The 57671-nt window shown below is 47.2% G+C and carries 49 protein-coding genes, 3 pseudogenes and 1 riboswitch (2 of these 53 running past the window's edge); of the genes and pseudogenes, 40 read left to right on the forward strand and 12 right to left on the reverse strand.

Going from position 1 to position 57671, the window contains the following annotated elements; genetic code table 11:
- Together dacB and DB847_RS05535 are read right to left on the reverse strand one after the other, a co-directional pair.
- Positions 1 to 28, reverse strand: the start of a protein-coding gene (dacB, locus tag DB847_RS05530) for a D-alanyl-D-alanine carboxypeptidase/D-alanyl-D-alanine endopeptidase (protein ID WP_108649793.1). The gene continues 1400 nt to the left of window position 1, outside the view; 28 of the gene's 1428 nt are visible here — the first part of the coding sequence; its start codon is at positions 26 to 28; its stop codon lies beyond the left edge, outside the window.
- A gap of 16 nt (positions 29 to 44) precedes the next feature.
- The gene (locus DB847_RS05535; protein WP_108649794.1) at positions 45 to 1784 is read right to left on the reverse strand and encodes a DEAD/DEAH box helicase; all 1740 of its coding nucleotides are present in this window, start codon (positions 1782 to 1784) and stop codon (positions 45 to 47) included.
- 134 nt (positions 1785 to 1918) lie between these two features.
- On the opposite strand from DB847_RS05535, the gene fabV reads away from it, so the two are divergent.
- The 3 genes from fabV (at position 1919) to DB847_RS05550 (ending at position 6767) form a co-directional block, all read left to right on the forward strand.
- Entirely contained in the window at positions 1919 to 3112 is a 1194-nt protein-coding gene (fabV, locus tag DB847_RS05540; RefSeq protein ID WP_108649795.1) for an enoyl-ACP reductase FabV, read from the forward strand.
- A gap of 170 nt (positions 3113 to 3282) precedes the next feature.
- Entirely contained in the window at positions 3283 to 6327 is a 3045-nt protein-coding gene (ydiJ, locus tag DB847_RS05545) for a D-2-hydroxyglutarate dehydrogenase YdiJ (RefSeq protein WP_456073088.1), read from the forward strand.
- On the forward strand, positions 6324 to 6767 hold the full coding sequence (locus DB847_RS05550) for a hotdog fold thioesterase (protein WP_108649797.1): 444 nt from the start codon (positions 6324 to 6326) through the stop codon (positions 6765 to 6767). Before ydiJ ends, DB847_RS05550 begins: the two co-directional genes overlap by 4 nt.
- Before the next feature lie 312 nt (positions 6768 to 7079).
- On the opposite strand, the gene pnuC is transcribed toward DB847_RS05550, so the two are convergent.
- Complete coding sequence (gene pnuC / locus DB847_RS05555; protein ID WP_159084413.1) at positions 7080 to 7664, reverse strand: nicotinamide riboside transporter PnuC; 585 nt, start codon at positions 7662 to 7664, stop codon at positions 7080 to 7082.
- Between pnuC and DB847_RS24245 the strand changes: the two genes are divergently transcribed.
- From DB847_RS24245 to emrD, 4 genes are all read left to right on the forward strand, one after another.
- On the forward strand, positions 7663 to 7824 hold the full coding sequence (locus DB847_RS24245; RefSeq protein ID WP_159084414.1) for a hypothetical protein: 162 nt from the start codon (positions 7663 to 7665) through the stop codon (positions 7822 to 7824). The two genes, pnuC and DB847_RS24245, sit on opposite strands and share 2 nt — an antisense overlap.
- Positions 7825 to 8185: 361 nt before the next feature.
- Complete coding sequence (locus DB847_RS05560) at positions 8186 to 9805, forward strand: peptide ABC transporter substrate-binding protein (protein ID WP_108649799.1); 1620 nt, start codon at positions 8186 to 8188, stop codon at positions 9803 to 9805.
- A 61-nt stretch (positions 9806 to 9866) separates the two neighbouring features.
- Positions 9867 to 10382: an acyloxyacyl hydrolase gene (locus DB847_RS05565; RefSeq protein WP_108649800.1), complete on the forward strand. Its 516-nt coding sequence runs from the start codon at positions 9867 to 9869 to the stop codon at positions 10380 to 10382.
- 463 nt (positions 10383 to 10845) lie between these two features.
- The gene (gene emrD / locus DB847_RS05570; protein ID WP_108649801.1) at positions 10846 to 12045 is read left to right on the forward strand and encodes a multidrug efflux MFS transporter EmrD; all 1200 of its coding nucleotides are present in this window, start codon (positions 10846 to 10848) and stop codon (positions 12043 to 12045) included.
- A 676-nt stretch (positions 12046 to 12721) separates the two neighbouring features.
- On the opposite strand, the gene pdxH is transcribed toward emrD, so the two are convergent.
- The 3 genes and pseudogenes from pdxH to DB847_RS05585 form a co-directional block, all read right to left on the reverse strand.
- Positions 12722 to 13363, reverse strand: coding sequence for a pyridoxamine 5'-phosphate oxidase (gene pdxH, locus DB847_RS05575; protein ID WP_199911835.1), 642 nt, complete (start codon positions 13361 to 13363; stop codon positions 12722 to 12724).
- Between the two features lie 24 nt (positions 13364 to 13387).
- A pseudogene (gene ribB, locus DB847_RS05580) lies at positions 13388 to 14058 on the reverse strand (3,4-dihydroxy-2-butanone-4-phosphate synthase).
- A 95-nt stretch (positions 14059 to 14153) separates the two neighbouring features.
- A riboswitch (FMN riboswitch) is annotated at positions 14154 to 14340 on the reverse strand.
- 130 nt (positions 14341 to 14470) lie between these two features.
- Positions 14471 to 15280: a DsbA family protein gene (locus tag DB847_RS05585; protein ID WP_108649803.1), complete on the reverse strand. Its 810-nt coding sequence runs from the start codon at positions 15278 to 15280 to the stop codon at positions 14471 to 14473.
- Between the two features lie 255 nt (positions 15281 to 15535).
- Between DB847_RS05585 and trhP the strand changes: the two are divergent.
- The 3 genes and pseudogenes from trhP to glyA all read left to right on the forward strand — a co-directional run bounded on the left by trhP (position 15536) and on the right by glyA (position 18585).
- Positions 15536 to 16887, forward strand: a pseudogene (trhP, locus tag DB847_RS05590) (prephenate-dependent tRNA uridine(34) hydroxylase TrhP).
- 1 nt (position 16888) lies between these two features.
- The gene (locus DB847_RS05595) at positions 16889 to 17146 is read left to right on the forward strand and encodes a YfhL family 4Fe-4S dicluster ferredoxin (protein ID WP_108649804.1); all 258 of its coding nucleotides are present in this window, start codon (positions 16889 to 16891) and stop codon (positions 17144 to 17146) included.
- 179 nt (positions 17147 to 17325) lie between these two features.
- Entirely contained in the window at positions 17326 to 18585 is a 1260-nt protein-coding gene (gene glyA / locus DB847_RS05600) for a serine hydroxymethyltransferase (protein WP_108649805.1), read from the forward strand.
- Positions 18586 to 18619: 34 nt separating this feature from the next.
- Here glyA and DB847_RS05605 read toward each other — a convergent pair whose 3' ends face one another.
- The 5 genes from DB847_RS05605 to arsC all read right to left on the reverse strand — a co-directional run bounded on the left by DB847_RS05605 (position 18620) and on the right by arsC (position 22017).
- Entirely contained in the window at positions 18620 to 18916 is a 297-nt protein-coding gene (locus DB847_RS05605) for a type 2 periplasmic-binding domain-containing protein (RefSeq protein ID WP_108649806.1), read from the reverse strand.
- A gap of 86 nt (positions 18917 to 19002) precedes the next feature.
- Positions 19003 to 19311, reverse strand: coding sequence for a transporter substrate-binding domain-containing protein (locus DB847_RS05610; RefSeq protein ID WP_108649807.1), 309 nt, complete (start codon positions 19309 to 19311; stop codon positions 19003 to 19005).
- 244 nt (positions 19312 to 19555) lie between these two features.
- Entirely contained in the window at positions 19556 to 20329 is a 774-nt protein-coding gene (locus tag DB847_RS05615) for a substrate-binding periplasmic protein (protein WP_108649808.1), read from the reverse strand.
- Positions 20330 to 20546: 217 nt separating this feature from the next.
- On the reverse strand, positions 20547 to 21317 hold the full coding sequence (locus DB847_RS05620) for a substrate-binding periplasmic protein (protein WP_108649809.1): 771 nt from the start codon (positions 21315 to 21317) through the stop codon (positions 20547 to 20549).
- Between the two features lie 280 nt (positions 21318 to 21597).
- On the reverse strand, positions 21598 to 22017 hold the full coding sequence (arsC, locus tag DB847_RS05625) for an arsenate reductase (glutaredoxin) (RefSeq protein ID WP_108649810.1): 420 nt from the start codon (positions 22015 to 22017) through the stop codon (positions 21598 to 21600).
- A gap of 272 nt (positions 22018 to 22289) precedes the next feature.
- Here arsC and nrdR point away from each other — a divergent pair, with 272 nt between their 5' ends.
- From nrdR to DB847_RS05715, 16 genes are all read left to right on the forward strand, one after another.
- A complete protein-coding gene (gene nrdR / locus DB847_RS05630; RefSeq protein ID WP_108649811.1) occupies positions 22290 to 22739 on the forward strand; it encodes a transcriptional regulator NrdR in 450 nt (149 codons plus the stop codon).
- 2 nt (positions 22740 to 22741) lie between these two features.
- Positions 22742 to 23872, forward strand: coding sequence for a bifunctional diaminohydroxyphosphoribosylaminopyrimidine deaminase/5-amino-6-(5-phosphoribosylamino)uracil reductase RibD (gene ribD / locus DB847_RS05635; RefSeq protein WP_199911736.1), 1131 nt, complete (start codon positions 22742 to 22744; stop codon positions 23870 to 23872).
- Complete coding sequence (locus DB847_RS05640; RefSeq protein WP_108649812.1) at positions 23854 to 24516, forward strand: riboflavin synthase; 663 nt, start codon at positions 23854 to 23856, stop codon at positions 24514 to 24516. Before ribD ends, DB847_RS05640 begins: the two co-directional genes overlap by 19 nt.
- Positions 24517 to 24567: 51 nt before the next feature.
- Positions 24568 to 25692, forward strand: a complete 1125-nt coding sequence (ribBA, locus tag DB847_RS05645; protein ID WP_108649813.1) for a bifunctional 3,4-dihydroxy-2-butanone-4-phosphate synthase/GTP cyclohydrolase II — start codon at positions 24568 to 24570, stop codon at positions 25690 to 25692.
- A gap of 98 nt (positions 25693 to 25790) precedes the next feature.
- A complete protein-coding gene (gene ribH, locus DB847_RS05650) occupies positions 25791 to 26255 on the forward strand; it encodes a 6,7-dimethyl-8-ribityllumazine synthase (RefSeq protein ID WP_108649814.1) in 465 nt (154 codons plus the stop codon).
- A gap of 18 nt (positions 26256 to 26273) precedes the next feature.
- Positions 26274 to 26687 (forward strand): transcription antitermination factor NusB, encoded by a 414-nt coding sequence (gene nusB, locus DB847_RS05655; RefSeq protein WP_108649815.1) that lies wholly within the window; start codon positions 26274 to 26276, stop codon positions 26685 to 26687.
- 55 nt (positions 26688 to 26742) lie between these two features.
- The gene (gene thiL, locus DB847_RS05660; protein WP_199911836.1) at positions 26743 to 27702 is read left to right on the forward strand and encodes a thiamine-phosphate kinase; all 960 of its coding nucleotides are present in this window, start codon (positions 26743 to 26745) and stop codon (positions 27700 to 27702) included.
- A gap of 151 nt (positions 27703 to 27853) precedes the next feature.
- Positions 27854 to 28510, forward strand: coding sequence for a tRNA (guanine(46)-N(7))-methyltransferase TrmB (gene trmB, locus DB847_RS05665; RefSeq protein ID WP_108649817.1), 657 nt, complete (start codon positions 27854 to 27856; stop codon positions 28508 to 28510).
- Positions 28511 to 28603: 93 nt separating this feature from the next.
- Positions 28604 to 28945 carry a DUF3802 family protein gene (locus DB847_RS05670; RefSeq protein ID WP_108649818.1) on the forward strand — a complete coding sequence of 114 codons (342 nt, stop codon included), beginning with the start codon at positions 28604 to 28606 and terminating at the stop codon, positions 28943 to 28945.
- Between the two features lie 335 nt (positions 28946 to 29280).
- Positions 29281 to 33615 carry an RHS repeat-associated core domain-containing protein gene (locus DB847_RS05675; protein ID WP_159084415.1) on the forward strand — a complete coding sequence of 1445 codons (4335 nt, stop codon included), beginning with the start codon at positions 29281 to 29283 and terminating at the stop codon, positions 33613 to 33615.
- 1596 nt (positions 33616 to 35211) lie between these two features.
- On the forward strand, positions 35212 to 35595 hold the full coding sequence (tnpA, locus tag DB847_RS05690) for an IS200/IS605 family transposase (protein ID WP_234418594.1): 384 nt from the start codon (positions 35212 to 35214) through the stop codon (positions 35593 to 35595).
- Between the two features lie 471 nt (positions 35596 to 36066).
- Positions 36067 to 36483, forward strand: a complete 417-nt coding sequence (locus tag DB847_RS05700; protein ID WP_108649823.1) for a hypothetical protein — start codon at positions 36067 to 36069, stop codon at positions 36481 to 36483.
- 145 nt (positions 36484 to 36628) lie between these two features.
- Positions 36629 to 36970, forward strand: coding sequence for a hypothetical protein (locus tag DB847_RS24250; protein ID WP_159084416.1), 342 nt, complete (start codon positions 36629 to 36631; stop codon positions 36968 to 36970).
- Positions 36971 to 36987: 17 nt separating this feature from the next.
- Positions 36988 to 37269, forward strand: a complete 282-nt coding sequence (locus DB847_RS05705; RefSeq protein ID WP_108649824.1) for a hypothetical protein — start codon at positions 36988 to 36990, stop codon at positions 37267 to 37269.
- Between the two features lie 116 nt (positions 37270 to 37385).
- On the forward strand, positions 37386 to 37859 hold the full coding sequence (locus DB847_RS05710) for a hypothetical protein (RefSeq protein ID WP_108649825.1): 474 nt from the start codon (positions 37386 to 37388) through the stop codon (positions 37857 to 37859).
- A 458-nt stretch (positions 37860 to 38317) separates the two neighbouring features.
- Positions 38318 to 39025: an oxidative stress defense protein gene (locus DB847_RS05715; protein WP_159084417.1), complete on the forward strand. Its 708-nt coding sequence runs from the start codon at positions 38318 to 38320 to the stop codon at positions 39023 to 39025.
- Positions 39026 to 39388: 363 nt separating this feature from the next.
- Here the strand turns inward: DB847_RS05715 and serA are convergent, their stop codons facing one another.
- Complete coding sequence (serA, locus tag DB847_RS05720; RefSeq protein ID WP_234418595.1) at positions 39389 to 40621, reverse strand: phosphoglycerate dehydrogenase; 1233 nt, start codon at positions 40619 to 40621, stop codon at positions 39389 to 39391.
- A 201-nt stretch (positions 40622 to 40822) separates the two neighbouring features.
- Here serA and wecA point away from each other — a divergent pair, with 201 nt between their 5' ends.
- From wecA to DB847_RS05790, 14 genes and pseudogenes are all read left to right on the forward strand, one after another.
- Positions 40823 to 41860: a UDP-N-acetylglucosamine--undecaprenyl-phosphate N-acetylglucosaminephosphotransferase gene (gene wecA / locus DB847_RS05725; RefSeq protein WP_234418523.1), complete on the forward strand. Its 1038-nt coding sequence runs from the start codon at positions 40823 to 40825 to the stop codon at positions 41858 to 41860.
- A gap of 198 nt (positions 41861 to 42058) precedes the next feature.
- The gene (locus DB847_RS05730) at positions 42059 to 43393 is read left to right on the forward strand and encodes a capsule assembly Wzi family protein (protein WP_108649829.1); all 1335 of its coding nucleotides are present in this window, start codon (positions 42059 to 42061) and stop codon (positions 43391 to 43393) included.
- Positions 43390 to 46197, forward strand: coding sequence for an SLBB domain-containing protein (locus DB847_RS05735; RefSeq protein WP_159084418.1), 2808 nt, complete (start codon positions 43390 to 43392; stop codon positions 46195 to 46197). Before DB847_RS05730 ends, DB847_RS05735 begins: the two co-directional genes overlap by 4 nt.
- Positions 46198 to 46373: 176 nt before the next feature.
- Entirely contained in the window at positions 46374 to 47354 is a 981-nt protein-coding gene (locus DB847_RS05740; protein WP_159084419.1) for a Wzz/FepE/Etk N-terminal domain-containing protein, read from the forward strand.
- Between the two features lie 120 nt (positions 47355 to 47474).
- Positions 47475 to 47780 (forward strand): hypothetical protein, encoded by a 306-nt coding sequence (locus DB847_RS05745; protein WP_199911737.1) that lies wholly within the window; start codon positions 47475 to 47477, stop codon positions 47778 to 47780.
- Entirely contained in the window at positions 47773 to 48474 is a 702-nt protein-coding gene (locus DB847_RS05750; protein ID WP_108649832.1) for an SDR family NAD(P)-dependent oxidoreductase, read from the forward strand. Before DB847_RS05745 ends, DB847_RS05750 begins: the two co-directional genes overlap by 8 nt.
- Positions 48475 to 48713: 239 nt before the next feature.
- Positions 48714 to 50054, forward strand: coding sequence for an ANL family adenylate-forming protein (locus tag DB847_RS05755; protein WP_108649833.1), 1341 nt, complete (start codon positions 48714 to 48716; stop codon positions 50052 to 50054).
- Positions 50051 to 50926: an acyltransferase gene (locus tag DB847_RS05760; RefSeq protein ID WP_108649834.1), complete on the forward strand. Its 876-nt coding sequence runs from the start codon at positions 50051 to 50053 to the stop codon at positions 50924 to 50926. The genes DB847_RS05755 and DB847_RS05760 overlap by 4 nt, the downstream gene beginning before the upstream one ends.
- 19 nt (positions 50927 to 50945) lie before the next feature.
- Positions 50946 to 52031: a DegT/DnrJ/EryC1/StrS family aminotransferase gene (locus tag DB847_RS05765; protein ID WP_108649835.1), complete on the forward strand. Its 1086-nt coding sequence runs from the start codon at positions 50946 to 50948 to the stop codon at positions 52029 to 52031.
- A gap of 3 nt (positions 52032 to 52034) precedes the next feature.
- Positions 52035 to 53183 carry a DegT/DnrJ/EryC1/StrS family aminotransferase gene (locus DB847_RS05770; protein WP_108649836.1) on the forward strand — a complete coding sequence of 383 codons (1149 nt, stop codon included), beginning with the start codon at positions 52035 to 52037 and terminating at the stop codon, positions 53181 to 53183.
- On the forward strand, positions 53180 to 54550 hold the full coding sequence (locus DB847_RS05775) for a lipopolysaccharide biosynthesis protein (RefSeq protein WP_108649837.1): 1371 nt from the start codon (positions 53180 to 53182) through the stop codon (positions 54548 to 54550). The genes DB847_RS05770 and DB847_RS05775 overlap by 4 nt, the downstream gene beginning before the upstream one ends.
- A 4-nt stretch (positions 54551 to 54554) precedes the next feature.
- Positions 54555 to 55562 carry a polysaccharide biosynthesis protein gene (locus DB847_RS05780; RefSeq protein WP_108649838.1) on the forward strand — a complete coding sequence of 336 codons (1008 nt, stop codon included), beginning with the start codon at positions 54555 to 54557 and terminating at the stop codon, positions 55560 to 55562.
- A 271-nt stretch (positions 55563 to 55833) separates the two neighbouring features.
- A pseudogene (locus DB847_RS24780) lies at positions 55834 to 56545 on the forward strand (IS5 family transposase).
- 409 nt (positions 56546 to 56954) lie between these two features.
- Positions 56955 to 57671, forward strand: the 5' portion of a protein-coding gene (locus DB847_RS05790) for a glycosyltransferase family 2 protein (RefSeq protein ID WP_108649839.1). Its footprint extends 360 nt past the window's final position; 717 of the gene's 1077 nt are visible here — the first part of the coding sequence; its start codon is at positions 56955 to 56957; its stop codon lies off the right edge, out of view.

The raw sequence follows: 57671 nt of genomic DNA on the forward strand, positions 1-57671 counted from the left end.
ATAACAACAGTAGCAAAAAACGGTTCATAGGACGCACCTCTTCATTAGCTTAGCTCGTAGGCGCGTCGATAACGGCCCTGATAATCAAATAATTTATCACAGATAATTCGTCGTTTTTTCTGCATCCTGGCGATTACAAAATCCGGAGCTCTGAACATAGATTGCAGCGCCATGATCTGACTACAGCTATGGAATTCAGGTTCATTTCCAGGAGAGCGCCAGTGAAAGCGTAAAAAGCCTTGTTGAAACTCTCTGCGGTCCTGGGGGCTATCAAGGCGGAAGGATTCGCTCAGCTCAGCACCATCCTCATCATGATAGTGGATGGTGAGCTTCTCCTGCTCCGCGCTAAAACTCATGCCACAGCAGCGGATCACCAGAGTATCCTGGCTCTTGAGCGCCTCTTTAAGCTGCTTGTCCGCATCGACCAGGGTGGCCTGGCACTGGTGGCACTGTCTTGCTGCAATATCGTTTTCGGCGCCGCACTCCCGGCACTCCTTAAAACGAAACCGATAATCACATAGCTCTATTTCGCCCTCATCATCATCGAGAAATCCCTGACACTTGCGGCCAAAATGCTCAATAATGGTGCCATCTTCGGTTAATCGTCCCCAGAAGGTGTTGGCAAATCCACAGGCAGGACATAGCACCTGAACAGGTTCGGTATTGCCCGGCGGTCGCAGCTCGCCTACCTCGGGTTGGTGAAGATCGTAGCGATTACCCGCATAATCTACGATCAAACAATCTTTTTTCCCCTCACTGAGCCTTAGTCCCCGGCCGATGATCTGATGGTAGAGGCTGATCGACTCGGTGGGGCGCAGGATGGCGATCAGATCCACGTGAGGTGCATCAAAGCCTGTGGTCAGTACCGCAACATTGACCAGAAATTTCAGTTGCTGCTGCTTAAAGCGCTGGATCAGCTGATCGCGTTCATGTTCTGCTGTCTCTCCCAGGATCAGCGCCGACTGGTTGGCAGGCAAAAAACCGAGGATCTCCCGGGCATGTTTGACCGTGGCGGCAAAGATCATCACAGCCCGGCGATCGCTGGCTTTCTCCAGGAGCTGCTCCATGATCAGCGGTGTGATTCGTTTCTGGGTTTGCAGGCATTGGTTGAGCTCTTTTTCTTTAAAAAAGCCCTCGGCGCAACTTAACTCCGAAAACTGGTAGTGAATAAGCGGTGTATCATCCAGCATGGGAGGGGTCAGGTAACCATGCTGAAGCATATAACGCAGCGGCAGCTCGTAGATACATCGGTAGAAGGGGCGTGGGGCGAGAGTGCGCACCATGCCGTGATAGTGGTAGTTATAGATCCAGCCCATCCCCAGGCGAAAAGGAGTTGCGGTCAGTCCGAGAACACATAGCTGTGGATTGAGTTTTTTGAAGTGATTGATCACCAAGGGGTAGCTGCTTTCTTCATTCAGAGAGATGCGGTGGCACTCATCGATGATCAGCAGGGAGATGGGCTCATTGAAGGCATCAAGATTACAGGCTACCGACTGGATGCTGCCGAAGGTTATCTTGTGCTCACTCTCCTTGCGGGCCAGGCCCGCCGAGAAGATCCCGGCCTTAAGCCGGTAGCTTTCAAATTTTTGATGATTTTGCTCGACCAGCTCTTTGACATGAGCCAGCACCAGCACCCGTCCCCGGGCTTTTCTGCCAAGCTCGGCGATTACCAGGCTCTTACCGGCCCCGGTAGGCAGCACGACAACCGCGGGTTTACGGCTTTTTTTGAAGTGAGCGACGGCGGCATCGACCGCTTGTTGCTGGTAGGGCCTGAGCTGATACATAGAGAGTGTTTGCCGGATCAAATCCCCGATTATAGGGCACAGAGCTCATCGGGAATAGATTTCATCTTACAAATCCTCAGGAATCAGGTATCTTATATAGCTGTTTGTATTTGGCTAGATGGGCTGACATTAGCATGATTATTAAACCTAGAGTTCGCGGCTTTATTTGTACCTCTACCCATCCAAGCGGATGTGAGGCCAATGTTTGCGAGCAGATCGATTTTGTGAAGAAACAGGGACCGATTGCCGATGCCCCCAAGCGGGTACTGGTGGTGGGATCATCCACCGGCTATGGACTGGCATCACGGATCTCGGCTGCATTTGGTGGCGGCGCGTCCACCATAGGTGTCTTTTTTGAAAAGCCTGCGACCGCTAAAAAGCCGGGTTCTGCCGGCTGGTACAATGCGGCGGCTTTCGATAAGGCGGCCCATGAAGAGGGTCTGTATGCCAAGAGCATCAATGCGGATGCTTTCTCTCATGAGTGCCGTGACAAGGTGATTGAGCTCATCAAGGAAGATCTGGGACAGATCGACCTGGTTGTTTACTCACTGGCTTCTCCGGTTCGTAAGATGCCAGACACAGGTGAGGTGATCCGCTCCGCGCTCAAGCCGATCGGTGAGGTGTATCGTTCGACGGCGATCGATACCAATAAAGATGTGATCATTGATGCCGAGGTTGAGCCTGCGACCGAGCAGGAGGTTGCTGATACTGTGACCGTGATGGGTGGTCAGGACTGGGAGCTGTGGATCAATGCCCTGGCGGATGCTGGTGTACTGGCCGAAGGTGCCAAGACGGTAGCCTACAGCTATATCGGTACCGATATCACCTGGCCTATCTATTGGCATGGCGCCCTGGGTAAGGCGAAAGAGGATCTGGATCGGGCCAGCCGTGAGCTGGGCGAGCGCCTTAAGCCGCTGGGTGGTGAAGCCTATGTTGCCGTGCTTAAGTCTGTGGTGACTCAGGCCTCCGCGGCGATTCCTGTGATGCCACTATACCTGTCGATGGCATTTAAGATCATGCGTGAGCAGGGGGTTCATGAGGGCTGTATCGAGCAGATCAGCCGGATGCTGCACACCCGCCTGTACCAGAATGAGGTTCCGACCGATGAGGCCGGACGCATCCGGATGGATGACTGGGAGCTGCGTGACGAGGTTCAAAATGCCTGCCGCGAGATGTGGCCACAGATCACCACAGAAAACCTGATGGAGATGACCGACTACCAGCTGTATAAGGATCTATTCCTCAAGTTGTTTGGTTTTGGTTGTGAAGGCGTCGATTATGATGCCGATGTTGATCCTGAAGTGAAGTTTGATGTGATCACCCTGTAGGGACGATTAGGCCGGCACCTGTGTCGGCCTTTTTTATATCCGCCCTTGTGAACCTGTCTTAGTCACTCCCTGGTGACCCACACTGCGTTGCTCATCCACTTCAGCGGATGATCTCATTAGCCACCACTCATCACCATTGACATGGAGAGCTCAATGAAACCCCTTCCCAGATTGGATACCCCCCGGCCATCGACCCTCTGTATCAGGATTTTTTCAACCTCCTGGAGCGAGAGCAGTTTCGCGGGGATATAGAGACCAGCTATGGGTCAAGGTTGGTGATGTCAACCGACAACAGTGTCTATCAATGCCTGTGTCAGGGCGTGCTCTACCCGGTCGATCGTAAGGATCTGGCTTTGCTGATGACTCTTGCGAGCCGGGCGACCTACCGGTCGATCACCTTCAGTGCCCGGGGGGGAGGTACCGGCACCAATGGGCAATCTCTGAGCCCGGGGGTGATTGTTGATCTCTCCCGGCATATGAATCGGATCCTTGAGATTAATACCGAAGAGGGATGGGTGCGGGTCGAGGCGGGGATCGTCAAAGACAGGCTCAATGTCGAGCTTAAACCCCATGGACTGTTTTTCTCTCCCGAGCTTTCAACTAGCAACCGGGCCACCATTGGGGGGATGATCAGCACCGACGCTTCCGGCCAGGGCTCCCTGGTCTATGGCAAGACCAGTGATCACGTGTTGGAGCTTGGCTGCGTCCTGGCCGATGGCAGCCTCCTTGAAACCAGCCTAATGGACAGGGAAGCTTTGTCTGTCCTTGAGGGGCAGCCGGGCAGGCTTGCAGAGCTTTGCTCCGAACTCACACGGATAGTAAGCAGTCACCAGGAGCTGATCGCCGAGCACTTTCCTAAGCTCAATCGTTTTTTGACCGGCTATGATCTCAGGCACCTCTACCGGGCCGAGAGTGGTACCCTGGATATCTCGCGTCTTATTTGTGGCGCCGAGGGAACCCTGGCCATGGTCGCCGAGGCTAAGCTCAATCTGACTGCGGTTCCAAAATACAGGACCCTGCTGTGTATTCGTTACCGGGACTTTGAGTCGGCGCTGCGCCATGCGCCAGCCCTGTTGGAATGTCAGGCCCTGTCGGTCGAGACCATGGACTCACTGGTTCTGGAGCTGGCCCGCAAGGATTCCGGATGGGCTAAGGTTGCGGATTACCTTGGCGTTGAGAATGATCTGGCGTTTGCCGGCCTCAACATGGTGGAGTTCGCAGGCTCAGATCTTAAGGAGCAACAGCGGCGTCTGGACGGGCTCATCACCCTTCTCGATCAGGCTGAGACATCCCAACAAGCCGGTGTGCTGGGTTACCAGCGCTGTGACTTAGCCGAGGCGATTAGCGCCATCTACGGGATGCGCAAAAAGGCGGTAGGTTTACTGGGCAAACACGCAGGTGCCGCTAAGCCGGTGCCCTTTGTGGAGGATACCGCGGTCCCTCCCGAGAAGCTCTGTGACTTTATTCTGGAGTTTCGAAAACTGCTGGATAGTCACGGGCTGGATTACGGGATGTTTGGTCATGTGGATGCAGGGGTACTCCATGTACGCCCGGCCCTTGATTTGTGTGATCCCTCCCAGCAGCAGGTACTCCGCACCATCTCGGATCAGGTGATGGCTCTGACCCGAAAATATCGGGGGGTGTTGTGGGGAGAGCATGGCCGGGGCTATCGCAGTGAATATGGTATTCACTATTTTGGTGAGACCCTCTATCGGGAGCTGCGCCGGATAAAATCCCTGTTTGATCCGCTAAATCGTCTCAATCCAGGGAAGATCTGTACCCCGCTGGATAGTGAGGCTGAGCTGGTGGCGGTGGATGGTGTGATGCGCGCCGAGTTTGACCGGCAGATCCCGCTGGCTGTGCGGGAGAGTTTTTCTGAGGCGCTGGACTGTAACGGCAATGGCCTATGTTTTAATTTTGAACCGGGAGCCCTGATGTGCCCCTCGATGCGGGCCCGGGGTGACAGGCGTCACTCCCCCAAGGGGCGCGCTGCCCTGATGCGTGAGTGGCTACGAACCCTCTCGGAGCAGGGCTACCAGCCCCTAATCAATGAGCAGTGGCTGGAGACTCGTTCCGGCCTCCACTTGGGAGCCCTGTTTGGTCGGCTCAAAGCCGCCTGGGGAAAGCGGCGTGGTGATTATGATTTCTCTCACGAGATTTTAGAGGCGATGCAGGGCTGTCTTGCCTGTAAGGCCTGCGCCGGTCAGTGTCCGGTGGGGGTGGATATTGCCGAGCTTCGCTCACGCTTTTTGAATCTCTACTACAGTCGCTACCCAAGGCCTCTTGGCGATCTGGGAGTGCGCTTCTTAGAGAGCATCAATCTGTGGCTGTGTCGGGCGCCGGATATGAGCAACTGGTTACAGGGGCAGCCCTGGATGCAATCGATGGTGCGCCGGTTGTCGGGGATGGTGGACCTACCGGAGCTCAGCTCACCGCCACTCCCAGTGCTGGCCCATCAACAGGGCTTTGGGATTGCGGATATTAATCAGTTAGAGCAGCTCGATGAGGCGGAGCGAAAGTCACTGGTGGTGGTGGTGCAGGATCCTTTTACCTCAAGCTATGAGGCACCCGTGGTGCGCGATCTGTTGGCTCTGATCGAAAGGCTTGGCAAGACCCCCCTGCTGCTGCCTTTTATCGGCAATGGTAAGGCTTTGCATATCCGGGGGATGCTGGGGCCCTTTAAACAGACGGCGCTGCGCTGCGCCGAGATGCTAAATCGGCTGCATCGTCTCGGGATCCCGATGCTGGGAGTTGATCCGGCGCTGGTGCTCTGTTTTCGTGATGAGTATCAAAAGGCGCTGGGAGATGCGCGGGGTGCTTTTGAGGTGTTGATGGCCCAGGAGTGGCTCATCAAAAACAGTGAGAAGCTGCCAAAGCAGGTCACTAGCCAAATCTACTATCTCTTCTCCCACTGCACCGAGCGTAGCCTGTGCCCCGAAAGTGAAACCCAGTGGCAAAAGCTCTTTAAGTTGACGGGCGCAAACCTTTTGCCACAATCAGTCTCCTGCTGTGGGATGGCCGGTCTCTACGGGCATCAGCAGGCCCAGAAAGGCTACTCCGAGACGATTTATCAGCAAAGCTGGCAGCCTAAGCTTTCTGAATTGGATCCGAAATTGTGCCTGGCAACCGGATATTCCTGTCGCTCTCAGGTTAAACGTTTTGATACCTTAAGGCTCAAACATCCACTACAAGCCTTATTGGAGTTGTACCCATGAGTATCTGGAAGAAAGACTTTACCCTCGAGAGCCTCAATCAGATGTCGGATCACACCATGATCGAACACTTAGGAATCAAGTATCAGCTGAAGGGGGAGGAGTCACTGGAGGCGAGCATGCCGGTGGACTCAAGAACTCACCAGCCCCTGGGAATGCTGCATGGTGGAGCCTCGGTGGTGCTGGCAGAGACCCTGGGGTCGGTGGCTGGCAACATGTGTGTCGAGGCGGATAGCTACTGTGTCGGAACCGAGATCAACGCCAGTCATATCCGAGCCAAGCGACGGGGAGTGGTGACCGGAAGAGCCAGGCCACTACACCTGGGGCAGAGCTCACAAGTCTGGCAGATCGATATTTTGGATGAGCAGCAGCGCCTGATCTGCAGTTGCCGTCTGGCCAACCGGGTGTTGAAAAAGAAAAAATCCTCCATCAGGGAAGCTTAAAGCAGTGTAGAGTGAGAGCCTTCCCCGCCACAGTGTACGATGGGGGGATTATTAGACCGTTGTCTCCATAAATGAAGGCAACGCTGTGATCAATCTCAGGCTTTACACGTTGACTCGCAATGCCGATTATCATCCATGATAATCCTTCCCAGTTCGGCGTCCCTGCCTCTCGTTCAGTTGCTTCACAACTTCACCCTGCTTCTCGTTTCGCTGCTATGCAGCTACACCCTTGCTGCAGAAGGTTTGCTTTGCAAAGCCTGAAATTCTTTTAGTAGAGCTGAAGATGATGACTCTGATTAATCCGAAAGAGTTCTAGCTTTGCTGAGCGCTTCGATACCAGTGAATCAAGCCGATTACCGAGTTCACCAGAAAGATCACCTTCATCGCAAACACCGCCCATAGTCCTTGTTGGATCCCGGATGCCTTAAACCACATCACCAGCTCCAAGGCATTAAACAGCAGCCAGATCCACCACTGCTCCTTGAGACGAAAAGCCATCATCACCAGGGCGATGATCGGTAGCATGGTACTGATGCCATCATAGATGGGCATGAAGGAGCCGCTGTGAACCGAAAACCAGATAGAGCATAGCAGTAGGATCACCGATAGAGCTCCCCAGCCGATCGCCTGAGGAAGGGTGAGGGTATAGCGGCCTGGACTGGGGCGGCTGCTGCGATACCAGGCGTAAAGAGACACTGGCACCGAAAACAGGATGTTCATCAGGGCATTGCCAAAAAAGTTCGCCTCAAACGAGAGGATGGCCAGGGTCACCGAGAAGATGGCGCCAAACAGGTTGGCGTGCTTATAGTCCTGGGCCAGGCTGGTGACAAAGATGATCCCCGTGATACTACTGACCCATACCAGGGGGCTTGCCTGGGTGAGGGAGGTGGCAATCATGATCATCACAGTGGCTGCCAGGGGCCATCGCCAGGACCTGCGGGGGCTGGGGCTATCCGATGTGACTGATGGGGAAATTGTCGCGGTACTTTCCATGATGGGCTCCTATGGGAGGTTCATCAGAGAGTCCCTGAGCCACCTTAAGCTCTTTCTGATGTGATTGGGGGGATGCGAAACCGGGCCATGACGCAGTCCGATATTGCAGCAAACAAGCGGCGAGATGATACGAGTCTGTCAGGATTTTGCAAGCGATCTTTCTGTCCCTGGTCACCTTTGTGGTTGGACTCCTCTACTGGCCATTTATGGACTCTATTCTTCAGGGTTTCATGATTGACCATCCAACATTCTCACCTTATGTGGTTTGTAGAACGCTCCCGGGATGTGCCTCTCTTCAGTAGCAAAAATAACACTAAGCATAGAGTAACCCCGGAACATCAACAGAGCCTGGCAGGAGCAGCTACACTTTTTAGGTAACCAGTATTCCACCTGAGTCGGGCATTGTGAGGAGGGTGAGGGGAAGGATGTTAAAGCTAGCTACTGCTTTCTTATGGGGCGCTATTCTGTCGCTCTTTGCGGCCCTGCCGCTTTTCGCCGATGCTCCTCCCGGGGTCAAGCTTGCGCAGCAACAGCAGCTGGTTCGTGATGTGGGGGATAAGCTTGATAATTTAGATCCACAAAAGATCGGCTCCAAGGCTGAGGTTTATACCAGCTGGGATCTGTTTGAGGGGCTGGTGACTTATAGCCCCGAAGGCAAGGTGATCCCCGGGGTGGCCAAGAGTTGGAGTGTTGAGCAAAACAGGGTTTACCGGTTTGTATTGCGCCAGGATGCTCGTTGGTCGGATGGAACGCCTGTGGTTGCTGAGGATTTTGTGTATGCCTGGCGCAGGGTCGTGGATCCCAAAAATGAGTCAAGCTACGCTTTTTATTTTGAGTTTGCTCACATTAAAAATGCTTTTGCCATCACCCATGGTCAGAAAAAGCCAGAAGCCCTGGGGGTGAAGGCTCTGTCTCCTTATGAGCTGGAGGTGAGTCTGGATCGCTCTGTGCCCTATTTCGTAGGGATGACCTCGCACCCGGCGATGTTTCCCGTCCCCAAAGCTTTGGTCGAGAAGTTCGGGGATAAGTGGACCCAGCCCGATCGCATGCTATCGAACGGCGCCTATCGGCTTAGCTGGTGGCAGCGCGGTAAACGGCTCGAGCTCAAGCGTAATCCCCACTACTGGAATAATCGACAGACGGTAATCGACAAGGTGGTATATCTGACTCAGACCTCCCCCGACAAGCAGTTGAAGGGCTACCTGGAGGGAAAGAGTGACTATACGGCTAGTGTTCCTTTGGATCGCTACCAGGAGCTCAAGCGACTTTACCCGGATGAACTCAAGGTCGACGACATGCTGGGGATCACCTATATCGGCTTTAACCTAAAGCGCAAACCCTTTGATGATCTTCGGGTTCGCCGGGCACTCTCTTATAGCATTGATCGGGATTACATCACTCAGACGGTACTTGCAGAGGGACAAAAGCCTGCCTATAGCTTTACTCCTCCCAGGATGCCGGGATTTATCTATCCAACTCTGAAATGGGAAAAGATGACCCAGGCCGAGCGGGACAAGCTGGCTAAGGAACTCTATCAGCAGGCCGGGTTTAATGCTGAAAAGCCCCTGAAGTTTGAGCTTCTTTATAACTTTGCCGAGAGTCATCGCAAGATGTCGCAGGCGATCGCCAAGCGCTGGCGTGAAGTACTGGGCGTCGAGGTGACTCTCAAGGAGGAACCCTGGCGTGATTATCGAAAGCTGGTCAAGCAGGGAGATTATGATGTGGCCCGGCTGGGCTGGGTTGCCGACTATTATGCGCCTTCATCCATGCTGTCTCTGTTTATCTGCGGAGGAAGCGAAAATATCCCTCGCTGGTGTTCCAAGACTTATGACAGTTTATTGCAAAAAAGCGCAGGACAGTTTGGGGGGCGGGTAAGGGCTCGCTTTTACGCGATGGCAGAGAGTTTACTAGCTAAGGAAGCCCCGATTGCTCCGGTATATCACTATGTGGTGGTTCGGTTGGTGAAACCCTATGTCGGGGGATATCGGAATAATTTAATGGATGTTCATTTGAGCAAGGATCTTTACCTGGTGGAGCATGAGTAGCCTGGGCTACTGGTGCTAAATCATCGAGGGTAGAGTGAGGAAAAGTTGTAAGGATGATGTTATGGGCAAAAGACAATGGATAGTCGCATTATTCGGATGTATCGTCGCTTCATGGTCAGCCTGGGGAAGTTCGGCCCTGGTCCTGTCTGCCGGGCATGGCAGTGGTTCGACCGATGTACTCAAGCTTGCGGTGCAAAAGCACTTTTCTAAGAGCTGGCTGCGTAGTGATGTGGGGGCACTTTATGCCAAGCAGCAGCTGTGGGTGGGGTACTGGAATAGTGATGCAAATAACCTCTGGTCTGTGGGGTATGCCCCCGTTGCTGAGTATCGTTTTTTCACCCAGGGTTATTGGCACCCCTATGTTGAGGCAGGGTTTGGCCCTGTCTATCTTTCCGGGGATTCGATTGGAAGTAAAAATCTGGGCTCCCATTACCAATTTGAATCTCGTTTTGGCATCGGATTGCGGGTGCGACACCACGATATCTCTGCCCGTTTGACCCACACCTCGAATGGGGGATTGAAGGATCCCAACGACGGGTTTGATAGCTGGGAGCTTGGGTATAGCTACCACTTCTAACTAGTTGATCCTAATATCGCTACACCTGCCGAAATGTGCACGTAGAGCCGCCATGAGCCCAGCCATGGAGGCTCTGTTGCGTCATCCCTGACACAATGGGTCTGCCTGAACATACCGCAGCGGCTGTCTAAGTGATCTACTATTTGGATCAGTCATTTAGTTAGATTACTAAAACTAATGCGATAAATTATAAGTTTTCGTCTATTTTTTGATTGCCAGATGTGATCTGCTTCACTATTATGCACGCAGCTCCCCGGCTCGGGGAGCCAACGGCCGTCCGGCCCGGCTCTTTTGGTGTTATCCAACATCTTCTGATGAGTTAAAGAGCCTGAACTGTTTTATTTAATTTTGCAGTGATCTTATTGATCTCTGCACCCTAAACTCGCGCTCTTTGCATCTTTTTTCGATCGCAAGGAGGGGCATTTTTGTCTGTGTTTTACAAGATTTGAGGAGGATCAGTGTTATGCGCAGCAAAGGTTTTTATTCACTGTTTACTCTGATTGTAATGCTGGTTGCCGTTGGGCAGATGACGCAGACCATGTATGTTCCTTCCATCAGTGAGATGGCCCGGGACCTCATGGTTCAGCCGGGGCGTTTACAGTCGGTAATGGCGGTCTATCTCATTACTTACGGTTTTTCGCAGTTTATCTATGGGCCACTATCCGATCGCATCGGTCGTCGCCCGGTGATCCTGGCTGGTGTCAGCATCTACCTGTTGGGTAGTGGAATAACCGTGGCGGCTGGCTCTCTGAGCGTTCTGTTGATTGGTAGCTTCATCCAGGGGATGGGGATCGGCTGCGGGGGCGTGATGTGCCGTACCGCGATGCGCGATCGCTTTACCGGTGCTGAGCTGCAAAAAGCCAACAGCCTGGTCAGCATGGGTCTGATTGTCTCACCACTACTGGCGCCGATCTTGGGGGGCTGGTTGACTGTGCATATGAACTGGACCGCCAGCTATTGGTTCCTGTTTATCTTCAGTGCGATCACCCTGTTGGTGATGGGATTTAAGTATGAAGAGACCCTGCCCAAGGAGGCTCGGGGCAACCAGTGCATGATCGCCAGCTATCGTTATGTATTGGGTAATGTTCGTTTTCAGGGCTACCTGCTGTGCCTGGTGGCCGTGACTGCAGGGGTGGTTTTGTTTGAATCTGCTGCAGGGGTGCTGCTTGGACATGTGCTTAAGCTCAGCAGTGAGACCGTGAGCCTGCTGTTTATCGTGCCTCTGCCAGGCTCCCTGTTTGGTTCCTGGCTGGTGGGTAAGTTGGCAAACCGGGTGTCGCACCAGAACCTTCTGAATCTTGGCATCGGTTTTCTGGCCGCCGGGGCCCTGGTCACCCTGATCCCAGGCTTGATGGGATTGGTGAACGTGGAAACCATCATTGGCGGTGCCACCCTCTATTTTGTGGGAGCGGGCGCTCTGTTTCCAACCGCAACCACGGGGGCGGTGGAGCCTTTCCCTCAGCAGGCGGGAACCGCTGGGGCAATCCTGGGTGGCATGTCTAACCTGGGGGCGGGTGCAGTGACTCTCATCGTGTCACTGCTGCCGATGAAGGGACAAATGACTCTCGGGGCATCCATGTTGATGATGGTGCTGCTGGTGGGCTTTAGCCTGCAGATGATCAAGCGTTATCGCGCCCTGGATGCGGTGGCAGCCCAAGGCTAAAACTCGGCTGGTTTTAGCTTGCGGTGGATGAGCTATGCTGCCTTGCAGAGAGCTCATCTCCAGCCTCGCTATTGTTTCAATAGTGAGGCTTTTTTATGTCCTGAGGATGACTGTTTGCCACTGCGTGGCAACTGTCGGTCTCGCCCGACTGGCGAGTCACTTTTCTGTCAAGAAACGTAACCAAAAGTTCGCTTCGCGCTGCGAGTCCCTCCGCAGAGCTACGCAGCTCGGCATCCTGCCTCGAAAAGCACAAGCCACAAATCTATAGCTCGCCTCGGCGCTCGCTCACGGGGGGAACTTCCTCTCTTCGATTCAGTAACAAAGGTACTTTTCCAGAGAGTCTTTTGAAGTTTCTTTTCAGAGCTGAAACCAGAATAGGGTTAAGCCGTAGGTTTCATCACGGTAGTAACTCACAGGTTTTCTCCCCCTTTGATTTGCACCGAAGAATAGCGCAGGGGATTGAGGTTGAAGGATATGGATATCCTGAAAGCAGAACTGAGCAGGGATGCTCGTATCTGCGTACCTCTAAGAACCTGTTATTCTGAGGAATGATGCAAATCGGGGGCACCCTCGGGGTTGTCAGGGGGACTGGGTGAGCAGTCCCCCTGACCCGCCGCCGCTCGGCAGCGGCAAATGTGCCACAGGCACAAATTAGCGGACCGCAGGTCAAAACACCTTATGGGGCGAGGCGCTCGATCTCCCAGCTCACCTCATCGGCCTGGTTGTAGACAAAGCGATCGTGTAGACGTTGGGCACCTCCTTGCCAGAACTCGATGCTCTCAACCACGACCCGATAGCCACCCCAGAAGGAGGGCAGGGGAACCTCACCCTTGGAGAACTTTTGTTTGAACTCCAGAAACTTAGCCTCCAGCAGACCACGGGCCGAGATCCGGCTTGATTGCTGGGAGACCCAGGCCGCGATCTGGCTGTCTTTGGGGCGGGAATTAAAGTATTTGAGCACCTCAAGTTTCCCGAGCTTCTCGGCACGTCCCATGATGTGAACCTGCCTGTCCAGCGGATGCCAGGGAAACAGCAGGCTGATCTTGTCATTTTCAGCCAGCTGCTGGGCCTTGCGGCTCCCCAGATTGGTATAGAACACAAAGCCTTTTTCATCATAGTGTTTGAGCAGCACGATTCGCTGGCTCGGCTGGCCACTGGCATCGGCGGTGGCGACACACATGGCGGTCGGATCGGTGAGTTTTGCCTCACAAGCCTGGCGTAGCCACAGCTCAAAGAGCTCTAGGGGCTGTTCGGGCAGATCCTTGCGACGTAGTCCGCCCTGGGTATATTCACGTCTTAGCTCAGATACATCGAGCATCATCTGCTTCCTCTTTCAAATAGATTAGGCGACCGCCTCTGGCTCTTGCACCTTGTCGGCCTGGGTCTGGCGATACAGAACCAGATCTTCGACGGTCAAAAATGGCATTTTATGCTTTTTGGCAAAGGCCAGCAGCTCCGGGAGTCGCGCCATGCTGCCATCTTCATTGGTAAGCTCACACAAGACACCGCTTGGCTGGTAGCCAGCAAGGCGCATCAGATCACAGGTCGCTTCCGTGTGACCCCGGCGCTCCAGGACACCACCATTGCGAGCCTTGAGAGGGAACACATGGCCGGGACGACACAGATCGCCAGGCTTCGCATCTTTGGCAATGGCGGCTTTTATTGTGGTTACACGATCGGAGGCTGAAACCCCGGTGGTGACCCCCGGGCCGCTTCTATGGTCACGGTAAATCCGGTTTGGTTGGCGCTGGTATTGTGCTCCACCATCATCGGAAGCTTAAGTTGATTGAGTCTTTCTTCGGTCATGCACAGGCAGACGATTCCGGAGCACTCGCGGATCATCAGCGCCATCTGCGCCGGGGTCAGGGTCTCGGCAGGGTAGATGAGATCCCCCTCATTCTCCCTGTCTTCATCATCGGCGACGACCACGCCGCGCCCCTCTCGAAGGGCTGCAAGAGCACGCTCTACCCGCTCGAGCGGGGTGCCGAAGGCATCGATTTCAAACTGATTCATGGTAATAACTCCTTTAGACAGATCATGATTTACCAGAATCAGGGCATAGGAAGGCAGCATGGACGCAACGGAGCTGCGAGCTGGCTGAACGACTGTCTTACCCTCTTTCATCCGGACTATTACCGTCGGCTCTGGTTTCTCACCAGATCTGCAGCCTGGGCCCGTGCAGATAGAAAGATTTTCTTCAAGGGATGAAGAATCGGCACAGGCAGGTTGCTCGTGGGCTCCCCGGTTCATCGGGTTACCACCGGTGGGGAGTTACACCCCGCCCTGAGAATAACGGCTGTTAGGGTAAAAAAAAATATCGTTGAAAACTAGCGATTTGCGCAAAGAGTCAGAAGATTCTGATGAAGTGGTGGTTTTTTAGGCGGGAACCAGGATGGTGAACGAAGTCACCATCCTGATAGCTGGATCAGGCTTTGGTTGCCTTGTCGATCGCTTGCTGCAGCTGAGGCAGTGGTGCGTAGCCCGGATAAACCGTGGTGCTCTCAAGATTTGCACCCTTGGTTGGCATCACGATAAAGGCTGGGGTTCCACGCAGTTGCAGTGTCTGCAGACCAAACTTGAGGTTACTCATTACCCGGCCATTGAGGGAGCCATCTTTGATCTCCTTCTCTGCCTTGGTGATATCGATCTTAAGCTTGGTGGCGATGCTATTGATATCCTTCACCGTCAGGGCACCTTCATCCTTACCGCTTGCAAACACGGCATCATGGTATTGGATGTATAGCTTGGATCCACCCTGCTGGTAGGCATACATACCCATCTCAGCGGCATAGCCCGATGCCTGCCAGCGCTGGGCAAAAATTGGGAACTCCTTGAAGACAAAGCGCACGCCAGGGTTGTTCTTCATCAACTGCTCAACCACTGAGTAAGCCTGGTGGCACACGGCACACTGATAATCAAAAAACTCAACCACGGTTACCTTGGCATCTTTAGGGCCGACCACAGGGGTGAGTGGGTCATTGATGATCTTCTGGCTGTTATCCAGGACGGTCTGCTTGAGCTGAGCGGTTTGCTTTTCCATCTCCTGCTGCTGCAGTTTCTGGCTCGCTTTGATCAGCACTTCCGGATGATCGATGATGTATTGTGCCGCGATCTGGCCGATCTGCTCGTCGCTACGGGTTGCAGTCGCGGTGTTGCTGTCTTTTGCCGGAGAGCAGGCACTCAGAGCCGAGGCGCCCAGAGCGATCATCGCCAGTGTGAGAACTTTTTTCTTCATGGATGCAGTTTCCTTAGGGGCTTGCGTCAAACCATTCAATGAGAGCAGCCATAGTATCAGTGTCAGGGGGATGCGCAAAACTCTTGTATCGGCACTTTTGGCGACATGGCTTTGTCCCGGGTGTGCACGGGAACCCTGTCGCTGCTTGTATTATATACAGCCAGCGATTGCATGGTGGTGCATAAGCCAGTAGAATCGCGCCTTCGATACCATCAGGTGGTATCGCCTGACCTGTCATCAGAAAAGAAACACACTATGCTCAAACCAGAATTACTCTCTCCGGCGGGAACGCTGAAGAATATGCGCTATGCCTTTGCCTATGGTGCCGATGCCGTTTATGCGGGCCAGCCACGTTATAGCCTGCGGGTGCGCAACAACGAATTTAACCACGAGAACCTGAAGCTTGGGATTGATGAAGCTCATGCTCTGGGTAAAAAGTTCTATGTGGTGGTGAATATCCAGCCCACAACGCCAAGCTTAAGACCTTCATTCGCGATCTTAAGCCTGTGGTCGAGATGGGGCCGGATGCACTGATCATGTCCGATCCTGGTCTCATCATGCTGGTGCGGGAAAACTTCCCGAATATGCCAATCCACCTGTCGGTGCAGGCCAATGCGGTCAACTGGGCGACGGTTAAGTTCTGGGAGACCCAGGGTGTTGAGCGGGTGATCCTGTCCCGTGAGCTCTCAATCGAAGAGATTGCCGAGATCCGTGAGAAGTGTCCGAAGATGGAGCTGGAAGTCTTTGTTCATGGTGCCTTGTGTATGGCCTACTCCGGGCGTTGCCTGCTGTCTGGTTATATCAACAAGCGCGATCCCAATCAGGGAACCTGCACCAACGCCTGCCGCTGGTCCTACAATGTGCATGAAGCCAAAGAGGATGAGGCGGGGCAGATTGTCGCGGTGCAGAAGGTGGATCCGACCCTTGGTATCGGAGCTCCGAGCGATGATGTGGTGCTGCTGGAAGAGAAAAATCGCCCCGGCGAGATGATGAGTGCCTTCGAAGATGAACATGGCACCTATATCATGAACTCCAAGGATCTGCGGGCGATTGAGCACGTGGCACGCCTGACCGAGCTTGGGGTGCACTCCCTGAAGATCGAGGGGCGGACCAAGTCTTTCTATTACTGCGCCCGCACCGCCCAGGTCTATCGCAAGGCGATCGATGATGCCTGTGCCGGTAAGCCGTTTGATCCGGCTCTGCTGGGGACCCTGGACAACCTTGCCAGCCGGGGCTATACCGAGGGCTTCTTCCGCCGCCATGTGCATAGTGATATGCAGAACTATGAGTATGGTTACTCAGTATCCGATAAGCAGCAGTTTGTGGGCGAGGTGACCGGTGAAAAGGATGGGATGCTGGAGATCGCGGTGAAGAACCGCTTTGAGCTTGGCAACAGCATCGAGCTGATGACCCCGCAGGGCAACTATCAGTTGGTCCTGTCACAGATCATCAATCGCAAGGGTGAGTCTGTCGAGGTTGCTCCCGGCAACGGACATACAGTGTATATTGAGAAGCCTGCGGGGCTTAGCAACAGTGAGTTTGGCCTGTTGATGCGTAACCTCGACGAGGGGCAAGATACTCGCAATCCGCATAAGCAGGGGAGCTGAGATGGCTTATCAAATCACCAAAGAGTGTATCAATTGTGATATGTGCGAGCCGGAGTGTCCAAATCAGGCGATCACCTTTGGTGAAGAGATCTATGAAATCGACCCGGATCGCTGCACTGAGTGTGTGGGCTTTTATGATAAGCCGACCTGTGTCAGTGTGTGCGCCATCAACTGTGTAGTGCTGGATCCCGAGCACCAGGAGACACCTGAGCAGCTCAAGAAAAAAGCGCAACAACTTCACCCCGAGCTTAAATTCTGATCCGCTTCTGTCTGGATTGAATCAAGCCAGCCCAGCGGGCTGGCTTTTTTGATCCTAAAAAAGCAGTCGCGTTATAAATTGATAACTCAGGTTTTCTGGAATAAAACAATGTTGTAACATCGGGGCTCAACAATCCTGTCCCCCTCTCCCTGGGGCCAACCATTAACTAGGAGATATGGATGTTAGATCACACCCCGATCGCAGATTATGATCCCGAGCTGTGGGCTGCTATTTCGGCCGAAAACGACCGTCAGGAGCAGCATATTGAGTTGATTGCCTCAGAAAACTACACCAGTCCACAGGTGATGGAGGTTCAGGGCTCCCAGTTAACCAACAAGTATGCCGAGGGATATCCGGCCCGTCGCTACTATGGTGGTTGTGAATATGTTGATAAAGCAGAGGCTTTGGCGATTGAGCGAGCCAAGGCGCTGTTTGGTGCAGATTATGTGAATGTTCAACCACACTCAGGCTCTCAGGCCAATGCTGCGGTTTACATGGCGCTGCTTCAGCCGGGTGATACCGTGCTTGGAATGAGCCTGTCCGATGGTGGGCACCTGACTCACGGCTCACCGGTGAGCTTTTCCGGAAAGATCTATAACGCCGTCACCTATGGAATTGATGAGCAGGGGCTCATCGACTATGACGAGGTGGCACGCCTGGCGCGTGAGCATCAGCCTAAAATGATCATTGGCGGCTTCTCGGCCTACTCCGGCCTGGTGGACTGGGCACGTTTTCGCGCAATTGCCGATGAGGTGGGAGCCTACCTGATGGTGGATATGGCCCATGTCGCAGGTCTGATTGCCGCGGGTCTCTATCCCAATCCACTTCCTCATGCCCATGTGGTGACCACCACAACCCATAAGACCCTGGCTGGCCCACGTGGAGGTTTGATCCTGGCCTCTAATGGTGATGAGAAATTCTATAAGAAATTCGACTCGGCCGTTTTCCCCGGCTCTCAGGGTGGCCCCCTGATGCATGTGATCGCTGCCAAGGCGGTGGCCTTTAAAGAGGCGATGAGCCCTGAGTTTAAGGCTTATCAGCAGCAGGTGGTGGATAATGCCAAGGCGATGGCAGAGGTCATTCAGCAGCGCGGCTATGACATTGTCTCCGGTGGCACCGAAAATCACCTGTTTTTGCTGAGCCTGGTGGGCAAGGGGATCACGGGTAAGGAAGCGGATGCTGCCCTGGGTCAGGCCAACATCACGGTGAATAAAAACTCGGTACCGAACGATCCCGAGTCGCCCTTTGTGACTTCGGGGATCCGCATCGGCACCCCTGCAATCACCCGTCGTGGACTGGGTGTGGAGCAGGCGAAGCTATTGGCCGGTTGGATCTGTGATGTGCTCGATGGGATCAAGGATCCGGCGGTGATTGAGCAAACCAAGCAGAAGGTTCTACAGCTGTGCCGGGACTACCCTGTATACAGCAATAACCGTTAATCTCCTTTGTCCCCGCTGCTTCAGACGGCGGGGATTACCCTTCATTACTGACGGCTCTGTTTATCTTTTTAAAGCAACGGGTCACCCGTCGCGAAGCATCCTTCTCTTTATAGAGCCTGAGCCCCGTATTAAAGCTATTGATCAGCTCCTGTGCGCCAGACACCTCTTTACTAACCAGAAAGTAGTGCTCCTTGACCGACAGGGGGTGGGGAGAGTTGCCGGTATCTCTTAGCTGCTGGCGAAAATGATTTCTGATGAGAAAGAAGCCCACACATTGGTTGATGGGGAATAGATCGATTTTACCCTCGAACAGCTTGTGCAGGTTTTCCATATCAGTATTTGCGGTAATGATTTTGACCCTCGGGTTCTTTTTGACCTCTTCATATTCCGGACCATACCAGTAGCCTTGGGTGGCTCCTATGGTGAGCTCTTGTTTTGTGGCGAGCCTCTCCCAGTTAAAGGGGCCTTGGGATTATCTTTGAGATAAAACCAGTAGACGCTGGTGGTAAAAGCCGGATCACTGTAATAGAAGTATTTGGCTCTCTCCTCACTATAACTCCAGCTGATGGTTGCCTGGTATTCACCTTGCTTGGCATCCTCGAATGCCTGCTCCCAGTTGGGCAGAAAGTGATAATGTGCGGTGATCCCCTGGCTTGCCAGAACGGCTGTGGTTATCTGTGGGGATATGCCGCCACCTTCGAGAGACTCCGAGTTCCAGGGGGCCACTCGGCATTGGCGATGTTGACCACCTGGCTAGCGAAAGCGAAGTGACTCAGGCACATGAGTAGGGTAGCGAATAGTAGATGCATCTTTATCCTACCTTGATGAAGAGGCCTTGAGATAAGTATAGTGACAGATGCACCCCGATTCGCCGGAGTTTGAGTTAGGTTGCTGATCTCTGGACTAAACCCTTAGCTACAAGCTGTCGCCCTGGCTCTTTATCATGAGAGCCTATCCATGTTACCCGAGACTATTGGTAGCTTTGGACGATCTCTTGTAGCTGACCATTTTTCTTCATCTTGGTCAGCTCCCGATTGAACGCATCAACAAAAGACAGCCATTTCTTGTTGAACATCAGTCGATAGTCCACATCGCCCACATCCTGTTTGGAGATCGCAAAATAGCCTTGCCATTGATGTCGGCGAATAAGCCAGCGCCCCACCCATTCATTGACGATGGCACCATCAAACCGATAAGGAGCCAATAGTAGCTTTCTGAGCTGCTGATAGCTGTCCATGTCATCCATGCGTAAGATCTGGTGCGTGTTGAAATAGGGAGCCAGCTTCGGGTAATGGTAGCCAAGTTGGGCACGCAACTTCTTGCCGATCAAATCTTTAGGGGAGCTAAACTGAAGTGGTCTCTGAATCGGGGAGAAAATCACATCTCGTGCTTTGAACATAGGCTCACTGAAAATGAACTGCTCGGGGTCAGGAGTCCACTCCATCGCTCGGGCAGTGGCATCCAGCTGGCCAAATCGCATCGATTGATCGACTCGTTTGCGTGGAGTCTTCACAGGGACAAGCCGGTAACCTTGCTGTTTTGCCACTCTTGATAGGATATCCCAGATGATCCCAGTGGGGAGACCCTCTTTATGGACGATCAGATAGGGAGGGTTTCCACGGGGAGGAATGCTAAAGCGCAGCAGCTTTTCGGTTGCCCGGGCCGGGAGACTTGATAACAGAAGGCACAGTGTGGCTCCCAGAAGAAGGGATAGTGAAATTCTCTTTTTGAGACTCGTTTGCATTGCTCATCTCCCTAAGCTCTCCCCTGAGTATAGGGGACTATAGCACTGGCTTATCCTGATTGCTGAGACGGTGGTGCTATTTTGGGAAATGTCTCGGGCTCTTCTGCAAGACTGTCGCTGGTTGGCAACCAAAGTTAGATTGATCAGATGAAAAGAGGGGGAAGCAAAGAGCTTGCAAGCTGGATGCCTCGGGGAGTGAGCAACATTGTGGTTCATATTACCTGATGGACTCGTAGCAACGGATCCTGAGTTTTGACGATTTCTCAGCCTTGTATTGTTTGAGTCCCTCATTAAATTTAGCAACCACCTGCTCAGCATTTGGAATGCGCTTGCTGACAATCAGAAAGTGCTCTTTCACTGAGAGGGGGTGGGGGGAATTACTGATCTGGTGTACTGCCTGCTTAAACCTGGATTTCAGCAGGAAAAAACCGACGCACTGGTTGATCGGAAAGAGATCGATCTTTCCATCAAGCAGCTTTTGAAAATTGATATTATCTGAGTCTTCCAGAACTATATTGATTCTTTCATCTTTGAGCATCTTTCCATACTCGGGGCCATACCAGTATCCGCGGGTGGCACCGATCACCAATCCCTGATGCTGTTGAAGCTTGTCCCACTCAAAGGGCGCCTTGGGATTATCTTTGAGATAGAACCAGTAGACATTGGAGGTAAAGACAGGATCGCTGTAGAGAAAATACTTGGCTCGCTCCTCGTTATAAACATAGCCGATGGAGCTATCGTATTGGCCCTGTTTGGCTGTCTCAAATGCCTCTTTCCAGGTTTTGAGATGGTGAAATTTTGCGGTGATACCCGAGTGGGCAAATGCGGCACGCACAATCTGTGGGGCAATTCCATCCCCCTTGAGGTGAACAGAGTTCAGGGGTGGCCACTCTGCATCAGTGACTGTGACCACCTGAGTTGCATATATTTGCTGGCTAAAGCCAAGTAAAAGCCCAAACAGAGCCGTCCTGAGGAATGATGCCCGCATAAGGGTTGAACTCTATCGCTTATCTCATGATGCTTCTTTGAGTATAGAGTGATGAGGTTTTATCTGCTTTGAGGACAGTTTTATTTAACAGAGGTAAAACTGTCCTCTACTCTGGCACATGAGTGGCGATTATCCTCCCTGATAATCTCTTATAGTTTGGGTGCTTGCGACGCGTTGCGCCGACTTGTCGTTGCTTTCTGCCGTAACTGGTTCGCCACATAAGGCTCAGGTTTGTCTCTGGGGTAGTGTCGGCGAACCGAGCTTGCTTTAATGAAAAGCTTTAGCTCTTATTTGATGTCGAGATAACAACCTCGCCATCCTCTTTTGAGAAAGCTGTTTGCTGGGGATTGGGTAAAATATCCAGCACCTTCTCTGAAGGGCGACACAGCCTCGTCCCCAGGGGAGTGACAACGATAGGGCGATTGATCAGGATTGGATGCTCCAGCATAGAGTCAATTATTGTCTCGTCACTGAGCTCAGTGTTATCCAATCCCAGCTCCTGGTAGGGGGTCCCTTTTTGCCGTAGCAGCTCTCCTGGTGTGATTCCCATGGCATTGATGAGTGACAGGAGCCTTTCCCGGCAGGGAGGGGTTTGCAGGTAATGAATGATGGTAGGCTGTTCACCGCTATTGCGGATCATCGCCAGGGTGTTACGAGAGGTTCCGCACTCCGGGTTGTGGTAGATGGTGATCTCGGACATTCTGGTTGCTCCTGAGTCAAAAAAGTGATGAAGGAAGTCTCATGCTGACCACTATAAAATAGGAATATTTATATTTCTAGATTGTTGGAAATTGAATTTAGTTAGGGTTTAGGTTATCCACAGCAAGATATCTGGTAGCGGGCTCCGGAGTGAGAGTCTTAATAACTTTACGCATATCTCCTGATTCCGGGAGCGAATGTGCCCTTGAGTCGGGCATCTTGGGAGTTATCTTGGTACACTCACCTTTTGCGAACTAAATCAGCGGAGGCCGCATGCATTGCCCTTTTTGTCATGCCCATGACACCAAGGTAATTGACTCTCGTCTGGTTGCCGATGGCCATCAGGTTCGGCGCCGCAGAGAGTGCTTACATTGTCACGAACGCTTTACCACCTTTGAAACCGCCGAGCTGGTGATGCCCAAGGTGGTCAAGAGTAATGGCAATCGTGAACCCTTTCATGAAGAGAAGCTCCGCAGTGGGATCCAGCGAGCCCTGGAAAAGCGCCCGGTGAGTGCCGATGACATAGAGCAGGGGTTAAACCGGATCATGTCTGCGTTACGTGCCACCGGTGAGCGGGAGGTAGAATCCTCTTATGTGGGGAATCTGGTGATGGAAGAGCTTAAGCAACTTGATAAGGTTGCCTATGTACGATTTGCCTCTGTGTATCGCTCCTTTAAGGATCTTCGGGAGTTTGAGCAAGAGATCGCCAAGCTGGAGAAGTAATAGTGTTCAGTGGACTGGATGAGAAGCTGATGGCACGCGCCATTGAATTAGCCAGGCGCGGCGAATTTACCACCACCCCGAACCCCATCGTGGGTTGTGTGATTGCAGATAATGACAAAATATTGGGGGAGGGAGCCCACCTTAAGGCCGGTGAGCCTCACGCCGAGGTTCATGCGTTGGCGATGGCTGGTGATAGGGCGCGTGGCGCTACTGCCTATGTGACCCTGGAGCCCTGTTCCCACTATGGACGCACACCCCCCTGTGCCAAGGCGTTGATTGAAGCGGGCATTGCCCGGGTGGTGATCGCCCAGGGAGATATTAATCCCGAGGTGTCCGGTGGTGGCATTCGCATGCTGCAGCAAGCCGGCATTCAGGTTGAACAGGGGCTGTTGGAGCTTGAGGCGCGAGTACTTAACCCCGGGTTTAACAAGCGGATGTTCTGTGGTTTACCCTATGTTACCGTTAAGATGGCGGCGACCTTAGATGGGCGCACCGCCCTGAGTAACGGTGAGAGCCAATGGATCACCTCGCCAGAGGCGCGATCCGATGTGCAGCTACACCGCGCCAGGAGCTGCGCTATTCTCTCCACGGCACAAACCGTGATCCGGGATGATGCCTCTTTAAATGTGCGTCCTGAGCAATCAAAGATCCTGGCACAGGGGTATCCTGATCTTCCCCTTCGTCAACCGCAGCGGATCATCATCGACTCTCAAAACCGGATCACCCCTGAGCAATCTTTGCTGCAAAAGCCGGGAGAGGTGTGGCTTGCCCGGCGTAATACGCAGGGAGGGTTCGGCTCTCAGGTGCAAGAGCTGGCCCTGCCGGTTACCGACTCAGGGAAAATCTGTCTTTCTTCTTTGATGCGCTATCTTGGTGAGCAGCAGATAAACTCTGTGTGGGTTGAAGCGGGAGCGGGTTTAGCCGGTGCCTTACTGGAGCAGCAGCTGGTGGATGAGCTGGTGGTTTATCTTGCTCCCAAGCTGATGGGCGATCAAGCTCGTGGCATGGCGCAGCTGCCAGATTACACCTCAATGAGCCAGCTTCCTGAACTTGAATTTACCTCAATCGAGCAGATTGGTCCCGACATTAAACTAACAGCGAAACCAACTAAAATATGTTTACCGGAATCATAGAAGCGGTGGGCCAGCTTCGGGCCATCCATAAAAAAGGCAGTGATTACTCTGTGCAGATTGATACTGCAGCCCTGGATCTCAGTGATGTGAAGCTGGGAGACAGCATAGCGACCAACGGTGTGTGCCTTACCGTGGTGCGGTTGTTGGATCATGGATTTGAGGCCGATGTTTCGGGGGAGACAATTCGCCGCACCGGCTTTGCTCACTATAGGCCGAACCAATCGGTGAATCTTGAGAAGGCTCTGACTTTGTCGACCCGTCTCGGCGGACACCTGGTCAGTGGGCATGTAGATGGGGTGGCCGAGGTGGTGAGTCGCAAGCAGCATGGGCGCGCGATCGAGTTTTGGATGAAGGCTCCCCGGGAGCTGGCGCGCTACATCGCCGAGAAAGGCTCGGTAACGGTCGATGGGGTTAGCCTGACGGTCAATGATGTGCGGGCCGAGCAGTTTTTGCTGACCATAGTCCCCCATACCCTGGAGCAAACCAGCATAGATAGCTGGCAGGCGGGAGGTAAAATCAACCTCGAAGTCGATCTGCTGGCGCGCTATCTCGAACGTTTATTTGACCCCACATTAAGAGGCGAGAGCTCGTCAAAGGGTGAGGGGCTGGAGCAGCTATTGATGAAAAATGGGTTTATGCGCTGAGTTAGGATTAAACATGGCTGGTAGTTCTGGATATTCAGCTTAGGAGAGAGCATGGGATTGAGTGATACACAAACCATTATCCAGGCGATAGCCCGGGGTGAGATGGTGATCCTGATGGATGATGAGGACAGGGAAAATGAAGGCGATCTCATCATGGCGGCCGAGAAGGTCACCGCCGAGCATATTAATTTTATGGCCCGTTATGGACGGGGGCTCATTTGCCTGACCTTGACACAGGCTCGTTGTGAACAGCTTAAACTCCCGCTAATGGTGGATCGCAACCGTTCACCCTATGCCACCAATTTTACCCTGTCCATTGAGGCGGCAACCGGGGTCACCACAGGTATTTCGGCGGCGGATCGGGCGCGGACGGTGCAGGCCGCCGTTTCACCCGATGCAAAGCCCCGGGACCTGGTGCAGCCGGGGCATATCTTTCCGCTGATGGCCCGTAATGGCGGGGTATTGAATCGGGCCGGCCACACAGAGGCAGGATGCGATCTGGCCCGTATGGCCGGATTTGAACCTGCCGCTGTGATTGTCGAGATCCTCAATGAGGATGGCAGCATGGCGCGGCGCGCCGATCTGGAGCAGTTTGCCAAGGAGCACAAGCTAAAGCTTGGGACCGTTGCCGATCTCATTGAATACAGGATCCGCACCGAGAGCACCATAGAGCAGATCTCCTGCCAGAGCCTGCAAACCCGCTATGGTGAGTTTGAGCTTTTTACCTTCCGGGATACGGTCGATCAGCAGCTGCACCTGGCTTTAAGAGCTGGCGGGGAGCCTTGCCAAGATCAGCCGACCCGGGTCCGGGTGCATCTGCATGATCCCCTGACGGATCTGCTGGCGAGAGATACTCACTCAACCCATGGCTGGACCCTGGATAACTCACTACGCTACCTTGCTGAGCAGGGAGGGGTCCTGGTTCTGCTTAAAGGAGTTGTTAGTGGCGATCAGCTGGAGCAACAGCTTGAGCAACTGCATGAGTTACAGGAGAGTGCCCAGTCCTGTCAGCCAACCCGCGATGGTTCACGATTGATTGGTGCTGGCTCGCAAATCTTAAAGCAGCTTGGTGTTTCCCGAATGCGCCTGATGGGAGCCCAAACCCCGTATCATGCGTTGTCTGGCTTTGGCCTTGAGATCGTCGAGTTTCTCTCGGCACCACAAGCGCTTAGATAAAGCGCTCAGATAAACGCTTTTTCTGTGATTGAGTTCTTCTGTCACGGTTCGGTTGTGCTAGAATGATGCGAATTTTTTAATGCATGGTAGGACGTTCCATGAAAGTGATTGAAGGGCAGATCCCTGCACCCAATGCAAAGATTGCGATTGTGGTGGCGCGTTTTAATAGTTTCATCAATGAGAGCCTGCTGGAAGGAGCCGTTGATGCGCTGAAACGTCAGGGACAGGTGGCAGAGAGCAACATCACAGTGATCTATGTGCCTGGAGCATTTGAGATCCCACTGGCCAGCAAGCGCCTGGCAGCCTCAGGCAAGTTTGATGCCGTGGTTGCACTGGGTTGCGTGATCCGGGGTGGTACGGCTCATTTTGAATATGTAGCCGGTGAGTGTACCAAGGGGGTAGCCCAGGTCTCTTTGCAGCATGATGTACCTATCGCTTTTGGTGTACTGACCACTGAAAATATTGAGCAGGCGATTGAGCGTGCAGGGACGAAAGCAGGCAATAAGGGAGCTGAAGCCGCGCTCTGCGCACTTGAAATGATTAATGTGCTCACAGAGTTATAAGAGATTAGGAGAGCGGTTTTGAAACCATCAGAGCGCCGAAAGGCTCGTCGATTTGCAACCCAGGCGATCTACCAGTGGCAGATCACACAGGATCCGATCACAGATATTGAAGAGCAATTCAAGGTTGATCAGGATATGAAGGGCACAGATCTGGATTATTTTTCTGAGCTGGCATCCGGTGTTGCCGTGCACACCGCCGAGCTGGATCAGGTGATTGCGCCCCTGCTGTCTCGTCCATTCGAAGAGGTCGATATGGTCGATAAGGCGATCTTGCGCCTGGCATTTTACGAGTTTGTGAAACGCCCTGATATTCCCTACAAGGTTGTGATTAACGAAGCGATTGAGCTTGCCAAGACATTTGCGGCCGAAGAGAGCCACAAGTTTATCAATGGTGTGCTTGACCGTTATGCGCAAGCACAGCTAAAAAGCTAACTTCAAGGATGCATGAGGGCCAGCTAACTCAGCTGGCTTTCTTTTATTTATGGCCATTTCAGAGTTCCAACTGATAGAAAAGTATTTCTCCAACCACGCGAATCGCCAGGATGTCCTTGAAGGACCGGGGGACGATTGTGCGATCCTCGATGTTCCCGCCAATAACTCGCTGGTGGTGAGTACCGACACCCTGGTATCCGGGGTGCACTTTTTGCCGGATATGGACCCAAATGCCCTGGGTTACCGCGCACTTGCGGTAAATCTCTCCGATCTGGCTGCTATGGGGGCCGATCCGCGCTGGGTCTCACTGGCGTTGACTCTCCCCGAAGTTGACGAAGCCTGGATAAAATCATTCTGTGATGGCTTTTTTGAGCTGGCAGAGTACTACAATGTGGCCCTGATAGGCGGGGATATGACCCGGGGACCCTTGTCGATTACGGTTTCGGTGAAAGGAACTATTCCCGAGGGCAAGGCACTGCTCCGCTCTGGCGCTAAAGCCGGCGATCTCATCTATGTGTCCGGGCGCCTGGGCGATGCTGCCCTGGCTCTGGAGCACCTGCTGGGGCGTCGCACCCTGCCTTCTCAGCAGTTTGATGCCCTTAAACTCAAGCTTGAGTTTCCGCATCCACGTATCTTGGCGGGGCAGGCTCTGCGCGGTATTGCCTCCAGTGCCCTGGATATTTCTGATGGCTTGCTCTCGGATCTCGGGCATATTACCCGGGCCTCCAATGTCAGGGCGCAGATCCACCTGGAGCAGCTCCCCCTGTCTGAATCGATGCGAGCCCTGACCGAGCCCGAAGAAGCCTGGCGATTGGCATTGGGGGGAGGTGATGATTATGAGCTGTGTTTTACCGTTCCTGAAGCCCACAGGGGCTCCCTGGATACGGCACTGGCTCACTCCGGAGTACGCCATACCTGTATCGGGCGGATTGTACCGGGTGAGCCGGGCGTGGAGCTCTACCACGATGGCCATAAGATAGAACTTGAGGCCAGAGGCTGGGATCACTTTGCCTGATCAGCCTGAGACGCTGAGCAATCCTGATCGGGTTTGCTCAGCTTATTGTTACTATTTGCTATAGCCTCTTTTCTTCTCAGTATTCTTCGAATGAATCTTAAACCCCTTCTTTGTTTAGCTGAGCCTTTACGATGTATTGCATAGGATCAAGATGACTCAATCTAGAATCGTTACCAGCAACCAGCCAGGTCCCCATCCAAGGCTTGAAGAGGTGGTCAGGCGCCACCTGAAATATCCAACCCGACGTCCGGTGCATCAGCCGACTCAGGAAGTTTTTGAGGCACTGGCTCCGAGGATTGAGGCTTGGCAGGGACCGCTGATTTTTGACTCCTGCTGTGGTGTAGGGGAAAGTACATCGGCAATTGCCAAGTTGCATCCGGATGCTCTGGTGATAGGGCTGGATAAGTCGGCAAATCGCCTTGCCCGCCATCAGGGAGCCGGAGAGGCGAGTGAAAACTACCTGCTGGCACGGGTCGATCTCAATGATTTTTGGCGTCTGGCGGTAAAGGCGGGCTGGACTCTGGATTATCACTATCTTTTGTATCCAACCCCCTGGCCTAAAGCCGGCCACCTGCAGCGACGCTGGCATGGCAGTGAAACCTTCTCTGATCTGGTGAAGCTCAAGGGTAAGCTCGAGCTTCGCAGTAACTGGAAGCTTTACCTTGAAGAGTTTGCGATCGCTCTGGATATTGCTGGCTATCAAAGTCGACTCAATTCGATAGAGCCGGATAATCCCATCACTCCCTTCGAGCGTAAATATCAGGCGAGTCTGCAGCCCCTTTGGCAACTTAGAGCTGATTTGAGTTGAGCCTGGACATAATTTTCATAACTTAGGTCGCCGGGTTGAAGCTCTCTGTCTATAGTTTTAGTAGTGTGAAGGGATGGACACGCAAGAGTTGTTATGATCATTGACACCGACGGTTATCACGCGCTGATCGAATATCTGGTCGAAAACCTGGCCTTGTTTGAGCAGGTTTCCTCCGAAGAGGGGGGCTTGCTGACGGATGACTATGTGACAGATATGGTGGCTAACCATGTGATGGCGATCTGTGAACAAAATCCGCAGCTTGAGACCGAGGTGCGCTTTGCCCTGATGAAGGAGGCGGACAGGGTCGTTGAGGAGCTGCATGAGATCCTCTCTAATATCTGGAATCGCCAACCAACGGCAGAGCAGCAGGCATTTCTAAGTGAGTTTATCGATCTAATTAAGAACATGTTTGATGCGGCGGTGAATGCCGGCTGACTGCCTGGTCAAGTTTGCACGATGGGAGCGGAGCCTGAGGGCTCCGTTTTTGTTGGAGCCAGAAAAAGTTACGGCGGCTCTTATGGGTGACATCATTGCTTAATGTCACATTTTTACATCTAATGAAGCTATTCGCAGTGCAACCTATCTGGTTAATATGTAAGCGATTATCGGTTTTCTCCTGTAAGTGGCAGTTTGAAATAGTGACTTTGATTGTGGCGCTTACTCAGTGAACCTCTAGGCTTTAAGATAGTCACCAAATAACGGGACCTATCTGAGCTGGAGGTACAGATAGGGCAACAGTGAAGCCTATGCATGGATACCCGGCAGCTTGTTTGTCAAGTTTTGTTAATGCGGTAGCATTGGCTTTTGTCAGAGTGCTACTCCTCCTGGGAATGCTTTCCTATTCCTCCGATCTCCTCTCCATTGCTGCACCCGGCAATCATGTCTACTTTTATCATCAAAACGGAGCCGTGGCTCTGAGTGCCTGCCGGAGCAATGCTGAAAAGCATGGTGTGAGCTGCCATACCTGGCGTGGTCCTCAATACTATTTTTATGTCCCCGGTATCGATTACGAAGAGAATCATTACTACAAAACGCCGGATGAGCTGGACCCTCCACTCAAATCCAATGGTCAAACCTGTCTGGCTGCAGGCAATCCCATCGATATCGCCACCGGCAATAAGTTTCAGCGTGAAGTTGATCTCACCAGTGGTGGACCAGATCCCCTAGTGGTTGGGCGCAATTACAACAGCTCCAATGGCCTATGGCGCTTTGATTATTTTCAAAAAATCGAGATGAGAAGCGATCCGGCTGAGGTTTGGTTAAGGCGCGGTGATGGTAAGACTTTTATCTATCGAAATACCGGGAGTAGCTGGCAATCCGATGCTGATGTTTATCATAAGCTTGAGCAATCGATAGAGGGCTATGACTGGCGGCTGACTCTGCAATCTGGTGGTGCTGAATACTATGACTCCAAGGGGCGACTACTGCGAGTGATCGATGCTCAGGGGAGGATTAAGACCCTCAGTCATGATGATCTTGGGGTGACAGTTCAAAATGGATTTGGTAAGAGCCTGCGTTTTGAATACGGCTCTCATGGAATGGTCCAGCTGGTGAGACTCAATGGAGAGCTTACACTTAGTTATCAATATGACGATTGGCAGCGCTTAATTGCTGTGACCTACCCGGACGGTACCCAAAAACAGTATCACTACCACCCAACACAGACAGCATTGTTAACAGGGATCACCGATGAGCGTGGTGTGCGCTTTGCAAGCTGGGAATATGATGCTGAGGGGCGGGCAATTCTGAGTGAGCACGCGGGACAGGAGCGTACAAAGCTTAGCTATAACCAGGATGGTTCAACTACCGTTACCAATGCTCTGGGTAAAGAGACCACCTACCATTTTACTGAAATTGAAACCCTCAAGAGGGTTACTCGTGTGGACGGGCATGCATCAGCACACTGCTTAGCGGCAAGCAAAGAGTATGGCTATTACGATAACGGCCTTGCTAAAACCAAGACAGATTGGCAGGGAAATGTGACTCGCTTTGAATACAATGAGCGGGGCCTGATTAGCTTGCAGGTTGAGGCTGAGGGGACCGCAGAGGAACGTCGGACTCATTGGCTATGGGATCCGCTCAAGCCACTGGCTGTGAGCAAGATTCAGGGAGATCACGTGCTTAGCTATGGGTATGATCTCTCCGGGCGCTTGATCCGCCTGCAACATTCAACCGGGGGGACATGGCAATACAGTTATAACAGCCAGGGACTGTTGGCCACTGCAGACGGTCCGAGGAGTGATATTCAGGATATCACCCGCTATCAGTATGACGCCGATGGAAATCTTACCGAGGCGCTTAACCCTGCGGGTCACAGTTGGCGGTTTGGCAGCTACACTGTTCTTGGAAAGCCGGGCTGGAGTTTAGATCCCAATGGTATTCAGACTCTCTACCGATACGATAGTTTGGGGCGAATTTTATCATCTAAGAAAGCGGGCGAGCTGACACATTATAGCTATGATCTCGTAGGTCAACTAGCCCAGCTTATTACCCCGGATGGCCTGCAAACCCGCTTCAGCTATGATGATGCACGCCGTTTGACCACTGTGATCTATGCCGATGGTAGTCAGCTGCTGCTTAGCTATGATGCTCAGGGGAATATTGTTCAGCAACAACTGATTAGTGCTGCGGGAGTTGTGAGTCGTCAGCGAGCTTTTCGCTATGACGAAATGAGTCGTCTGCTTGGGGTGATCTTAGAGCAGGGAGAGCACGGTTACCGCTATGATTTGAACAGTAACCCGATTTCTGGAGTCGATGGCATAGGGCATGAGCACTTCAGAGCCTATGACGCGCTTAACCGCTTGATTAACCATCAGGATGAAGCAGGCGGAGTAACCAGGCTCAGCTACAATCAGCAGGATGCCATCATTTTGGTGACGGCGCCCAACAATGCAGCAACGAGTTACAGCTATGATGGATTGGGTAACCGAACTCACAGAGCCAGCCCGGATACAGGCACAACCAGTTATCAGTATGATGATGCAGGGAATCTGACTCTCAGAACAGATTCCCTGGGCCGACAGGAAAGCTATCGTTATGATGCGCTCAACCGCCTGATTGAGCGTAAAGCCGGTTCCTCAGTAACCCACTACCAATACGATGAGACAGAGCCAGGTCAGTATGGTATTGGCCATTTAACCGGTCTTAATAATGCCTCCTCTGAGCTCAGTTTCAGCTACGATGCTCACGGTCGCTTGACTGAGCAGTCCCATAAATATCTTCTCTCAGCGGATGCTATAGCCCATCAATTCAACATCAGCTACGCCTATGCCTCGGGCGGTAAGCTGACACAACTCACCCTTCCTGAAAACAACAGGGTCCAAAACCGATACGATGCTTTCGGGCGTATTCAGGCCATTGAGTTTATTGGCTCAGATGGGATTATAAATCCAGTGGTTAGTAACATCGAATATGATGCAGCTGGCGGCATCACAGCAATGGTTTGGGGGAACGGGACTCAGGAGATCCGTAACTATAATCGGGATGGCCGCTTGACCTATATGAGCATCCCGGGAGTGACAGATCTCAGTTATCGCTATGATGCCAATGGTAACCTGCTGGAGATTGGCGAGAACAGTTACAGCTACGACATGTTAAACCGTCTGACTGGGGAGAAAAGCCTGCAGAAGACTCTAAGCTACAGTTACGATGCTGTTGGTAACCGACGGGAGCGATCGGGTGAAGGCGGCAGTAGTAACCAGATCCTGAACTATCAGGTGGCCAGTAATCGCCTCGTCAGCCAGGATGGCAAAGCGGTGAGCCTGGATGAGCTCGGACGCTTGCTAACAACCTTTGATGATAAAGAGCTGCAGTACAATCAGGATGGGCGGCTCTCCTCCATTCCTGCTGCCAATGTAGAGTATCGCTATAACGGACTGGGTCAGCGGATCCTGAAGCTTCAGCAGGGCACGGCTAAAAAATTCAAATATTGGCAGTGCCGTCGTCAGGCCATTCGTGAGTTTTTCAGGAGTCTAAAAACCGAACATTGGCGTGGGTTCAGGGCGAAATACCAGAGCCTCAAGCAGTCCCTCAAGATCTGTAAACAGAAGCGCAAAGAGTACCGCAAACTTAAGCGTCAGGGAGGCCTTAAGCAGGCGAAGACAACCAGCTACGCCTATGATCTGCATGGCCAATTAATCGCTGAGTACAGTGAAGAGCAAGGTTATAAATTCTATCTTTGGCTGGGTAGCCGACCTGTCGCCATGGTTCAGATCATTCAGGAGGGGGATGGGTTTGTGACTGGCCCAGTAACTTACCTTCACACCGATCACCTTAATACCCCGCGCTGGGGCACTGATTCAAAGCAGCAATTGGTTTGGCGATGGCAATCTGATGCCTTTGGCGTTGGTGAGGCCCATGACCCGCACAAACTTAACATCAACTTGCGCTTCCCCGGGCAGTACTATGACTCAGAAACTGGTTTGCACTATAACTACCATAGATACTACGATCCTGAGACCGGGCGTTATATCACCAGTGATCCGATTGGGTTGGTTGGAGGAGTGAATACTTATGGCTATGCTCTTGGAAATTCAATCAATCTAAGTGATCCCTATGGCTTATGTCCATGGTGCGTAGTTGGTGCAGTTATAAGTGGTGGTATTAATGCCTACTCACAGTATCAAGAGAATAAAGGTTTTAATAACTTCAATTGGGTAGACTTTTTGGGTAGTACTGCTACAGGGGCCTTAGGAGGGGGGCTTGGTACACTTGCTTCACGTTTGACTTGGCGGGCTGCCGGCAGTACTTGGCAGTTAAGCACCTTGGGACAAGTTGCAGTTAATAGTATTGGTAGCTCTGCTATTGGGGCAGGTGTAGCTTCTATTCAGAACAGGCTCAATGGACGTTGCAGTAATGTTTCTGGTGCGGCCATTAATGGACTGATAGTTGGTGTTTTGGGAGCGGGCTTAGGTAGCGGCATATCAAAAATAATCAAAAGCTTAAACCACTCGAAATATAATGCATTGCCATTAGAGATTAGGTTATTATACGATTCTAATGCGCTACATGGTGTTAGGCGACCTGTATTTATACCAGGCGGAGTTACTTTTGGTAATTCTATAGGAAGTACAGTGTCAAATATGAATATCTATGAATATCTATGAATATCTATGAGTATGGAGTGATAGAATAGTGAACATAATAATATATATGTTGATATATTTTATTGGGTTTCCGGTTTTTGGAGGAGTTTTTGGTCTCTTGTTTTTTCATATTTTAAATTTTTTGAATGGACCTTTAAATGATACTTTTCTTTGGCTGTCAGTTATTGGGTGGTCTGGATTTTGTTTATTCTCAGGGTGCTATGGATTTTATTTTATTATTAGGATGGAGAAATTAACAAGAAAAAGTAAGCGCAAATAATTTTCGTAGAGGATGTTTATATTAATAGGAATCTTACAATATGTGAGTTTATAATTCTCATGTCTATACGAGTCAGTATTAGCTAGTTATGAGTAGTTAAATAAAAACACATTCATCTATAATTGTCATTTAATAGCTGGTTGCCAGAATGTAAATGTAACATCATCGACGAAGGGATTGATAGATATCTTCAAGATAGAAAGGAAATTTTATGTTTGTAACATATGTATTTGATGTTCTGTTTAACATTATATTTTCATACATTGTAGTCTCAGGCGCCGTCAGTAAGACTGACGCACCAACGGCGACATCTATGTTTTTATTTATAAATGCTATAACGCTATACGTTACAGCCCTAGATAAAGAAAGCCGGGTGTTCAAACTCAAAATAAGAAACAACTTAGGAAGTAAATATGTTTACTACCATATGATAAAGTTTGTCATGATGATGATTTTTATGGATGCTTTATCTCGTTATACTTAACGGTTTGATTTTATTGCTGTTTAAATGAAGTATCTAGTATGACTAGACTCTTATCATTACTATTAAATTAGCTGCTGGGTCATTTTGTGAAACGGAATAAATTAAATGAATATTTGGATTGAAGTTATTCTATTCTTTGCTTGTTGCGCAGTGTTAATGGTGCTATTGATCTCTTTGTATGGAGAAATATTATTGATAGCGGGAACTGGAACTTTAATTAAAAGAAAAATGCTGTCATGCATATCTATTGTTGTCGCATGCTTTACTTTTACTCTTCCAATTAGCATAAGCTTTAGTTTCTTCGATGGATGGAGAGAAATGTTCCAAACCAATCAGAATTTCCATATGTTATTCATTTTTCTATATGCTCTCTCAATCATACCAGCACTGATCTATTTTAGGATTAAATATCTAACTAAACTTAAATCAATGGGTTTCTTTTACCATTGGTGAATATATTATATTGAAAAGTGTTGAAAACCCATGATGATATTAGAAACAGTTAATATTTCCACATTGAGGTCTACTGATTCCCTGCTGTTGGTAAACCTGTAAATTCACTAAGTGTTAGTAAGACCCTAGTAAGATAGTCTGTTCTGTAATCGAAGGTGATTCTATTGATTGTATCGATATAACAATTTAGAGGTTGTAGTCATGATTTGAATTGAAACAACAGTGTTCTTTTTATTGTCACCCCTAAACCACCGCCTAAGGCGGTGGTGATTGTAAAATCGAGGCTATAGCACTGAAGAGTGCCCATGCTAGAAATGACCTGCTTATTCACCACAATAAGAGGTCTAACATGGGCGATTACAGAAGTTCATCACATGTCTACTAGCGTTGCAAATATCATATCGTTTGGACTCCGAAATACCGTTTTAAGATCCTAAGAAACAAGATCGGGAAGGAGCTTTATCGGAGCATTTATATCCTGTGCAATATGAAGGAATGTGAGGTTCTGGAGCTGAACATTCAGTACGATCATGTTCACTTGGTTGTGATAGCACCACCTAAGCTATCGATATCAGGGTTGATGGGGACTTTGAAGGGGAGGACAGCAATCAGATTGTTCAATAAATTTCTTCATATACGGAAAAAGCAATGGGGAAACCACTTTTGGGCAAGGGGATATTTCGTAGATACGATAGGGGTAAATGAGGTAATAATCAGGAGATATGTTCGCCACCAAGATAAGCAGGATATTGAGCATGAGCGACAGCTCGGCTTGCTCGATTGAAGCCTATTGCCCCTTCCAGGGGCTTCTAAGAAAGCCACCTTCTAAGAAGGTGGATGTTTACTATACGTAATAATTTTCTTGATATCCTTCATACTTTATGGGGGTTCTCTGTGTTATATCGGAAAATCTAATGTTATTGTCAGAAATATCTCAGCAATCGTTGTGTACTTTTTCTTTTCGCTTATACTTATATCTCCAGTGATTATATCATTCAAGATTATGGAGAACTGGAGGCTTGAGTTTGTTAATAATTTCCTTTACACGCTCCTTTATATAATTCTCTACATTTTATCGTTAGTTCCCGGATATGTTGTCTTTAAAAATGTCTACCTAAATAAGTTGAAGATGCTTGGTTTTTTTAGATAATGGGGAGTGAATAATAAACCGTGCTAGCACTGATTGGGTTAATATCTTTACTAAAGTGACTTTTATGGGTGGAATGGCAGGGTTTGAAGTGATAGGGTGGCTATTATGAAGATAATAAATAATTTTTGGGGAATGCCATTACTTATGAGGTATCTAGTTTTGCTAGGTTTACTTGGGCCATTTATTGCATTGTATTCTGTATCATCTGACTATGTGTATGGATTTGATGGGGTTAAAAGAGGGTTGGAAGTTGAAGCCCTTACCAAATTTTTAATCGTGCTTTGTATGTTCCCTACTTTTTTGGGCTCAATCATGATGCTATTTAAGATTAGGGCGTCTATATTACTATATAGTGGCGGGTGGTTTATCGTTTGTTTGTCACCATTACTTGTTGACTCAATAAAGACTCTGAATGGAATGTGGCTGTATCAGTTCATATTTGAAATGTTTATAGGTTTCGCTGTGGTCTGCTATTTCGTTATAAATAAACGTGTTAAAGAATATTTTGCTATCGACGAGTGAATTTAAAAAGTAATTAACTCCATAATAAGGAGTCATAATATGGGTTCTGGTAAGGATGGCGGCCTGATAATAAAACTATGCAAAGCTATATATAGCATGTCTGTCACCATTTACTTTTCTTTATATCCTACTGTTTCAATTGGTAATGAACGATGAGATTTCTTTAATTCATGCCATAGGGTTATCTCAATTATGGGTGATTGTTTTTATCTTAATTAAAGGATATAGGATCGAAGTGTCTAATAACTATTGCTGTATAGCTAGTATCTTGAGAAGTACGAAAACATTTAAAATCAGTGAACTTGACCATATTAGAATTGTTTCACCTCTTGAGGGGGGATTTTCTCGTATATGGAAGCCTCCATTTCGAGCTGCTTTTTGTTTAAAAGATGGTAGAGAAATAGAAGTAAATATAAAGATGTATGAGTTAGAAAAACTTGAATCTGTAGCTAAGGCTTGCGGTGTAGTGTTCATAAATTCGGATTGAGGCAAGAAAGGTTTATTATGAAACATAAGCGTTTTATGCCAAGCGAAGTCTTATTGTCTCGTCTGCTATCTTTCGGCATTGCTATCGGCATGATACTAGCGGGAGTCATCGCTAGCACCTGGTGGATTGACGGGAACCTAGAAAAAGGGGTTTTTTGCTTGATCGGAATGACAGTTTTCACTATTCACAATGGGATTAGGGTTCTCGAATGCAATAAAGATAAGAAACTTTTTATTATTATATTTATAATCCCATTGATTGTCAGTGGCGTGTTTTTTATTTTTGGGTTTTTTATTTAGGACTTATGGATAAGATTATTCGGTAACTAAACGGGTTCTTAAGAGAGTGATAGAATAAATCGTACTACTCAACTAATAGAAGATGTTGAGAAATACAAGCATAATAAGGAGATTGGATGAAGGATTTCATGATGGCACTTATCTTTTCTAAGATGGTGCTATTAACAGCATCACCTATATCAATTTTTGATGGAGTATATAGTATTTATCTAGATAAACCTATATCAGCTGTCACGTCAGGGGCTAGCTTACAACTAGATGTGACATCTATGGTTTTGGGAGTTGACTTTAATGACATTCTCGAAATAAGAAGGGAAGTCAAGAGGCTATTCCCGAGTGGCTCAATATCAGCAAACTTGATAGGTCGTGGTGTAAATACAGAATTACTATATGATGGGAATACTTTTATTGGTGGCAGAAAAGTATACTTATCTTTGACTGGAAATATACCAGTTAGTACCGAGTGGAATAGAGTAACAATAGATAGTGATATCAATTTAAAAAATGTTTTAATTGAATGGAAGAACTACAAGAATCAGGTGAAAGGTAAATGTAATGCTAATAATGAAAATTGGTGGCTATTTTCTTGATTTCTTTTCCTAGTGAATGGGTGTTCATTATTATGGATATTCAGAGATTGCGATTTTTCATTTTGTGGGTTGTTCAGGCTGTCTTGATAACTGTCCATTTGGTTTTAGATGATGACAGAGATGGAACCTTTATAACATGGCATTACTTTACGGCACTAATTTACTTCATATTTGTATGTGGTTATATAATTTCACTCAGGTGCCCAAACTCTTCATGCCGGGTGCCTCAAATTTATAGAGGGATATCTCCACTCTCTTGGCGCCTTCCCTCAGATTACTGCTGGAAATGCGGATTAAAGATCAAGAAGGATAGAGAGTGAACTTTTATATTATTGGCTGATGTGCCTCTGCATGGGGATCTCAGATATCAGCCAAGCTGGGAGAGTGATGCCAAACTGGTTGCAACTTGTTACAGTGGGGGGTGTCTGATGGAGAAGAAAAACCACCAAGGAGTAACCATGAAAAAAATGATGTTGGCAGCCCTGCTGGCCTTAAGCTCGACTCTTCCTCTTGCCGCCCATGCCATCGATGTTCCCGAGGCACCCCATGTGATCACCAGTGGCTATGCCGAAGTCAAAGCTGCGCCGGATATGGCAACTCTGTCATTTTCAGTCACACAATCCAATAAAGAGAGTTTGGCAGCCAAACAACAGGTAGACGAGAGAGTTGGGAAATTCCTCACTGAATTAGAACAGTTGGGGATTGCTAAAACCGATATCGAAGCGGGGAATCTCATCACCAATCCTGAATATCGCTACCCTAAGGATCAGCCCCGTGAGCTGACAGGGTACCGAGCGACCCGGCAATTGACGGTTCGGCTCAATAAGCTCGATGATCTCAGCAAGTTGGTCGATAGTGCTCTCAAGGTAGGGATCAATCAAGTCAACCGGATCAGTTATGGTGTGAAAGAGGCAGATAAGCTAAAGCGTAAGGCTCTGCAGCTCGCGATCAAAGACTCTAAACATAAGGCGAGTCTCTTGGCTCGCTCTTATGATGCCAAATTGGGTAAGGTTTACGCGATTGAATATCAGCCTCAGGCCACCCCTGGCCCAATGCCTCGCTATGGAATGAATATGATGGCGATGGAAGCAAAGACTAACACTTACGTTAAAAACGATATTACTTTCAGTGATTCTATTCAGGTGGTGTTTAAGCTTAAAGAATAACCATGAAAAGACCTCCTCCGTGCTTCCATACTTGGTTTAAGGGCCCCGTCTATTTGCTCTGAGAGTTTCAAATAGGAGCAAAGGGTAAGCGGCATGGATGCAGTAAAAAGACAATCAGTTCATGGACGCACTGTTTGTCTGTACCTTTGCGAATTTGAAACTTGAGGATGAAGCAAATTTCGGGGTGTCCTTGAGAGTGAAGAGGGTATTGGACAAGCAATACCTTCTTCCCGTTGTTGCTCGGTAGCGACAATGTGCTGCAGGCACAAATTAGTGGGCCCAGGCCAAACAATGTAAATAGCTCATAGGGCGACAGCATGTGGTTGTACCGCCCTCGAAGTTTGCTCCTTTGGAAAAGGAGAGCTAATACAAGATCCTCGCCCTGATAGTCCCTTCAATCTGTTTCAGTTGAGTAAGCAACTGTTCCCCATTTTCTGTTTCAACATCCGTGACTACATAACCGATATCTGCATTGGTCTGCAGGTATTGGGCGGCGATATTGATTCCGGAATCGGCAAACACATGGTTCATAGCCGTTAACACACCCGGACGATTGTGGTGGATATGCAGCAGCCGACAGGCATCGTTGTGAGGGGGTAGGGTGACCTCAGGGAAGTTTACGGCTGAAAGGGTCGTACCGTTGTCAGAGTAGCGGGTGAGTTTTTCAGCAACTTCTGTTCCGATATTCTTCTGCGCCTCCTGGGTTGATCCCCCGATATGCGGAGTCAGGATCACATTATCAAACTCCTGTAGCGGGCAATCAAATGGGTCGCCATTGGCCTTTGGCTCTTGTGGGTATACGTCGATAGCTGCTCCACCAATATGTTCAGCGCGCAGGGCTTCCGCCAAGGCATCGATATCCACTACATGGCCCCGCGCCGCATTTATAAGGATTGAACCAGGTTTCATCCGGGAAAGCTCGCGGGCGCCTATCATCTGATGAGTGAGCTCAGTTTCTGGCACATGCAGTGACACCACATCCGAGATTGCCAGAAGCTGATTGAGATAACTGATCTGGGTTGCGTTCCCCAACGATAGTTTATTCTGAATATCGTAGTAACAAACTTTCATCCCGATGTTCTCGGCCATGACTCCGAGCTGGGTTCCTATGTGGCCATAGCCAATGATCCCCAGGGTCTTGCCTCGTGCTTCAACCGCATTACGGGCGGTTTTATCCCAAATCCCCCGGTGGGTGAGCATATTTTGCTTTGGAATGCCGCGCATTAGAAGTAAAATCTCGCCCAATACCAACTCTGCTACGCTGCGAGTGTTGGAAAATGGTGCATTAAATACAGGTATCCCCATCAGCTGTGCTGCATCGAGAGCGATTTGGTTGGTGCCAATGCAGAAGCAACCGATCCCCGCAAGCTTGGGCAGCTGGCGCAAAATCTCGGGAGTAAGTTGAGTTCGCGAGCGAATGCCGACAAAGCGCGCATCTTTGAGGGTTTTTACCAGATCTTTAGGGGGTAAACTACCGGACAAAGTGGTGATATTGTGGTAACCTTCGCGTTTGAAAATTTCGCTGGCGTTGGGATGGATTCCTTCTAGCAGCACCACCTTGAGCTGCTCCTTGTCGAGGGATAGGCGAGTCATTATTGTCCTTATAATTGTTCCGTAGTTGCTGGTTATATCACCAAAAAGCAGGAGAAACAGCAAGTATGGGTTACCCGATAGTAAAACTGTGTTATAAAAGGTTCGCTAAAATGCTTTACCCAGCCCTCTGGACTCGAGTTTAACTACATGGACGTTGTACGACTACTCCTCGTTTTTTTGATCTCCTTGATCTCGCTATTTGTCATGCGCAAAGTCGCACGGCGTGTCGGTCTGCTTGATAAACCCAGTGGGCGAAAAAAGCACAAGGGTTCCATTCCCTTAGTTGGTGGTATCTCTCTTTTCATCGGAGTGACCTGTTATCTGGTACTTACCTCCTTTTCTACACCTGGCTCGATTCTCTATTTTGGCTGTGCCCTGGTGCTACTTATCGTCGGGGTACTGGATGATAGGTTCGATCTGAGTGTCAAGAGTCGGATGCTGATCCAGCTGATCGTGACTGTAGTCATGATGGTTGTCGGCAATTTATGGCTTAAATCTTTTGGAAATCTTTTAGGGTTCGGAGAGCTCAATCTTCGCATCGGTGGAATCGGTTATCTGGTCACTGTGTTAGGTGTTATCGGTGCCATCAATGCATTCAATATGGTTGACGGTATCGACGGCCTGCTTGGTGGGTTAGCGAGCGTAACCTTGGCTGGACTGGGCTACTGGTTTTATATGGCTGGCCTTCATCAACTGGCAGCCTTCTGTTTTGCCTTCATCGCTGCAACTATCCCCTATATTTTGCTCAACCTTGGGATCCCCTGGGGCCGTAAGTTCAAAGTCTTTATGGGCGATGCTGGGAGCATGGTGATCGGTTTTAGCGTGATCTGGCTGCTGATGCAGGCAACGCAGGGAACTCATACAACAATGCGTCCAGTCACCGCTCTATGGCTGGTCGCTATTCCCCTGATGGATATGGTGGCTATCATGGCGCGGCGGATTAAAAAGGGTCAATCTCCCTTCAAACCAGATCGTAACCATCTACATCATATTCTGTTGCGTGCTGGCTTCACTTCAGGGCAAACCCTGTTAGTGATCTGTGTGATGTCTGCCCTTCTGGCTTGTATCGGCCTGACAGGTGAGATGCAAGATATTCCAGCCCCTGTGATGTTGTTGAGCTTTTTAGTCCTGTTTGTGCTGTATAACCTAGCGATCCGACACATCTGGCGAGTGACTAAGCTTATTCGTCGTTTTAATCGCCCCTCCGTAAAGGCTGGCAATAAGCCCGGGAGTTTGCTGTAATCCCAAGGTTTGTTTTTCCTGAGATATTTACAAGGTAATCATTTGGTACTTGCGACAGCATTGGGGAGCTGAAACCTCGGGGCGGTAGCGTGCCTGAATAAGTGGTATAGCTTTCCAGTCTTTGGAAGAGCATTGTATTTACTCCCTGCTGGAGCAGCTTAGTCTTACCATCAAGTCTAAGAGAATAAGGATATCTGAGTGCGTTGTTGGCAAGCCTCTTTCATTGCGTTCGCTTTTTTGAATATACATGTTGCTAAGGCCTCTCCCTGGGTTGAGCCGGATGATCCAATGCTGCGGGTTAACCTGCAGCAGCTGGCTGATGCGGGTTACATCAAGGCTCCGCTCACCACCTTTCCGCTGCAGTGGGCCTTGCTTAATGATGATCTGCAAAAAATAGATCCGCTCAAGCTTCCAGACTATTTGAATCTTGCGTATCGGTATGTAAAGCATTACTACAATGATGCACGTCTTGGTAGGGGCACCTCACGACTTAAGATGCTGAGTACCACCCAGGCTCCTTATCGATTGGGTTATGGCTCTTTTGCCCGGGATGAGTGGGGTGTGTATTCAAGCTATGAACATACAGATGCCAAGTTCTCATTTCGGGTGAATGCAAACTATGCCAAGCAGACCGATGGCGACAAAAAATTTAATTATCAGGGAAGCTATGCCGCGATTGCCAATGGCTCGCTGACTGTTGCTGTGGGAGAGTTGGAGCGTTGGTGGGGGCCTGGCTGGCAATCAAGCCTCAGTTGGTCACAAAATTCTAACGCTGTGCCTGCAATATCTACCTCTTGGTTTGGTTTACAAAATCCTATACTGGGTGATTGGTCCTTCATCAGCTTAGTAGGGCAGCTCGACTCGACCAGCCCCAATAATTACCTGTGGGCCAGCAGGATTAGCTCGAAACCATGGCAGTGGTTGGAGCTAGGGGGGTCGTTTCAGAGCTACTGGGGGGCGTCCGGGCAAGCCCGTTATGACGAGTTTCCCAAAGTCATAACAGACCAGGAAGACACGGCAAGGCGGCAGACTAGTTTGGATATGCGGATTCAGCTTCCCAGTATGGGAGAGGTGAGCCAGGGGATTTATGGCCAGATAGTTAGCGGCCAGCAACAGACCAAACTTTCAAGTTACCTCTATGGTTATGAGACCAGCTGGTTCTTAGCAGGGCAACAGGCCCACCTGGTATTCGAGCGGCAAAAGCTTCACGATGATTACTGGCTGCTTAATGATGATGACCCCAACCTGATGGTCAATGAGGATCGGACCATCAATGATCAGCGGCTGGCAACCCTGTGGTCAGCCGGGGGTATCTTCTTTTTAGTAACGAGCATCAATTGCAACTGTTTGTTCATCGGATTAACCCTGAAACAGAATCTATCTTTTATCAAACCTCTTTGGAATATCAGTTGCCGCTATGGAAGGGGCAACTTCATTTGGGCACCGATTATCGTACTCAGCATGCTGATGATGATCGCCTGGGTATGTGGATTGGCTGGGACTTTCGCTTTTAGGAGTAGATGGGAAGCATGAAAAGGATAACAATAAGACAGATCATCCGCTATGCGAAGATCTCCATGTTGGGGCTGTGTAGCTTGACGGCAATCTCTAACACGACTTGGGCCTTTACCCCCAGTGCTCAGCAGATTTCCGAGTTTCAAAAACTGCCGGAATCACAGCAAAAGGCCTTAGCCCAGCAATATGGTGTTGATCTCAGCCAGTTTCAGGCAACAGGGTCTTCTGATGGACAACAGCAAAAGCAACCTGTTGTCCCAACCATAGGGCAAAGGCAGGTTGATTACCAAAAAAATAGTCAGCGTAGCGATACACAGAAAGCCTCTCCCTATCAGGATAAAAAGCTAAAACCCTTTGGTTATGATGTGTTTGCAGGCCAGCCAACCAGCAGCACACCTCTAAATGATATTCCGGTTCCTGATGATTATATGATTGGCCCGGGCGATGAGCTTAAGATCCAGCTCTATGGCAAGGAAAATCAGCAGTTTTCATTAGATGTGAGCCGTTCAGGAGAAGTCGACTTTCCGAATCTCGGGCCGATTTCTGTTGCAGGGCAAACCTTTAGTGAGCTGAAAAAGTCCCTGAAGGAGCGAGTTGCTAAGCAGATGATTGGGGTGGATATTGCAGTGAGCCTGGGTTCACTTCGTACCATCCCGGTATTTGTTTTGGGCGATGCTTATCAGCCCGGAGCCTATAACGTCAATGCCTTGACCACAGTATCACAAGCCCTGATTGCCGCAGGGGGGATCGACACAGTTGGCTCACTGCGTAATATTGAGATCAAACGTCACGGCAAACTGGTTGAGCATCTTGATCTCTACCAGATGCTGCTTAAGGGTAACTCTAAGGGTGATATTCGCCTTCGGGCCGGTGATGTGGTGTTTATCCCCGCCAAGGGGCCGACGGTGGCAATCAGCGGCCAGGTACAGCGCCCTGCCATCTATGAACTCAAGGGTAAAGAGACCTTTGCCCAGGCGATTGCCAATGCCGGTGGTATCAAAGCCAAGGGTGCTAAAAATGATATTGCGCTTAAGCGACAGACTAACTCGGGTATTAAGGTCTATACCCTGAACCTGACTAATAAGAGCGACCGCAGTTTCCGAATCGAAAACGGTGACCAGCTTAAGGTTAAAAAGCAGAGCTCTCAGCTCACCAGTTACATCAAGCTCAAGGGAGCAGTCGTTCGTCCTGGTGTCTACCAGTATCACAAGGGGATACGAGTTTCCGATCTGTTAACGTCAATTAACTCTTCGCTTACTCAAGGGACAGATCTGGATTACGCACTGCTGGTGCGTAAGATCAACCTGCAGGGCGATATCGAGACTTACCAGTTTAACCTTAAGGATGCCATCTTAAACAAGGGTAGTAAGGATGATCTGAAGCTTAGCAATAAAGATGAGATCCTGGTGTTCAGTGAGGCTCGGGCCAGCAGCAATCAAAGCGATGATAACTCTGATCTGAGCAATAGTGATAATAATCAAGCAACAGGTAATCAGAAGCATAGTGCATACAGTGGTCAGCAGGGTCAGCAGGGTCAGCAGGGTCAGCAGGGTCAGCAGGGTCAGCAGGGTCAGCAGGGTCAGCAGGGTCAGTATCAGCAGGGCCAATACCAGGCGCAAGCTAATTCCCAAGCCCAATCATCCGGGCAGGATAGACTCCAGCAGCTGCAGGATAACGGGATCAAAAAGCTTAGCCTGACCTCGTTGGAGCAAAAGACGACCAGTGAACAGATCTCCGATTATTCCCGTAATGCTCTATTGGATCCGATTATTGAAGAGCTGCGCCTGCAGGCGAATATCAATCAACCGGTGCAGATCATTGAGATCAGCGGTGCGGTGAGGTACCCCGGGGTATATCCACTTAGTGTTGGTGAGCGGCTAAGTGATCTAGTGAGAGCTGCCGGAGGCCTCGAGGAGTCAGCCGATCTTAATACTGCCGAGATGAGCCGGGTGACCATAGTGAATGGTCGCCAGCAGATCACCCATAAGCGCTTTGATCTTGGGACTAGCCTTAACTCTAAGGTTGGGGGTGATTTCGAGCTTCAGTCTAAGGACAGAGTGAATATCTTTACCAAGCCTGAGTGGCGAGAAGAGAGCAGTGTAACTTTGAAAGGGGAGGTGAAGTTCCCTGGTACATACACCATCCAGCAGGGGGAGACTCTGGATGATGTGATAAAGCGTGCTGGCGGTCTCACTCGTTTTGCATATCCACAGGGCGCAGTGCTAAGCCGTGAAAGCCTTAAAGAGCAGGAAGCATCTCAGATCGAGATGATGAAAAAGCAGATGGAGCAAGAGATTGCTCAGCTAACTCTGCGTCGTCAAACCAGTGTAGCCCAATATCCATCCTCACCAAGTGAAGCGATGAAGGTGGTTGACGAGCTGCAAAATGCCAAACCGGTTGGACGTTTGGTCATCAACCTGCCAGCCATCCTCAAAGGAAACGAGCAGGATGATGTGATGCTCCAAGGTGGAGATCTCCTGTATGTGCCGGTGAAGCAGAAGGTAATCAGTGTTGTAGGCCAAGTACAATTCCCTGCAAGCTTTGTGTTTGACCCTCGTGAGAGCGTGAGTGATTATCTCAATAAGGCAGGTGGTACCAAGGCTCAAGCTGATGACGATCGCATCTATGTGATCCGAGCTAACGGATCTGTGATGCTGCCAAACAACTCTTATTGGTTCAGCCGTAAGAATGATGAATTGCAACCAGGTGATACCATTGTTGTACCAATCAATAGCAACTACCTGGATAAGCTGAGTATTGCCAGCACAGCAACCCAGATGCTGTATCAGATTGGTGTAGCATATAAGGCAATCAGCGACTAACTGAGTAAGCATGGACTGCGTTATTAAGTAGGTCATGCTTATGATGATTTCAGTGACTCATTGTTTTTAGGCAATGGGTCACTTTTTTATTTGTAGAAACTTAAAATATGTCTGAGCAGAGGTAATCAGGCATCATTCACATGACAATCTCGGCCTGACCCGTAAGTAGGATGTTTATGAATGAATCAGTGAAGGAAAACCAGATCATCTATGTTCCGGTTCAACAAGCTATTGGACCTATTGAGCAACAAAAGGATGTTGAAATCGATCTTAGAGAGTTATTTGGTGTTCTTTGGAAGAGCAAGTTGGTCATCATAGCCTGTGCGTTTATCTTTGCTATAGCTGGTGTGATCTACAGTCTGATGCTTCCAAATCTTTACCAGTCATCAGCATTGCTGGCACCAGTGCAGCAGCAAAATCAGATGAGCTCATTAGCTTCTAAATACGGAGGTTTAGCATCTTTAGCTGGTATCGATCTGGGAGGTGGTAGTGGTGGCGACCAAACTCAACTAGCGCTTGCAACCTTACAATCACGAGAGTTTATTACTCACTTTATCCATCAGCACCATTTACTGCCAGAGCTGATGGCAGCAAAAAAATGGGACAAGTCAGATAACAAAATCATCTTTAACTCTGCTATCTATAATGCAAAATCTAATAACTGGGTAGGAAGATCCATTGGTAATGAAACAGTTAGTAAACCGACAGATCAAGATGCATACAAGACATTAAGTAATATGCTCAGTGTAAATAAAGATAAAGAAACTGGATTTGTTACTATATCTATCAATAGCATATCGCCTTACATAGCCAAGCAGTGGGTCAGTTGGCTGATAATAGATTTGAATCAGTGGATGAAAATGAAAGATATTGATTCATCTAAGCGTAATATTCAATACCTTGAGCAGCAATTAAACAAAACTTCAATCTCGGATATGCAAACAGTCTTCTATCAATTAATTGAGTCGCAAACAAAGAAATTGATGCTGGCTGAAGCTCAAAATGAGTATGTATTTAAAACTATTGATAAAGCAGTTGTTCCAGATGTAAAAATAGGCCCCAGACGATTAATGATAATTTTATTATCTTTTTTTTCTGGTCTGATTATTAGTTCTTTAATTATAATTACAAAATATTTTGTTTGTAATTATAATTAACTACGAAACTATAGTAATTCAGTTATAGCAGTAGTAATATGTCTTTCTTATGAGGATATAAATAATACCGCATATAGTAATGTATTAAATGCTAAGGAAATAAATAGAGGAGTAATGATAATGAAATTAGTTATCGAAATGGTAGTTGATACTGTTAGTGATTTTATTAACGAAAATGATGTTGACACAAGTTATATCGATACAGTAAATGAGGATACAGCATTATTCGGTGGAAAAGGATTTCTAGATAGTATTGGGGTTGTTATGCTATTGACAGAACTTGAGGAAAGAATCTCCGAAGATTTTGAAGTGGACTTAACTCTAGCGGATGAGAAAGCTATGAGTCAAAGAACATCACCTTTTCGAAGTGTTGGAACTCTTTCAAAATATATTGAGGAATTATTAAGGACTGAAATTAATGAATAGGATAATTATAATTACAGGTACCCGAAAGGGCATAGGTAAAAGTCTAGCCGAGTATTATTTGGAGCAAGGGGATACTGTTTTTGGGTGCAGTCGTGGTGAGTCGAGCATAATGCATGAAAATTATTCTCACTATTGTCTTGATGTTTCTGATGAGAAATCAGTTGTAAAAATGGTCAGGGATGTAAAAAGAAAACACTCCCGTATTGATGTGCTGCTCAACAATACAGGAATAGCTTCAATGAATCATTTTTTATCAACACCTTTGAGTGTCGCAAGAAAAATATTTGATACAAACTATTTTGGAACTTTTTTATTTTCAAGAGAAGTCTCAAAGGTTATGCTAAAGAAAGGATTTGGTCGGATAGTTAACTATACAACAGTAGCTTCAGCATTTAGGTTAGAAGGTGAATCTATTTATGCATCAAGCAAAGCTGCTATTGAAAATTTGACCCAAACTATATCTAATGAGTTAGCTCCATATGGAATAACAATAAATGCGATAGGTCCAACGCCAGTAGAAACAGATCTAATAAAAGCTGTTCCTAAAAATAAAATTAATGATTTATTAGCTCGGCAAGCTATACCAAGATTTGGAAATTTTGATGACATAAAGAATGTTATTGATTTTTTCATAGACAAAAAAAGTGATTTTATAACTGGACAGGTTATTTATCTTGGAGGCGTCAATAATTAGCATTGTTGGAGAATGTTCATCGTTCTCCATTATATTATTAATGACGTGATCTATAGATATTCCTTCATAGGCTAGGTTTAATTATTCAAGCGATATGTTGTACCCTATCCTATTATTACGTTAAATAAAATGCATGATCAATAATAAGTGCAAGCATTAATAAATGTAAGCGACATAACTCAAATGTTGGTGCTAGGATTGATCTTTATTAAGTCATGTTAAATTGAGCTCAGATTATTATGATTAATTCATTGAAAAATTTTGATGACAAAATAGCGATAGTGTACAAAGGAAATAAATATAGCTACGATGAACTACATTCTGAAATAATAAAAATCAATAATAATGTGATCTCAGGTCGTATAGAAAAAGGTGATGTTGTTGCAATTTTGTCGGACTACTCGTTTGAAAGTATTGCTTTGCTGATATCATTGCACATGAATAAGAATGTAATTGTTCCTATTACATCCAAGCATGATGATGAAATTAATGATAGATTGAAAGAGTCATTCTGTAATAAGAAAGTTATAGTGGATAATGGTTATATTGTTGATGAGGTTGACTCACCGACAAGACATGAAATGATTGATCGATTACGTGATCTGAATCATTCAGGGCTTGTACTGTTTAGTAGTGGTAGTACTGGAAAGCCTAAGGCAATGATTCATGACTTTGATAACCTTGTAGATACTTATAAAAACAAGAAATCCAAATCAATTAATATACTTCTATTTCTCATGTTTGATCATATTGGGGGGATTAATACATTGTTGAATGCTCTGTTGACAGGGGCGACTATGATAATTCCAGAAGATAGAGGTGTAGATACTGTATGTTCTCTAATGCAAGATTACAAGATTAGGGTCTTACCGTCCTCTCCGACATTTTTAAACCTTATCAGAATTAGTAAGGCAGATAAACGTTACGACTTATCTAATATAAGAATGATTAGTTATGGTACCGAATCAATGCCAGAGCATCTATTAGTAGAGCTTAAAAGAATTTTCCCAAAGGCAAAGCTATTGCAAACATTTGGTACAAGTGAGACTGGAATTGCAAAAACTAGTTCTAAGTCATCAAGCTCAACATTGATGAGAATTGATGATCCTAATTTAAAGTTTAAGATAATTGATGGTGAGCTTTGGCTCAAAAGTAAGACTCAAGTGATGGGCTACTTAAATTCATCAATGGATTGCTTTACGGATGATGGCTGGTTTAAAACGGGAGATGTAGTTGAAGTTTCAAGCGATGGATTTATTAAAATTGTTGGCCGATGTAAGGAAGTAATAAACATCGGTGGAGAAAAGGTATTGCCAACCGAGATAGAGTCTATTCTATTGGAAATGCCTGAAATATCAGATGCACTTGTAAAAGGAATCCCTAACGCAATCACTGGGCAGACAGTATATACTGAGATAGTGCTAAGTGAGGAGGGTAAGCTCTTGGACTCGAGAAAATTGAAGTCACAAATAAGAAAATTCTGTTTAAATAAAATAGATAAGTATAAGGTTCCAACAAAAATAGTATTCTGTGATAGAACTAATTTTTCAAGCAGATTTAAGAAAATGAGGACGAAATGAAAATAGATAACTTCGATGTGAGAGGTGAAGGAGTTATTTTAGCGCCTGATAATGTAAGTGTCGATGGTGTAGTTGATATTCGATTTGGTAGTGATTCAAAAATAATAATAGGCGATTATGTTAAGTTTGGTAAAGGTGTAAAAATAGTTTCTAATGGCGGAGATATCCATATTGGAGACTGGACTACTATTCATGATAATACCTTGATTTTATCTGGTGTAGGAGTTGAAATAGGGCAGCATTGTTGGTTTGGTCAGAGCTGTGTTCTAGATGGTACTGGAGGTTTGAAAATTGATGATGGAGTCAGGGTTGGTATGTATTCCCAGGTTTGGTCACATGTGGCGGCAGGGGAGTTGATAGAAGGCTGTACACTGTTTTCAACAAATAGAGTACATCTTGAAAAAGATGTATGGTTAGTCGGATCATGCTCTGTTGGTTCTGGTGTAAAAATAGGTTGCAGGACTATTTGCTTGAATGGTTCTAATATAACTAGAGATCTCGAAGATAATATAGTTGTTTCTGGATCTCCTGCAAAAAGATTGAAAGGTGTTTCATTCTACAAGTCAATTAGTTTAGATAAGAAAATGACGCTTCTAAATGAGTGGCTATGTGATTATATTGAATCGAGTGATGAAACACTTAGCATGTCAATTGAAGCTGATGGAAAACAGATTTTTGTGAGATCTAGTACTGACGAATTGATTATTTTCAAAAATTATGATGAGTATTTAGCCCACCAAGGCTATGGAGTTGTTTCCAAATTATGTGTCGAGAATAAGGTCTATAATAAATCTGGGCTTCAATTAGAAGAAAGGATAGTTGATTTTCTTCGTGGAAATAAGGCTCGCTTCTATTATAATGAATTAAGCTAATATATCAGGATATAAATAAATGATACCTCTAGTAAAAGTTGGTATGCCGGATAAGAAAATTCTCATGTCAGAACTTGAAAAAGTTTTGTATAGTGGCATGATCGCTGAAGGTGAGAAAGTATACGATTTTGAGTATCAGTTCTCAAAGATGTTCGGGTTAAGTAATGCAATAGCAATGAGTAGTGGTACAGCAGCACTTCATGCCTCTTTGATATTATCTGGTGTATCTCCTGGTGATGAAGTCATAACTACGAGCATGACAGCTGAACCTACAAATATATCAATATTGCATGTGGGGGCTGTGCCAGTATTTGCAGATGTAGATCCTTTATCGGGAAATTTATCTCCATCCTCTATAAGAAAGAAAATATCTAGTAAAACAAAAGCTATCATAGTTGTTCATTATGCTGGTATACCTGCAAGAATGAGTGAAATTATGAAAATATCTAAGGAGTTTAATATTCCCGTTATCGAGGATTGTGCCCACTCTCTAGGGGCGCAGTATGATAATAAGGGGATAGGAACAATTGGAGATTTTGGGATCTTTTCATTCCAGGCGATAAAGCATATGACAACAGTTGATGGTGGATTCCTAGTTATGAAGGATAAACACCTAATTAATAAGGCAAAAAGGTTTAGATGGTTTGGCTTGGAAAAAGGCATACCAAGGTCAGAATTAAATATATCCGATATTGGATATAAGTATAACATGACGAATGTAACTGCAGTTATTGGCCTATCCCAGTTATCTGCTATAGAGTCCAGAATTGCAAGGCACAAAGAGAATGGATATTTTTTTGATTCTAATATTCCTCAAGTTTCTGGGCTAACTGTACCTAAATTTGAGAAGTGTGCTATACCTAGTTACTGGCTATATACTATTTTTTCTGATGACTATCAGAATGTTCAGAAGTGCTTAAACGATATTGGTGTAAGTGCATCCAAGCTACATAAGCCTAATCACCTTCATTCTATATTTAACGCCTCTGATATACCGCTTCCAAATTTAGATTACTATTATAAGAGGATGATTCATATTCCATGTGGCTGGTGGGTCAAAGAAGAAGATAGAGAGAATATTTTAGATGCGTTAAAAAAAGGTTAAACCATGACAGTCAAACTTTTTCATACTGAAAATAACCAATTGATGGAGGATATATCAATTGAAATTTTACGCTCAGGCAACATAGCATCAGGAGAGTATGTTAATAAGTTTGAAAGAGGGCTTGAATCTGTATTAAATCAAAAGCATGTTGTCACATTGAATAACATGTCTAATGCAATTTTCTTAGCATTATATCTTTCAGGGGTCTCATATGGAGATGAGGTCATAACAACTTCTTTCGCCTGTATGGCAACAAATTCATCTATTGCTACTCTAGGGGCTACAGTCAGGTGGGTTGATCTTGAGCGGCAATCTGTGTGTATGGATCCAGCTCAATTAGAGTTGGCTATTAATGAGAGAACAAAAGCGGTTATTCTATATCATACTTCAGGTTATCCTGCTCAGGTAAAAATTATTTCAGAGATTTGTAGGAAGCATAATATAGTATTGATTGAAGACTGTGATAATGCATTTCTAGCGACTTTAGATGGGATTAATGTTGGAAGTTTTGGTGATTTTTCTATATATTCATTCTACCCTAATAGATTAATAAATACGCTTGATGGGGCAGCTCTCGTATGTCGAGATAAGAAAGATGCAATTAGGGCTAAAAAGCTATCTCGGTATGGAATTGATAATACAAACTTTAGAAATGATCTTGGTGAGATCAATTCACAATCTGACATACCTGAAGCTGGTTGGGCAATGGGGCTGAGTAATTATTGCTCTGCACTTGGGTATGTCCAGCTAGGAGGTTTAGGATTAAAGCTAGAGCGTACCCGCAGAAATACTTTGACTCTTATCGATGGGCTATCTCATTATAGTGAAATTCAGATTATAAACCCTGTCGCAGGAAGCAAGCCTAGTTATTGGACATTATTAATTCTTTGTCACGAAAGAGAGGCACTACTAAGGTTTCTTAGGTCGAAAAATATTCATGCGTCTTCTCTACATTATAGAAATGATAGCTATTCTTGCTTTGTTTCAAAAAGTAATGTTGAGCTGACTAATACAAAGTACATCCAAGAGAAAATATTATCAATCCCTTGCGGTTGGTGGTTAACGGAGGATGATCTTCAATCGATAATATCTTCTTTTGCGGAAATAATGCCAAATCTTAATAAGACATTTGGGCCTTCTGGTTGTATATGAATAAAAAATCTATCAAAAGGCTCTTTAGCATGGGCCTGCTTTTTTTTAGTAAAACTGGCAATGTACTTGTCGGAATATTTTTTCTTCCTTTATATAATCGCCTTCTAGGCGCTGAGCAGTTTGGTCTTGTTGCGATAATTTTATCATTCCAAGCATTCTTAATGATGCTAGATTTTGGTATGTCAACGATTGTAAACAGAGATATCGCAGCAAGTGAGGTTACGACTAGAGAGGCTTTATCGACGATTGATGCTGCCGAAACGTTATTGAGTATTTTGTATTTCTGTTTGCTTCTACTTGTTCTTATTGTATTTATTATATCTCCCAGGGAAGTTATTGATCTAATTGATGCATTAGGCGTCGTATGTTTATTCCTTTCTCTCGTTTTAATTAACGTCTCACAGTCTGCCTTGCTAGGATGTCAATCTTATTATTTGGCGAGTGTAATTCAGATAACAGGGGTTTTATTTAGGGCATCAATAACATTATTGTTTTTATTTTTTCTTAATTCAGATATTAAGGTCTTTATTTTTTCACAGTTAAGCGTCAGCATAGTCCATTTGATCTTTGTAAGATATTTTTGTCGGGCCAAGATTATGCAAAGGCAGTTTTCTCTGAGTGATTTTTTTCCAAGAGTTAATTTAGCTGATGTCGTAAAATTGGCTAAAAGAGGAAAGCCGCTTCTATTTTTTGGGATTGCAGGAGCATCAGTTACACAATTAGATAAGCCGATTATATCTCACTTCATGTCGCCTAGTGACGTTGTTCCATATTTTCTCGCTGGTTCTCTTTGTATGGCTCCTATTTCAGTTTTAGCCGGTCCTGTGTCACAATATTTTCAGCCGATTGTTATAAATAGATTTTCACTTCTTGACCAGGATAAGGTAATTAAAACGGTAAGAATGTTTACCCTGTTCCTTATTTCCGCAACATTCATTCCTACTTTATTTTTATTTATTTTTAGAGAAGAAATTATCAACTTATGGTTAGGTAGAGGAAATAGTTCTATTGCTATGGTTATTAGCTATACATCAGTATTACTTCCTGGTGTTGCAATAGGTGCATTAGGTTATATTCCGAATACTCTTCTCATAACAGCGCAAGATTTTAAGTTTCAAGCAAAGTTGTCATCAATTTTGACAATAATTACCCTTTTGTGTGTTTTGTTTTTTTCAATTAACAATAATATTATGTATGTGTGTTTTTCTTATGCATCTTATTATTTGTTATCAACCACAATCGCTTGGATAAGAGCTCTGAATATAAGTCAGATCCGAATGTGTGCAATTGAGTCCTCAAAGGTATCGTTGGCTTTGACTTTGTTTTTTATTTTTTTTCTATTGGCATCAACGTTGTTAATAAGGTAGTTTAATGTTCAAAGATAAAACTCTAATGATTACAGGCGGGACAGGATCGTTCGGCAATACTGTTCTTAATCGTTTCTTAAATACTGATGTAAAGAAAATAATTATTTTCAGTCGAGATGAAAAGAAACAGGAAGATATGCGAATTCGTCTTTCAAATAATAAGGTTAAATTTCACTTAGGAGATGTCAGAGATTATAATAGCGTTTATAGAGCAATGAAAGGCGTTGATTATATTTTTCATGCTGCAGCTTTGAAGCAAGTACCATCGTGTGAGTTTTATCCAATGCAGGCTGTTTATACAAACGTTTCAGGAACTGAAAATGTGCTAAATGCGGCTATTGATAACAAAGTGAAACGCGTTGTTTTGTTAAGTACCGATAAGGCTGTTTATCCAATAAATGCTATGGGTATATCGAAAGCAATGGCTGAGAAAGTACTCATAGCAAAATCTAGGGCATTATCAAGCGAGACAGTACTATGTGCAACTCGATATGGGAATGTCATGGCGTCTAGAGGATCAGTTATTCCATTATTCATTGAAAAAATCTTGGCCAATCAGCCCATTACTATTACTGATCCATCTATGACGAGATTTCTTATGTCTTTAGAAGACTCTGTAGATCTAGTTATTCATGCTTTCAAAAATGGAAAGCAAGGTGATATTTTTGTCCAAAAAGCACCAGCCTGTACTATTCATGATCTTGCTATAGCAATTAAAGAACTATTTAATCCTCATGCCGAAACCAAAATTATTGGAACTAGACATGGTGAGAAGTTATTTGAATCTCTTGTTTCAAGAGAGGAGATGGCAAAATCTATTGATATGGGGAGATATTATCGAATCCCTGCTGATAATAGAGATCTGAATTATGATAAGTATATATTGGATGGTGATGTAGATCAAAACACTATAGATGACTATACATCACATAATACGAACCAGCTTTCAATACCCGAAATAAAGGATCTACTACTTACTTTGCCTGAAGTAAAGGCATATTTGAATAATTAAATCATCATGACTTTATTCAGGTTATCTATTGTTTTCATATTGAATAGTACCACCTTCTGGAGAGGTGTTCTCTACGTTGGTTATTAATTGTTAAGGGTGCGATAAAAAATCTATTACTTATCAATAACGAATAAATAAATTAAATTGATATAATATGGGTTTGTATGCAGCGTTTCTGAGGAAATACTTGATTTTAGTCTAGGGGCAGTTGTCGTGTGTGGACTCAGTTTGAATACTTTATGTACTTTCATCATTAATCTGGAACTACACAATAAAGATCCCAGCACACAGACCCTATGACATATCAGACGGAGTATGGAGTCTAATCGAAACTCATATATTTGTAAGAAAGGATGACTGGGGGAAGGCTGCTCGAGATAATTGACTCTTTATTAATGCAGTTTTTAAGGACAGGCTCACCTTGGGAGACAACCTCCTGATTATGGCGACTTGAGAAATACCCATCGACTCTTCAGTCGCTGGCGTGAAAAGGGAGTTTGTGCTCGTCTCCAGGGGAGCGTTTAATCCATGAGTCAGATTTTGGGTGGCGGATGATTGGCACCAACCATATCAAAGTTCACCCGAATGGCAGAGTGCTCAGGGAGCTAATCAGGATATGGGGATTACAAAAGGGTGCTAAACAGTAAAATCTACTTAGCTGTAGACTCTCATGGCATGCTTGTTAAGAGCTTTGTTACTTCAGGTACAACGGCAGACTGTTCTCAGGCTTTGGCTTTGATTGATGGTTCTAGGCTGAGCACTTACTGGCTTAAAGAGACTACGATACAACGCCTTGATTTCTCAAGCCGAGTTTCTGGGAATGAAAGTGGTAACTCCATCGAAGTGTAACCGGAAGGTGCAAGGGGAGCATGATAAAGATCTCTATAAAGTGAGGCATCGCGACATGATATGCGAAAAATACCGGTTCATTTGAAGCGGTAGTTCAAATACGTTGTGTAGCATTATGGACTGTTATCTTATGAGGTCAGCTCATAGGATATCAACGAATAGATACAAAATATTGTAGAAATTTTTATTAGAATTTAATCAGTTGATTTCTACCATATTGCACAATAAATGAAGAGGGTAACCATATCAATGCTTGTAAGCCTTGGTAAAGGATGGGGGATTCACTAATGACTCATATTGTCTGAATTCCTGAAAGTAGATTCTGGAACAACTATTTCGATTTGAGTGTATTGTGGTGCGGCTATTACGAGATTGTATTTCTTAAGAGCATGTGATGCAATACGGTAGAGCAGGTTAGAATAACACGAGCTCTGAAATCTATCATTTTCCTGAATGGAAAATTACCCATTCGGCCTGTGTTTTTTATAAGTTTATTTTAAACAGTCAATCTATTGACTGATTATATATAAAAGGTGTGTATAATTGAAATCTACGATATCTATAATAGTACCATCAAGAAATAGACAAGAACTATTGCTTGATTTAATTAATAAATTTGACATGAATATTCCTGATGGCTGTGAGATTATAATCCATGATAATTCTGATGAAAAGTTAACTGTCAATATTAAGCAGAAAGAAAGGCTGTTTTACATATATGAGTCAACACAATTATCTGTAGGTCAGAATTTTTCTTCTCCAATAGATCATGCAAAAGGGAAATATATAGGGTTTATTGGGGATGATGATTTAGTAGACTTTAGAGCTTTGTCAAAAATTATAGAAATATTAGAGGGAAATGATTATGATTCAATTTTTTCCCCTATATATAATATATTGTTTTTGTCGGGGACGGAAACAAAGTGGACTGGAGTTTTTAATGATACAACTTTGATAGCTCCAAATGTGGTAGGCAGGGCTTTAATCAAATTGATTGATTCTGTCTCAAGACTAACATCAAGGTTTAGTAATTTTTGGATATTTACTCCTGACCTATGGGTTACACCTAAAGGATATTTTGGTATTTTCAACCAAGAAATGTTTTCTAAAAAAAACTCTAATTTTAAGAGACCTATATTTCTATCTCCTGATTCTTTTATGATTGGGAGGTTAAGGGAGTCTCAAAGAGTGTTATTTTTTAACAAGCAAGTGTTTGTCCCTGGAACATCTAAGACATCGACTAGCAATCTCAGTAATAAG

This window comes from Dongshaea marina (assembly GCF_003072645.1).
GTDB lineage: Bacteria > Pseudomonadota > Gammaproteobacteria > Enterobacterales > Aeromonadaceae > Dongshaea > Dongshaea marina.

What these genes read in the sequence shown, in the direction of transcription:
- wecA (WP_234418523.1), top strand. Translation starts at nt 40,823, where the DNA reads ATGCGCAAAGTCGCACGGCGTGTCGGTCTGCTTGATAAACCCAGTGGG.
- DB847_RS05780 (WP_108649838.1), top strand. Translation starts at nt 54,555, where the DNA reads ATGTTCAAAGATAAAACTCTAATGATTACAGGCGGGACAGGATCGTTC.
- DB847_RS24250 (WP_159084416.1), top strand. Translation starts at nt 36,629, where the DNA reads ATGAACGATGAGATTTCTTTAATTCATGCCATAGGGTTATCTCAATTA.
- DB847_RS05585 (WP_108649803.1), bottom strand. Translation starts at nt 15,280, where the DNA reads ATGAAGAAAAAAGTTCTCACACTGGCGATGATCGCTCTGGGCGCCTCG.
- DB847_RS05765 (WP_108649835.1), top strand. Translation starts at nt 50,946, where the DNA reads ATGATACCTCTAGTAAAAGTTGGTATGCCGGATAAGAAAATTCTCATG.
- DB847_RS05560 (WP_108649799.1), top strand. Translation starts at nt 8,186, where the DNA reads ATGTTAAAGCTAGCTACTGCTTTCTTATGGGGCGCTATTCTGTCGCTC.
- DB847_RS05775 (WP_108649837.1), top strand. Translation starts at nt 53,180, where the DNA reads ATGAATAAAAAATCTATCAAAAGGCTCTTTAGCATGGGCCTGCTTTTT.
- DB847_RS05710 (WP_108649825.1), top strand. Translation starts at nt 37,386, where the DNA reads ATGAAGGATTTCATGATGGCACTTATCTTTTCTAAGATGGTGCTATTA.
- DB847_RS05670 (WP_108649818.1), top strand. Translation starts at nt 28,604, where the DNA reads ATGATCATTGACACCGACGGTTATCACGCGCTGATCGAATATCTGGTC.
- DB847_RS05770 (WP_108649836.1), top strand. Translation starts at nt 52,035, where the DNA reads ATGACAGTCAAACTTTTTCATACTGAAAATAACCAATTGATGGAGGAT.
- emrD (WP_108649801.1), top strand. Translation starts at nt 10,846, where the DNA reads ATGCGCAGCAAAGGTTTTTATTCACTGTTTACTCTGATTGTAATGCTG.
- pdxH (WP_199911835.1), bottom strand. Translation starts at nt 13,363, where the DNA reads ATGCTCGATGTATCTGAGCTAAGACGTGAATATACCCAGGGCGGACTA.
- DB847_RS05755 (WP_108649833.1), top strand. Translation starts at nt 48,714, where the DNA reads ATGATTAATTCATTGAAAAATTTTGATGACAAAATAGCGATAGTGTAC.
- DB847_RS05550 (WP_108649797.1), top strand. Translation starts at nt 6,324, where the DNA reads ATGAGTATCTGGAAGAAAGACTTTACCCTCGAGAGCCTCAATCAGATG.
- DB847_RS05750 (WP_108649832.1), top strand. Translation starts at nt 47,773, where the DNA reads ATGAATAGGATAATTATAATTACAGGTACCCGAAAGGGCATAGGTAAA.
- DB847_RS05760 (WP_108649834.1), top strand. Translation starts at nt 50,051, where the DNA reads ATGAAAATAGATAACTTCGATGTGAGAGGTGAAGGAGTTATTTTAGCG.
- DB847_RS05535 (WP_108649794.1), bottom strand. Translation starts at nt 1,784, where the DNA reads ATGTATCAGCTCAGGCCCTACCAGCAACAAGCGGTCGATGCCGCCGTC.
- trmB (WP_108649817.1), top strand. Translation starts at nt 27,854, where the DNA reads ATGACTCAATCTAGAATCGTTACCAGCAACCAGCCAGGTCCCCATCCA.
- DB847_RS05605 (WP_108649806.1), bottom strand. Translation starts at nt 18,916, where the DNA reads ATGGAAAACCTGCACAAGCTGTTCGAGGGTAAAATCGATCTATTCCCC.
- arsC (WP_108649810.1), bottom strand. Translation starts at nt 22,017, where the DNA reads ATGTCCGAGATCACCATCTACCACAACCCGGAGTGCGGAACCTCTCGT.
- DB847_RS05640 (WP_108649812.1), top strand. Translation starts at nt 23,854, where the DNA reads ATGTTTACCGGAATCATAGAAGCGGTGGGCCAGCTTCGGGCCATCCAT.
- DB847_RS05615 (WP_108649808.1), bottom strand. Translation starts at nt 20,329, where the DNA reads ATGCAAACGAGTCTCAAAAAGAGAATTTCACTATCCCTTCTTCTGGGA.
- glyA (WP_108649805.1), top strand. Translation starts at nt 17,326, where the DNA reads ATGTTAGATCACACCCCGATCGCAGATTATGATCCCGAGCTGTGGGCT.
- ribBA (WP_108649813.1), top strand. Translation starts at nt 24,568, where the DNA reads ATGGGATTGAGTGATACACAAACCATTATCCAGGCGATAGCCCGGGGT.
- ribH (WP_108649814.1), top strand. Translation starts at nt 25,791, where the DNA reads ATGAAAGTGATTGAAGGGCAGATCCCTGCACCCAATGCAAAGATTGCG.
- DB847_RS24245 (WP_159084414.1), top strand. Translation starts at nt 7,663, where the DNA reads ATGATCATCACAGTGGCTGCCAGGGGCCATCGCCAGGACCTGCGGGGG.
- DB847_RS05595 (WP_108649804.1), top strand. Translation starts at nt 16,889, where the DNA reads ATGGCTTATCAAATCACCAAAGAGTGTATCAATTGTGATATGTGCGAG.
- DB847_RS05715 (WP_159084417.1), top strand. Translation starts at nt 38,318, where the DNA reads ATGAAAAAAATGATGTTGGCAGCCCTGCTGGCCTTAAGCTCGACTCTT.
- DB847_RS05620 (WP_108649809.1), bottom strand. Translation starts at nt 21,317, where the DNA reads ATGCGGGCATCATTCCTCAGGACGGCTCTGTTTGGGCTTTTACTTGGC.
- DB847_RS05735 (WP_159084418.1), top strand. Translation starts at nt 43,390, where the DNA reads ATGAAAAGGATAACAATAAGACAGATCATCCGCTATGCGAAGATCTCC.
- DB847_RS05700 (WP_108649823.1), top strand. Translation starts at nt 36,067, where the DNA reads ATGAAGATAATAAATAATTTTTGGGGAATGCCATTACTTATGAGGTAT.
- DB847_RS05740 (WP_159084419.1), top strand. Translation starts at nt 46,374, where the DNA reads ATGAATGAATCAGTGAAGGAAAACCAGATCATCTATGTTCCGGTTCAA.
- DB847_RS05565 (WP_108649800.1), top strand. Translation starts at nt 9,867, where the DNA reads ATGGGCAAAAGACAATGGATAGTCGCATTATTCGGATGTATCGTCGCT.
- DB847_RS05745 (WP_199911737.1), top strand. Translation starts at nt 47,475, where the DNA reads ATGAAATTAGTTATCGAAATGGTAGTTGATACTGTTAGTGATTTTATT.
- pnuC (WP_159084413.1), bottom strand. Translation starts at nt 7,664, where the DNA reads ATGATTGCCACCTCCCTCACCCAGGCAAGCCCCCTGGTATGGGTCAGT.
- DB847_RS05705 (WP_108649824.1), top strand. Translation starts at nt 36,988, where the DNA reads ATGAAACATAAGCGTTTTATGCCAAGCGAAGTCTTATTGTCTCGTCTG.
- fabV (WP_108649795.1), top strand. Translation starts at nt 1,919, where the DNA reads ATGATTATTAAACCTAGAGTTCGCGGCTTTATTTGTACCTCTACCCAT.
- nrdR (WP_108649811.1), top strand. Translation starts at nt 22,290, where the DNA reads ATGCATTGCCCTTTTTGTCATGCCCATGACACCAAGGTAATTGACTCT.